Source organism: Sanguibacteroides justesenii, from assembly GCF_003204205.1.
In the GTDB taxonomy this organism is placed as follows: Bacteria; Bacteroidota; Bacteroidia; order Bacteroidales; family Marinifilaceae; genus Gabonibacter; species Gabonibacter massiliensis.
In genome coordinates this window covers 1-57,671 of sequence record NZ_QJPL01000011.1, presented here as the reverse complement: position 1 = coordinate 57,671, position 57,671 = coordinate 1, and the positions used below count along the sequence as shown (strand labels likewise).

The 57,671-nt window shown below is 40.9% G+C and carries 53 protein-coding genes, 2 tRNA genes and 1 pseudogene (1 of these 56 running past the window's edge); 30 read left to right on the top strand and 26 right to left on the bottom strand.

What is annotated here, in order from left to right; genetic code table 11:
* From DMB45_RS13990 to DMB45_RS13980, 3 genes are all read left to right on the top strand, one after another.
* Positions 1-1,308, top strand: partial view of a MutS-related protein gene (locus DMB45_RS13990; RefSeq protein ID WP_041502529.1) — the 3' portion only. 45 nt of this gene lie to the left of the window's left edge; only the last 1,308 of its 1,353 coding nucleotides appear in the window; the start codon falls outside the window, past its left edge; the stop codon is at positions 1,306-1,308.
* A 109-nt stretch (positions 1,309-1,417) separates the two neighbouring features.
* The gene (locus DMB45_RS13985) at positions 1,418-1,798 is read left to right on the top strand and encodes a hypothetical protein (protein ID WP_041502530.1); all 381 of its coding nucleotides are present in this window, start codon (positions 1,418-1,420) and stop codon (positions 1,796-1,798) included.
* Positions 1,799-1,944: 146 nt separating this feature from the next.
* Positions 1,945-2,472, top strand: a complete 528-nt coding sequence (locus tag DMB45_RS13980) for a hypothetical protein (RefSeq protein WP_041502531.1) — start codon at positions 1,945-1,947, stop codon at positions 2,470-2,472.
* On the opposite strand, the gene DMB45_RS13975 is transcribed toward DMB45_RS13980, so the two are convergent.
* On the bottom strand, positions 2,457-3,863 hold the full coding sequence (locus DMB45_RS13975; RefSeq protein WP_041502532.1) for a CCA tRNA nucleotidyltransferase: 1,407 nt from the start codon (positions 3,861-3,863) through the stop codon (positions 2,457-2,459). The genes DMB45_RS13980 and DMB45_RS13975 overlap by 16 nt on opposite strands.
* A 155-nt stretch (positions 3,864-4,018) precedes the next feature.
* Here DMB45_RS13975 and DMB45_RS13970 point away from each other — a divergent pair, with 155 nt between their 5' ends.
* Positions 4,019-4,660, top strand: coding sequence for an HAD family hydrolase (locus DMB45_RS13970; protein WP_041502533.1), 642 nt, complete (start codon positions 4,019-4,021; stop codon positions 4,658-4,660).
* 160 nt (positions 4,661-4,820) lie between these two features.
* Positions 4,821-5,381, top strand: a complete 561-nt coding sequence (locus DMB45_RS13965; RefSeq protein WP_041502534.1) for an AAA family ATPase — start codon at positions 4,821-4,823, stop codon at positions 5,379-5,381.
* A 48-nt stretch (positions 5,382-5,429) separates the two neighbouring features.
* Here the strand turns inward: DMB45_RS13965 and DMB45_RS13960 are convergent, their stop codons facing one another.
* The 9 genes from DMB45_RS13960 to era form a co-directional block, all read right to left on the bottom strand.
* On the bottom strand, positions 5,430-6,002 hold the full coding sequence (locus tag DMB45_RS13960; RefSeq protein WP_041502535.1) for an electron transport complex protein RnfA: 573 nt from the start codon (positions 6,000-6,002) through the stop codon (positions 5,430-5,432).
* Positions 6,003-6,039: 37 nt separating this feature from the next.
* Positions 6,040-6,627 (bottom strand): RnfABCDGE type electron transport complex subunit E, encoded by a 588-nt coding sequence (locus tag DMB45_RS13955; protein ID WP_041505581.1) that lies wholly within the window; start codon positions 6,625-6,627, stop codon positions 6,040-6,042.
* Between the two features lie 50 nt (positions 6,628-6,677).
* Positions 6,678-7,298: an RnfABCDGE type electron transport complex subunit G gene (locus DMB45_RS13950; RefSeq protein WP_041502537.1), complete on the bottom strand. Its 621-nt coding sequence runs from the start codon at positions 7,296-7,298 to the stop codon at positions 6,678-6,680.
* Positions 7,299-7,377: 79 nt separating this feature from the next.
* Positions 7,378-8,355, bottom strand: a complete 978-nt coding sequence (locus DMB45_RS13945) for an RnfABCDGE type electron transport complex subunit D (protein WP_041502538.1) — start codon at positions 8,353-8,355, stop codon at positions 7,378-7,380.
* 21 nt (positions 8,356-8,376) lie between these two features.
* On the bottom strand, positions 8,377-9,708 hold the full coding sequence (gene rsxC / locus DMB45_RS13940; RefSeq protein WP_041505585.1) for an electron transport complex subunit RsxC: 1,332 nt from the start codon (positions 9,706-9,708) through the stop codon (positions 8,377-8,379).
* Between the two features lie 45 nt (positions 9,709-9,753).
* Complete coding sequence (locus DMB45_RS13935) at positions 9,754-10,623, bottom strand: Fe-S cluster domain-containing protein (protein ID WP_110688859.1); 870 nt, start codon at positions 10,621-10,623, stop codon at positions 9,754-9,756.
* A gap of 65 nt (positions 10,624-10,688) precedes the next feature.
* Positions 10,689-11,102 carry a SoxR reducing system RseC family protein gene (locus tag DMB45_RS13930; RefSeq protein ID WP_041505580.1) on the bottom strand — a complete coding sequence of 138 codons (414 nt, stop codon included), beginning with the start codon at positions 11,100-11,102 and terminating at the stop codon, positions 10,689-10,691.
* A 145-nt stretch (positions 11,103-11,247) separates the two neighbouring features.
* Positions 11,248-12,555, bottom strand: coding sequence for a ribosome biogenesis GTPase Der (gene der, locus DMB45_RS13925; RefSeq protein WP_041502542.1), 1,308 nt, complete (start codon positions 12,553-12,555; stop codon positions 11,248-11,250).
* Between the two features lie 91 nt (positions 12,556-12,646).
* The gene (gene era, locus DMB45_RS13920; RefSeq protein WP_041502543.1) at positions 12,647-13,531 is read right to left on the bottom strand and encodes a GTPase Era; all 885 of its coding nucleotides are present in this window, start codon (positions 13,529-13,531) and stop codon (positions 12,647-12,649) included.
* A 128-nt stretch (positions 13,532-13,659) separates the two neighbouring features.
* Here era and DMB45_RS13915 point away from each other — a divergent pair, with 128 nt between their 5' ends.
* The gene (locus DMB45_RS13915) at positions 13,660-14,112 is read left to right on the top strand and encodes a YhcH/YjgK/YiaL family protein (RefSeq protein WP_041502544.1); all 453 of its coding nucleotides are present in this window, start codon (positions 13,660-13,662) and stop codon (positions 14,110-14,112) included.
* 121 nt (positions 14,113-14,233) lie between these two features.
* Positions 14,234-15,382, top strand: coding sequence for a serine hydrolase domain-containing protein (locus DMB45_RS13910; RefSeq protein WP_041502545.1), 1,149 nt, complete (start codon positions 14,234-14,236; stop codon positions 15,380-15,382).
* 59 nt (positions 15,383-15,441) lie between these two features.
* Here the strand turns inward: DMB45_RS13910 and DMB45_RS13905 are convergent, their stop codons facing one another.
* From DMB45_RS13905 to DMB45_RS13880, 6 genes are all read right to left on the bottom strand, one after another.
* A complete protein-coding gene (locus tag DMB45_RS13905) occupies positions 15,442-15,933 on the bottom strand; it encodes a hypothetical protein (protein WP_041502546.1) in 492 nt (163 codons plus the stop codon).
* Between the two features lie 203 nt (positions 15,934-16,136).
* Complete coding sequence (locus DMB45_RS13900; protein ID WP_041502547.1) at positions 16,137-17,624, bottom strand: glycoside hydrolase family 10 protein; 1,488 nt, start codon at positions 17,622-17,624, stop codon at positions 16,137-16,139.
* A gap of 156 nt (positions 17,625-17,780) precedes the next feature.
* The gene (locus tag DMB45_RS13895; protein WP_041505579.1) at positions 17,781-19,682 is read right to left on the bottom strand and encodes an O-antigen ligase family protein; all 1,902 of its coding nucleotides are present in this window, start codon (positions 19,680-19,682) and stop codon (positions 17,781-17,783) included.
* The gene (locus tag DMB45_RS13890) at positions 19,663-20,226 is read right to left on the bottom strand and encodes a peroxiredoxin family protein (protein WP_041502549.1); all 564 of its coding nucleotides are present in this window, start codon (positions 20,224-20,226) and stop codon (positions 19,663-19,665) included. The genes DMB45_RS13895 and DMB45_RS13890 overlap by 20 nt, the downstream gene beginning before the upstream one ends.
* Positions 20,213-21,268, bottom strand: a complete 1,056-nt coding sequence (locus DMB45_RS13885; protein ID WP_146216456.1) for a BF3164 family lipoprotein — start codon at positions 21,266-21,268, stop codon at positions 20,213-20,215. Before DMB45_RS13885 ends, DMB45_RS13890 begins: the two co-directional genes overlap by 14 nt.
* Positions 21,269-21,296: 28 nt before the next feature.
* Entirely contained in the window at positions 21,297-21,593 is a 297-nt protein-coding gene (locus tag DMB45_RS13880; protein WP_041502551.1) for an NVEALA domain-containing protein, read from the bottom strand.
* A gap of 109 nt (positions 21,594-21,702) precedes the next feature.
* On the opposite strand from DMB45_RS13880, the gene DMB45_RS13875 reads away from it, so the two are divergent.
* Both DMB45_RS13875 and DMB45_RS13870 read left to right on the top strand, forming a co-directional pair.
* On the top strand, positions 21,703-23,064 hold the full coding sequence (locus DMB45_RS13875; protein ID WP_052649441.1) for a sensor histidine kinase: 1,362 nt from the start codon (positions 21,703-21,705) through the stop codon (positions 23,062-23,064).
* Positions 23,065-23,091: 27 nt separating this feature from the next.
* Positions 23,092-23,790: a response regulator transcription factor gene (locus DMB45_RS13870; protein ID WP_041502552.1), complete on the top strand. Its 699-nt coding sequence runs from the start codon at positions 23,092-23,094 to the stop codon at positions 23,788-23,790.
* An 18-nt stretch (positions 23,791-23,808) separates the two neighbouring features.
* Here the strand turns inward: DMB45_RS13870 and lepB are convergent, their stop codons facing one another.
* Complete coding sequence (gene lepB / locus DMB45_RS13865) at positions 23,809-24,663, bottom strand: signal peptidase I (protein WP_041505578.1); 855 nt, start codon at positions 24,661-24,663, stop codon at positions 23,809-23,811.
* A gap of 384 nt (positions 24,664-25,047) precedes the next feature.
* Between lepB and DMB45_RS13860 the strand changes: the two genes are divergently transcribed.
* From DMB45_RS13860 to DMB45_RS13850, 3 genes are all read left to right on the top strand, one after another.
* Positions 25,048-25,719, top strand: a complete 672-nt coding sequence (locus tag DMB45_RS13860) for a response regulator transcription factor (protein WP_146216455.1) — start codon at positions 25,048-25,050, stop codon at positions 25,717-25,719.
* 129 nt (positions 25,720-25,848) lie between these two features.
* On the top strand, positions 25,849-26,553 hold the full coding sequence (locus tag DMB45_RS13855; protein WP_041505576.1) for an MBL fold metallo-hydrolase: 705 nt from the start codon (positions 25,849-25,851) through the stop codon (positions 26,551-26,553).
* Positions 26,554-26,564: 11 nt separating this feature from the next.
* Positions 26,565-26,942 (top strand): VOC family protein, encoded by a 378-nt coding sequence (locus tag DMB45_RS13850; RefSeq protein ID WP_041502556.1) that lies wholly within the window; start codon positions 26,565-26,567, stop codon positions 26,940-26,942.
* A 179-nt stretch (positions 26,943-27,121) separates the two neighbouring features.
* On the opposite strand, the gene DMB45_RS13845 is transcribed toward DMB45_RS13850, so the two are convergent.
* Positions 27,122-28,180, bottom strand: a complete 1,059-nt coding sequence (locus tag DMB45_RS13845; RefSeq protein WP_041502557.1) for a class I fructose-bisphosphate aldolase — start codon at positions 28,178-28,180, stop codon at positions 27,122-27,124.
* Positions 28,181-28,316: 136 nt separating this feature from the next.
* Here DMB45_RS13845 and DMB45_RS13840 point away from each other — a divergent pair, with 136 nt between their 5' ends.
* The 3 genes from DMB45_RS13840 to DMB45_RS13830 all read left to right on the top strand — a co-directional run bounded on the left by DMB45_RS13840 (position 28,317) and on the right by DMB45_RS13830 (position 32,200).
* Positions 28,317-30,056 carry a thiamine pyrophosphate-dependent enzyme gene (locus tag DMB45_RS13840; protein ID WP_041505575.1) on the top strand — a complete coding sequence of 580 codons (1,740 nt, stop codon included), beginning with the start codon at positions 28,317-28,319 and terminating at the stop codon, positions 30,054-30,056.
* A gap of 87 nt (positions 30,057-30,143) precedes the next feature.
* Positions 30,144-31,037 (top strand): DUF2156 domain-containing protein, encoded by an 894-nt coding sequence (locus DMB45_RS13835; RefSeq protein WP_041505574.1) that lies wholly within the window; start codon positions 30,144-30,146, stop codon positions 31,035-31,037.
* Positions 31,038-31,060: 23 nt separating this feature from the next.
* Positions 31,061-32,200 carry a GNAT family N-acetyltransferase gene (locus tag DMB45_RS13830; RefSeq protein ID WP_041505573.1) on the top strand — a complete coding sequence of 380 codons (1,140 nt, stop codon included), beginning with the start codon at positions 31,061-31,063 and terminating at the stop codon, positions 32,198-32,200.
* Here the strand turns inward: DMB45_RS13830 and DMB45_RS13825 are convergent.
* The gene (locus tag DMB45_RS13825; protein ID WP_041505572.1) at positions 32,197-32,961 is read right to left on the bottom strand and encodes a hypothetical protein; all 765 of its coding nucleotides are present in this window, start codon (positions 32,959-32,961) and stop codon (positions 32,197-32,199) included. The genes DMB45_RS13830 and DMB45_RS13825 overlap by 4 nt on opposite strands.
* A gap of 299 nt (positions 32,962-33,260) precedes the next feature.
* Between DMB45_RS13825 and feoB the strand changes: the two genes are divergently transcribed.
* Both feoB and DMB45_RS15100 read left to right on the top strand, forming a co-directional pair.
* Positions 33,261-35,723, top strand: a complete 2,463-nt coding sequence (feoB, locus tag DMB45_RS13820; RefSeq protein ID WP_041505583.1) for a ferrous iron transport protein B — start codon at positions 33,261-33,263, stop codon at positions 35,721-35,723.
* Between the two features lie 44 nt (positions 35,724-35,767).
* Positions 35,768-35,908: a FeoB-associated Cys-rich membrane protein gene (locus DMB45_RS15100; RefSeq protein WP_082027581.1), complete on the top strand. Its 141-nt coding sequence runs from the start codon at positions 35,768-35,770 to the stop codon at positions 35,906-35,908.
* Positions 35,909-35,922: 14 nt separating this feature from the next.
* Here DMB45_RS15100 and rpmH read toward each other — a convergent pair whose 3' ends face one another.
* Positions 35,923-36,081 (bottom strand): 50S ribosomal protein L34, encoded by a 159-nt coding sequence (gene rpmH / locus DMB45_RS13810; protein WP_082027580.1) that lies wholly within the window; start codon positions 36,079-36,081, stop codon positions 35,923-35,925.
* Between the two features lie 323 nt (positions 36,082-36,404).
* On the opposite strand from rpmH, the gene DMB45_RS13805 reads away from it, so the two are divergent.
* From DMB45_RS13805 to pdxT, 3 genes are all read left to right on the top strand, one after another.
* Positions 36,405-37,274 (top strand): sigma-70 family RNA polymerase sigma factor, encoded by an 870-nt coding sequence (locus DMB45_RS13805; protein WP_041505571.1) that lies wholly within the window; start codon positions 36,405-36,407, stop codon positions 37,272-37,274.
* A gap of 239 nt (positions 37,275-37,513) precedes the next feature.
* Positions 37,514-38,383: a pyridoxal 5'-phosphate synthase lyase subunit PdxS gene (pdxS, locus tag DMB45_RS13800; RefSeq protein WP_041502562.1), complete on the top strand. Its 870-nt coding sequence runs from the start codon at positions 37,514-37,516 to the stop codon at positions 38,381-38,383.
* Between the two features lie 113 nt (positions 38,384-38,496).
* Positions 38,497-39,069 carry a pyridoxal 5'-phosphate synthase glutaminase subunit PdxT gene (gene pdxT / locus DMB45_RS13795; RefSeq protein ID WP_041502563.1) on the top strand — a complete coding sequence of 191 codons (573 nt, stop codon included), beginning with the start codon at positions 38,497-38,499 and terminating at the stop codon, positions 39,067-39,069.
* Positions 39,070-39,126: 57 nt separating this feature from the next.
* On the opposite strand, the gene rfaE1 is transcribed toward pdxT, so the two are convergent.
* The 3 genes from rfaE1 to DMB45_RS13780 form a co-directional block, all read right to left on the bottom strand.
* On the bottom strand, positions 39,127-40,074 hold the full coding sequence (rfaE1, locus tag DMB45_RS13790; RefSeq protein WP_052634411.1) for a D-glycero-beta-D-manno-heptose-7-phosphate kinase: 948 nt from the start codon (positions 40,072-40,074) through the stop codon (positions 39,127-39,129).
* A gap of 56 nt (positions 40,075-40,130) precedes the next feature.
* Positions 40,131-41,244, bottom strand: a protein-coding gene (gene prfB, locus DMB45_RS13785) for a peptide chain release factor 2 (RefSeq protein ID WP_110688856.1) whose coding sequence is annotated in 2 segments (ribosomal slippage) — positions 40,131-41,180 and positions 41,182-41,244 — 1,113 coding nt in all. Because the reading frame shifts where the segments join, the coding sequence is not laid out codon by codon here.
* Between the two features lie 86 nt (positions 41,245-41,330).
* Positions 41,331-44,504: a glycosyltransferase family 117 protein gene (locus DMB45_RS13780; protein ID WP_052634413.1), complete on the bottom strand. Its 3,174-nt coding sequence runs from the start codon at positions 44,502-44,504 to the stop codon at positions 41,331-41,333.
* A gap of 188 nt (positions 44,505-44,692) precedes the next feature.
* Here DMB45_RS13780 and DMB45_RS13775 point away from each other — a divergent pair.
* The 8 genes from DMB45_RS13775 to DMB45_RS13740 all read left to right on the top strand — a co-directional run bounded on the left by DMB45_RS13775 (position 44,693) and on the right by DMB45_RS13740 (position 54,229).
* Positions 44,693-44,763, top strand: a tRNA-Gln gene (locus DMB45_RS13775).
* Positions 44,764-44,831: 68 nt separating this feature from the next.
* A tRNA-Leu gene (locus tag DMB45_RS13770) sits at positions 44,832-44,915 on the top strand.
* Between the two features lie 322 nt (positions 44,916-45,237).
* A complete protein-coding gene (locus DMB45_RS13765; protein WP_041505570.1) occupies positions 45,238-45,795 on the top strand; it encodes an RNA polymerase sigma factor in 558 nt (185 codons plus the stop codon).
* 80 nt (positions 45,796-45,875) lie between these two features.
* Complete coding sequence (locus DMB45_RS13760) at positions 45,876-46,928, top strand: FecR family protein (RefSeq protein WP_041502566.1); 1,053 nt, start codon at positions 45,876-45,878, stop codon at positions 46,926-46,928.
* A gap of 218 nt (positions 46,929-47,146) precedes the next feature.
* Positions 47,147-50,524: a SusC/RagA family TonB-linked outer membrane protein gene (locus DMB45_RS13755; RefSeq protein WP_110688855.1), complete on the top strand. Its 3,378-nt coding sequence runs from the start codon at positions 47,147-47,149 to the stop codon at positions 50,522-50,524.
* 18 nt (positions 50,525-50,542) lie between these two features.
* On the top strand, positions 50,543-52,006 hold the full coding sequence (locus DMB45_RS13750; protein WP_041502568.1) for a RagB/SusD family nutrient uptake outer membrane protein: 1,464 nt from the start codon (positions 50,543-50,545) through the stop codon (positions 52,004-52,006).
* A 12-nt stretch (positions 52,007-52,018) separates the two neighbouring features.
* Entirely contained in the window at positions 52,019-52,711 is a 693-nt protein-coding gene (locus DMB45_RS13745) for a DUF4843 domain-containing protein (RefSeq protein ID WP_110688854.1), read from the top strand.
* An 18-nt stretch (positions 52,712-52,729) separates the two neighbouring features.
* A complete protein-coding gene (locus tag DMB45_RS13740; protein WP_110688853.1) occupies positions 52,730-54,229 on the top strand; it encodes a PKD-like family lipoprotein in 1,500 nt (499 codons plus the stop codon).
* 82 nt (positions 54,230-54,311) lie between these two features.
* Here DMB45_RS13740 and DMB45_RS15020 read toward each other — a convergent pair whose 3' ends face one another.
* The gene (locus DMB45_RS15020; RefSeq protein WP_262509248.1) at positions 54,312-54,443 is read right to left on the bottom strand and encodes a hypothetical protein; all 132 of its coding nucleotides are present in this window, start codon (positions 54,441-54,443) and stop codon (positions 54,312-54,314) included.
* A gap of 41 nt (positions 54,444-54,484) precedes the next feature.
* Positions 54,485-54,622 (bottom strand): annotated as a pseudogene (locus DMB45_RS13735) (DUF1848 family protein); the annotation flags it as partial.
* Between the two features lie 239 nt (positions 54,623-54,861).
* Here DMB45_RS13735 and DMB45_RS13730 point away from each other — a divergent pair.
* Positions 54,862-55,638, top strand: coding sequence for a hypothetical protein (locus DMB45_RS13730; protein WP_146216454.1), 777 nt, complete (start codon positions 54,862-54,864; stop codon positions 55,636-55,638).
* A 22-nt stretch (positions 55,639-55,660) separates the two neighbouring features.
* Here DMB45_RS13730 and DMB45_RS13725 read toward each other — a convergent pair whose 3' ends face one another.
* Entirely contained in the window at positions 55,661-56,626 is a 966-nt protein-coding gene (locus DMB45_RS13725) for a hypothetical protein (protein ID WP_041502572.1), read from the bottom strand.
* 392 nt (positions 56,627-57,018) lie between these two features.
* Between DMB45_RS13725 and DMB45_RS13720 the strand changes: the two genes are divergently transcribed.
* Positions 57,019-57,411, top strand: coding sequence for a hypothetical protein (locus tag DMB45_RS13720; RefSeq protein ID WP_041502573.1), 393 nt, complete (start codon positions 57,019-57,021; stop codon positions 57,409-57,411).
* Positions 57,412-57,671: the final 260 nt, after the last annotated feature.

The window sequence follows — 57,671 nt, the reverse complement described above, 5'->3', positions numbered from 1 at the left end:
CTCGGTAAATATAAGAATAATTCTATATTTAACGTGTTTAATCATACTTGTACCCGGGGTGGGGGACAACTCTTGGAATACATGTTCCAAAACCCTTTAAGTGATGCTGAGGCTATCAATAAGCGGAGTAGTGTATTCCGTTATTTTCAGGAACAAAATGTAGAGTTTCCTATCGAAAACGAATTGTTTGATGTGGTTGACCATTACCTGAGTAATTTAGGACATGCGAATCCCATTGTGGCAGCCATGAATACCTGCCGTAGGAAATTATTGAATTATATAGGATCGGATAAGGAATTCGAAATGATATATAATGGAATCATCGCTTCCATCGAGTTTTTGAACCTGATAAACGATTTTAATCAGAAACTGGCTAAAGGGGGAGCTTCTTCTCCTTATTGGAAGACGATCGAAGAGATGGATGCTATTCTTCATGATAAAAAAATGGCTTGGGCGCTTAACGAACGGGGGGTAGCTCGTCTCTCTTTAGCGAAGGTGGCCAGATTCGATCATCTTTTGCGATATACTTGCCGAGAGAAAATCAAAAGGATGATGCAGATTATTTATGAATACGATGTGTATATCACGGTTTCCCGGATTGCCAGAGAGAAAAAATTCGTTTATGCGAAAGCCAATCAAATGGTAGAGGATAAAAACGATATAACGATAACGAAGGTATATCATCCTCAGTTGACGGGGGCTGTTGCCAATTCCGTGCATGTCGATCACGAGCATAATGTGATTTTCCTGACCGGTGCTAATATGGCCGGAAAATCTACATTCATGAAATCCTTCAGTATCGCTATTTATTTGGCCCATATGGGATTCCCTGTTGCGGCCGAACGTATGGAGTTTTCGGTTCAGGACGGTATGTATACTTCCATAAATGTAGCTGATAACTTGAATATGGGATATAGTCATTTCTATGCTGAGGTTCTTCGTGTGAAGCATGTGGCAGAAGAGGTGAGTTTAGGTAAAAATCTGGTCATTATATTCGACGAGTTGTTTAAAGGGACCAACGTGAAGGATGCTTACGATGCTACTGTTGCCGTAACGGAAGCATTTGCTGAGAATCGGAATTGTTCTTTTATTATATCAACCCACATTATAGAGGCCGGACAAACATTGCGGGAACATTGTTCTAACTTGAAATTTGTATTCTTCCCGACAATTATGAAGGGCTCTATTCCGACTTATACCTATACGTTACAAGAGGGTATTACCAATGACCGTCACGGTATGATGATTATCAATAATGAACATATTGTGGAAATTATAAAAGGTCGAGAGGTCGAACCGGCTAAATAAGTAAGCGTAAGTGAAAAAATTAGGCTGATATTTATATCAGCCTAATTTTTTTTGTTTATTGTATGGAATATCGTAGCGATTTGCTAATTTTGTAATACGAAACAAAACGATGAAGGCCTATTTGAAATATAGTGTTTTACTGTTTGTAGTAATCATTTATCTGATTCAACAGATAGATTCTTCTACTCGTGTCGTTATGGCCGATAAGCAGGAAAAGATTGTTTCGAACGAAGAAGAGGCTTTTCATCAGTTGGCTTTTTTGACTGCTCTAAATGCGAATGCAGTACCTGTAAATTCGGTACATGAGGTGCTGACTTCTTTTCCGACTTTTCGTTATCTTCCCAAGAGTAATCTTTTTTGCGGGATAGAAGAACGTAAATGTGTGTTTCCTTCCTATTTTAAAAATGTCGAACATTTTTATAGAGATTCTTTTGCACTGAAGCAAGACGCGGGATATTATGTCTTTGCTTTACGTGAAATCATTGTATGATTCTGAACCCTGGAGGCATCTTGATGCCTGTTGGAGCTTTCGTGAAATGTATTTCTGCTTTCACGGAATGCTTGATAGAGTTATTGTGGCGGGATAATTGTGTTTAATTTCCCGGAAAAAAAGAGTCATTATTTAATGTTTATACTATGGAAAAGTTTGATTATATTGGAGATATTATATTGAAAGTCGATGAAGGTAAAATTGTAAAGAAAAAGAAATCACCGGTAAAACCTTTGGGCTTATTGTTAGTCGGAGCCGCTGTTTTGTATTTCGGTTCCACTCATATCAATGCCGCGGAAAATGACATCCTTTCTTCGGTGGCGATCATGATCGGTTTGGGGATCATCGGATGGGGGATCGTGGCTTTTCTCGTGAAAAAAGAGAATTATATTTATAGTCCGACAGGAAAAGTCTTAAAAAAACACAAGGTTTATCTGTCACCCAACCAGTCTTCCAGGTTATATCAGATTTTAGAGGAAGATAAGTTCGATGATTTGCAAGCGCTTAACCGTACCAATCAGTCTAATTTGAGTTTGGAAATTTTTAGTACGGACGATGATGAGTATGCTTTGCTACAAGCATTGGAATTTATTCCTTATAACGATGTGCCTACTTCCCCGGTAAAAATATGCTCGGGAACGAAGGCGAAACAGATAGCTTATTTTTTAAAATAAATTCCTAAATTCTCAGCCACTTTAAACATATACTCTCTGGCTTCTTGGGAATTGTTTCCAATAATGCCATCAAGGATCGCTTCTTTGATGGCATTCTTGATATCCCCGACCAAACGACAGGGTGGTAAATTGAAGGTGGCGATAATCTCTTCTCCGCTGATAGGGGGTTGAAAATTCCGGATGGCATCTTTTTCTTCCACCTCTTTCAGTTTTTGGCGAACGATCTGGAAATTGTCTAAAAAACGCCTTACCTTTTCTTCGTTTTTGGAGGTAATGTCCGCTTCAGCCAAACACATCAGGTCGTCGATGTCATCTCCCGCGTCGAATAGCAGGCGTCTGACAGCCGAATCTGTTACGATATCTTCGGAAAGGACAATGGGACGCATATGTAAGAAAACTAATTTTTGAACGTATTTCATCTTTTCATTCTGGGGTAATTTTAGTCGATTGAATATTTTGGCTACCATGCGTTCTCCGATATGATTATGGCCATAGAATGTCCAGCCTTGTCCGGTAATAAATTTTTTAGTAACCGGTTTGGCTATATCATGCAATAGAGCGGCCCATCTTAGCCAAAGATTGTCCGAATTTTTGGCAACGGAATCCAAGACGGTCAGTGTATGATAAAAGTTGTCTTTGTGTCCGATTCCTTCGACGATTTCAACACCTTTTAATGCGGTCAATTCGGGAAAAAAAAGATTTAATAACCCGGCTTCCTCCAGTAGTCGAATTCCTACGGAGGGTTTAGGGGAAAGCATGATCTTGTTAAATTCGTCTATGATTCTTTCCTTTGAAACGATTTTTAATCGTTCGTTATTGGCTCTTATTCCCTCGAAAGTTTCCGGAGCGATAGAAAATCCTAACTGGGAGGCGAATCTCACGGCCCGCATCATTCGCAACGGATCATCGGAAAAGGTGATGAGCGGATCAAGGGGTGTCTTTATGGTCTGTTCTTTTATATGTTGCAGACCGCCGAAGGGATCAATCAATTCTCCGTAGTTAAAAGTATTCAGAGAGATGGCGAGTGCGTTGATCGTAAAATCGCGGCGTTTCTGATCATCCTCGAGAGAACCTTGTTCTACAACGGGTTTTCGCGAATCAAAGTGGTAGGACTCTTTCCGGGCTCCGACAAACTCGATTTCTACGCCCTTATAGCGGAACATCGCGGTTCCAAAGTTTTTGAATATGGAGATGTGCAGGTTACCGAGTTGCCGTGCCGCTGTTTCGGCTAATTCAATGCCATTTCCTAACACAACAATATCGATATCTTTGGAGGGCCTTTGCAGGATCAGGTCCCGTACGTATCCGCCAATAACATATATTTCACATCCTTTTTGGGCTGCAATTTCCGATAGTAAGTGAAAAATAGGATGTTTCAAATGCTTCTGCATATTATTTCTATTGAATGATAGACTCTTTGGTAAAACGGCATACAAAAATAGGAAGTTATACGTTACCGACCAAAATTCTTTTCGGTTTGTTTCCGCTCGGGAGAAATTGTCCGTTCGGAGTTTTTTCCTATTTTTGAAATGTAATTGAAGGAGATATGAATAGAACAAAGAAATGGGCTGTGTTATTTGATTTGGATGGTGTCGTTTTAGATACGGAAAAGGCATACGATGGTTTTTGGGAAGAGGAGGGAAAGCGTTATCGGCCCGATATACAGGCATTTCACCGAAAAGTCAAAGGCTTCACTCTGCAAAAGATCGTAGCGGAGTTTTTGGGAAATGATCCTCAAAAGGAGCAGTCGATTCTACGACGGCTGGATGCGTTGGAGTCTCGTATGGACTATCCCTATATTCCGGGGGTATTGGATTTTATAGAAGATCTTAAAAGTCGGGGAGTCCCAATCGCTTTAGTAACCAGTTCCAATGAGAAAAAGATGGAATACGTGTATCATGCCCGTCCGGAGTTAGCCGCATATTTTCAAGTAAAGATTACTGCCGATAAGATTACTCGCTCTAAGCCCGATCCTGAATGTTATCTGTTGGGAGCTGAAGCGTTGGGAGTAAAACCGGAGTTTTGTTTCGTATTCGAAGATTCTTTTGCGGGCTTGGAAGCCGGGGAGAGGGCAGGAATGAAGGTAATAGGATTGGCAACGACAAACCCCCGGGAGGAAATGGAGAGACGGACTAACCGGGTCATATCCGATTTTGTAGGGTTTGCTTATGAAAAAATGATAGAGTGATTCTATGATTATTCGAATCGTTTGCTCCTCTGATCCCGGAATCCCTCTTGTTTTATAGTGTTAGCGGAAATAAATTCCGCGGGGGTAAAGAATTCCATCAATTATATAAACGTTTTTTATTTATTTTAATCGTCGAATCTTTCAATCGCATAATAGAAGAATGTATAAACCTAATTTCTTTGTTGTAACGGGAGGTCCCGGTGCGGGAAAAACGACTGTTATGGAGGAACTCCGGCTCAGGGGAGCGGTTACTGTAGCGGAGAGCGGAAGGTGTATTATCCGTGAACAGCTTGCTTCCGGAGGAGATGCTTTGCCCTGGAGAAATACCCGAAAGTATTCTGAATTGATGTTACAATATGCAATTCGGGATTTTGAGAACCACAAGGAGGCGGAAGAGCTTTGTTTTTTCGATAGAGGAATCCCGGATGTGTTGGGTTACAGTCGCTTAATAGGATTGAATGAGTGGGATGAATTGAGGAGTGCAGCCTCTTGTTATCGATACAATAAAAGGGTATTCTTATTTCCTCCGTGGAGAGAGATATATTGCACGGACGAGGAGCGAAAACAGGATTTTGAGTTGGCGGTAGAAACCTGCGAGGAGATGAAACGAACTTATGGAGCGTTAGGATATACCGTTACGCCGGTTCCTTTATTGTCTGTTCGGGAGAGAACGGATTATATGCTTGATTTTTTACGAAAAGAGAAGGAATGTGGTCGATAAAAATAGTCCGGAAATAATTCCGGACTATTTTTATCGTATGATTTCGAATTACACGATGCCGGAAAATCCCATAAAAGCCATGGCTAACAATCCGGCTGTCAGGATTGCTATAGCGGGTCCCTGCATCCCTTTGGGAATATTTACCAGCTCCAGCTGTTCCCGAATACCGGCGAATATGGTTAGGGCCAAACCGAAACCCAGAGCTGTCGAGGCGGCGAATACGACCGATTGCAGCAGGTTATAGTCTTTTTGAATAACCATGATGGCTACACCGAGAACGGCACAGTTTGTCGTAATTAAGGGTAGGAAGACCCCTAACGCCTGATAGAGTGCGGGACTTACTTTCTTCAGAATAATTTCTACCATTTGTACGAGGGCTGCAATGATCAGGATAAAGGTGATTGTTTGCATAAATCCGATCTGAAGCGGATCAAGTACTGTTTTTTGTACGATAAACGTAACTAATGTAGCCAAAATCATTACGAAAGTAACGGCTCCGGTCATGCCGAGTGCGGTAGGTACGTTTTTGGAAACCCCTAAAAAAGGACATATTCCCAGGAACTGGGCCAATACGATATTGTTAACGAATACTGCCGCAATAAATATAAATATATATTCCATTATAGTTTTAGATTTTAGGTTCTTATCATAATCATCTTCAATTCGTCTTCCTGATCCTGTTAATCAGAGCAATTAAATAGCCTAAAGCGATGAACGCTCCCGGGGCTAAGACGAAAATAAGCATTCCGTAGTGTTCACTATACAATATTATGTTGAATAACTTACCGCTTCCTAAAATTTCTCGAATTCCCCCCAAGATGGTTAATGCCATAGCGAATCCCAGTCCAATGCCTAATCCGTCTAAAATGGAAGGAATGGCCTTGTTTTTTGAGGCAAAGGATTCGGCTCGTCCTAATACGATACAGTTCACTACGATCAGGGGAATAAATAATCCCAATGATTCATGAAGTCCCGGTGTGTAAGCAGCCATACACATGTCCACCACGGTAACGAATGCCGCTATGATCACGATGAAGCCCGGTATACGGATTTTATCGGGGATCAGGTTTGATACTAATGAGATCACAAGGTTTGACAGAGTCAACACAAATGCCGTAGCCAATCCCATTCCCAACCCGTTGACAGCCGATGTCGTTACTCCCAGCGTGGGACACATTCCGAGCAATAGAACGAAGGTCGGATTTTCTTTGAAGAAACCTTTGGTGAAATTTTGCCAATTGTTCATAGGTCCAGTTTAATTTTATATTGGCGACTGTATCGCAGTCGTTAAATTTGTTAATTCTCAGTTTTTATTTGTTGGGTTGCTCCCGATTGGGTATCCGCCCCGTTTAAAGCGGCTGCAGCCCGATTTATTGCATCCAAAAATGCCCGTGAAGAGATCGTGGCTGCCGTAATCGCATCCACGTCTCCACCGTCTTTAGTAACTTTTAATCCGGTTTTTCCCGGTTTTTTTCCTGTCACGTTTCCTTTCCCTCCCCGTGTAAACCAGCTATCCATCTTGGAACCTAATCCAGGTGTCTCTTTATGTTCGAGTACGGAATAATTGTGAATGGTTCCGTCCGGGTTAAAACCGACCATCAGCCATACTTTTCCGCTGAAACCGTTGTTGCTATACGTCTTTATGGCCGTGCCGACAAGCTCGCCCGCTTTTTTGGCCGGATAAAATATCAATTCGCCTCCGTCGGGAGTCTTTTCTGTCCATGCTTCAGCCATCGGGTCGTTGTCGAAAGCGGCTACTACATTCCGGATTGCTGTCACCTGTTTTTCCAATTTGGCTTTATCTATTAGCCCCGAAGTAAATTCGTTGACAAATCCAACGGCAGCCGACGAGATTAGGGTTATGGCGGATAAAACTAATACCATATTTTTAAAGGTTGACTCTAATTTCTTTCCCATAGTTTTAAAATTTATGATTTACGATTTATGATTTAGCGATTGGTTACGGTCATCGTAAATCCAAATCAGTAATCCTTCATTATGCAAATCTTACCGGTTTACAGTATCTGTTGATCAACGGGGTAAAACCGTTCATAATCAAAATGGCGAACGACATCCCTTCCGGATAGGCTCCGAAATTTCGGATGACAACGGTCAATAATCCGATGCCTGCGCCATAAATAAACATTCCTTTATAGGACATGGGGGAGGTGACGTAATCTGTTGCCATAAAAATGGCTCCTAACATCATGCCTCCGGTAAAGAGGTGGAATACCGGACCGGCAAACTGGTCCGGACTTGCTAAATGTAAAATACCCGAAAAAATAATGACGGTAGCAAAGATCGTTACGGGAATATGCCAAGTGATAATTCTGCGAATAAGCATATAGGCGAAGCCTAAAAGCAAGGCAAGTGCAGCTACTTCTCCGAGGCTACCTCCTATGTTTCCTAAAACTAAATCTTCATTTGAAAATCCGGCTGCAGATAAAGCATCGGAGATGGGCTGCCCGGTCTTAAAAGCTCCCTTGGCAATAGCTAACGGAGTTGCACCCGTTAAAGCATCCGTGGTGGAGAATCCGTGAGGAATAGGCCATGTCGTCATTTGAACCGGGAAAGAGATCAACAAAAATACCCGTCCCACGAGGGCGGGATTAAAAATGTTGTTTCCTAAACCACCGAAGCTCATTTTTCCGACTCCGATGGCGACCAAGGCGCCGATGATCACGATCCATACCGGAAGTGATGAAGGCAGGTTGAATGCTAACAAAACACCGGTGATAATAGCCGACCCGTCCCAAATGGTAGGCTGTTGTTTCAATATGTATTTTTGAATTAAATATTCAAAGACGAGGCAGGCTATCACGGAAGTCAGGGTTACGGTGATTGCTCCCAAGCCGAAAAATACGATGGCACAGATAAATGCCGGAATAAGGGCAATGAGTACGCCATACATGTTTTTTTCTATCGAATCCCTACTGTGTATGTGAGGTGAAGGAGATATGATTAAATTACTCATAAGTGAATTTTAATTTAAGATTTATGATTTACGTGATCGAATCATTTGGCCTGTTCTTGCCTTTCCCAGGCGTATAACATCCAAAAGAGGCCTGTTGGCTGGACAGGTAAAACTGCATGAGCCACATTCTATGCAGTCCATGATTTTTTCTGTTTCCAAATCCTCCGTTCTGTTTCGCTCACTTAGGGACATCAATAGATAAGGTTCTAATCCCATCGGACAGACACTAACGCATTTAGCACACCGGATGCAATTACGGGAAGATGTTCGGCTGGCTTCTTTTTGATTCAGCAGTAAGACACCGCTGGAACCTTTAGTGATAGGTAGGTCTGTTGTCGTCAGAGCTTTGCCCATCATAGGACCACCGCCGATAATTTTTCCCGTGTCTTCGGGAAGGCCTCCGGCAGCTTCGATCAATTTCGTGATCGGCGTGCCGATCCGGCATAGATAATTTCCCGGTTCTTTTAAAGACTTTCCGGTTACCGTAACAACTCTTTCAAACAGAGGTTTATGTTTCATTACAGCTTCATATACGGCGTATACAGTTCCCACGTTTTGTACGACAGCCCCGACGGCAATCGGAAGCGCTCCCGAAGGAACATGTTTACCCGTGGTAGCTTGGATCAATTGTTTTTCTCCACCTTGCGGGTACTTTATTTGCAACGGATATACTTCAATCCCTTTTACTTTACGGGCTTCTTGCCGGAGGAGCTGGATAGCGTCCGATTTGTTGTTTTCGACGCCTATGATTGCCTTTTGAACATGAAGGGCTTTCATCAACAATTCTATTCCGACGACCAATTCGGCTCCGTGTTCCAGCATCAGTCGATGATCGGCTGTCAGGTACGGTTCGCATTCTACACCGTTAATAATTAAAACTTCTGCCGTATTTCCCGGTGGAGGTGATAATTTTACCTGAGTGGGGAATGTTGCTCCTCCCATTCCGACAACACCTGCACTTTGAATGGCCGATATGATCTCTTCTTTGGTAAATTCGTCCGGCCTTTTGTTTACTGCTTCACGTAATATTCCCTCTTCCCATTCGTCGCCTTCGACCTTTATAATAATGGCCGGTTTGGGGTATCCGCTACTATCTATTACCGGTTCTATGTTGGCGACAGTCCCGGAAACGGAACTGTGGATGTTAGCGGAAATAAATCCGGTAGCTTGGGCAATGAGTTGTCCGACTTTCACCTGATCGCCTTTTTTTACGACCGGGGTAGCGGGAGCTCCAATATGTTGTGAAAGCGGGATGATCACTTGTTCGGGGATTGGCAAAGTAATGATTTCCCCTTGTGATGATAATTTATTTTCGGGTGGATGTACACCTCCTAATTTAAATGTCTTCAACACGGTTTTCAATTTTAGGTTTTAGGATTCAGTAGATATATCTAAACTCTACGCTTCTTGATTCGTGGCGGTAGTCTCAGCAGGTTCGGTTATTTTCCGGGGTGGAAAATTCACTTCATGGATGGCCCCCGTGGGACAAACACTAATGCACTTCCGGCATAATTTGCATTTCCGGAAATCGATGTAAGCAAGATTGTTTTCTAACGTGATCGCTTCAAAAGGACACTCTTTCACGCATTTTCCACAACCGATACAAGCAACCGTACAAGCTTTACGGGCTATCCCGCCTTTATCTTTGTTCACGCAACATACGAATACCCTGCGGTCTTTCGGCCCCTTGTTTCGTAATTCAATAATGTTGCGGGGACAAGCTTTCACACAAGCTCCGCAGGCGACACATTTTTCATCTGAGACTACGGGCAATTCGTTGGCATCCATGTGGATGGCATCGAAGGGACAGGCTTTTACGCAATCGCCACATCCTAAACAACCGTACGTGCAATCCGTTTCTCCCCGATAAAGAGAGTGTTCTATGGCACAGGATGAGTAGCCGTCATACCGGCTTGTACGTTTCCGATTTTCACAAGTACCGTTACATCTCACAACGGCAATTTGCGGAGTTTGTGCACTTGCTTCCATGCCTAAGGCTGCGGCTACTTTTGCCATCGTTTCTGTACCCCCTACCGGACAAAAAAGTCCGTCCAAGGAGGTCGCTTTTACGGTCGCCTCGGCAAATCCCCTACATCCCGGTTTGCCACAACCTCCGCAATTTGCTCCCGGTAGTATACTTTCCACGATATCGATTCTGGGGTCCTCTTCGACTTTGAATTTTTGTGCGACCAGATAAAGGATTACAGCTGCTGCAATTCCGATGGCGCATAAAGAGATAATAGTGTAAATAATAGTAGTAGTAATCATAAGATTTTTCGTTTTGTCTCTTCTTTACAGTTATAGCGCTCGTAAAGTTATTAATTTTTTCATGTTTATTCTATTTTAACCTTGAATTTTATCTTTTGGGCAAACCGATTTCTAAAGAAGTATATGATTATAAAATAGATGGTAATTGTTAAAAGTGAATATAAGGCAGCCCAAGTTTCTTCTATCCCGGAGGAGACGAGTAGAGCTAAAATGGCGATCAGAACAACGGAAGGGAGAAAGTAGGCGAATAAAACGGAATATAAAGCGTTTCCGACACTTGCCATAACAATCACTTTATCTCCGACTTCTACGGGAGTATTGGGCTTTTCGGCCGTGATGTTTTTATGAGTCACTTCCGATAGCCCGCAAGCACCTTTGGCATGACAGGCGGCGCAGGCAGATTGACTTTGGATGGAAACCGTAATATGGGAATCGTTGATTGCAATGACGATTCCCTCGTGTGTGATCGTATCGGCCATTTTCTTCTTTTTAAACGCCCTAAAGATAATAATAATTTTAGATCGGTGATTTAAAATTAAAGGATCGGGGCATTAAGGGAGGGGGAATTTTTTAATTTACAAATTGCCATTAAAAAAGTCAGAATATGTATTCTGACTTTTAAATCTATTTTTTGCGCATGAAAATTTGAATGGGTACCCCTGTAAATTTCCAATGCTCGCGAATTTTATTTTCCAAAAATCTTTTGTACGGGTCTTTCACGTATTGCGGAAGATTGCAGTAGAAAGCAAATGCGGGCGTAGCCGTCGGTAATTGCGTGATGTATTTTATACGAACGTATTTGCCTTTCATGCTCGGTGGAGGAAAGTTCTCAATCTCTTCTAACATCACGTTATTCAATTCCGATGTTTTTATTTTTTGAGAACGGTTTTTATACGTTTCAATTGCTGCCTCCAAAGCCTTTAATAAACGTTGTTTGGTCAATGCCGAGGTGAAAATAATTTGTACGTCATCGAAAGGGGCTATTTTCATTCTTAGCTCTTTTTCGAAGTTGATAAGGGTTTTGTTATCCTTTTCTATAAGGTCCCATTTGTTGACGAGAATGACTACTCCTTTCTGGTTTCGTTCGATCAAATGAAATATATTTAGATCTTGGGATTCCATGCCTCTGGTGGCGTCAATGAGTAGCATACAGATATCCGAATCCTCTATTGCTCTTACGGAACGCATGACGGAATAGAATTCAACATCTTCGTTCACTTTGGTTCTTTTTCGTAATCCGGCCGTATCGATCAATAGAAAATCATGCCCGAAACGATTGTAACGGGTGGCTAACGTATCTCTTGTCGTTCCGGCTACATCGGTTACGATATTGCGTTCTTCGCCTATTAAGGCGTTGATCGTGGAAGATTTTCCCACGTTCGGTCGTCCTACGATCGCAATCTTGGGAAGATGTTCCGTTTCTTCAATGGTATTATTGGAAAAGTGTGAAACCACTTTGTCCAACAAGTCTCCCGTACCTGAACCGCTGGCGGAAGAAATAGGAAATAACTCTTCCCCTATTCCCAGTTTATAGAATTCGTGAGCATCGTATAGGCGTTCTCCGTTATCTACTTTATTGACTACAAGGTAGATGGGTTTGTCCACTTTCCTTAAGAGTTTGGCGAAACTTTGATCCAAGTCGGTAATTCCCAGTTCCACATCACATACGAAAAGAATAACGTCCGCTTCATCTAAAGCCAGCATCACCTGTTTGTTAATCTCTTCTTCAAATATATCGGAACTGTTAGATACATAACCACCGGTATCGATAATGGAAAATTCTTTACCGATCCAGTCGGATTTTCCGTAATTCCTGTCGCGGGTTACACCGCTCTCTTCATTTACAATGGCTTTTCTTTTTCCAATCAATCGATTGAAAAGAGTTGATTTTCCTACATTCGGTCGTCCTACGATTGCTACTATATTACTCATATATATTAATTGTACGTTTTAAATTGACGGTTGACGATTATGGTTTTCTCTGTTATAATCACTCAATCGTTCCATCGAATTACATTTGTTTTTAGGCTTGTTTGTACCCGAAATTCTTCAAATCTTTTTCTTTGTTTCTCCAATCTTTCAATACTTTTACATAAAGATTGAGGAATACTTTTTTGCCGAAAAAAGCTTCTATATCCAGACGGGCTTCCGTTCCTACTTTTTTTAGAGAGGCTCCCTGATGTCCGATGATTATTCCTTTTTGCGAATCGCGTTCCACGTGAATGACAGCCATGATATGGATTCTTTTCGCTTCTTCTTTAAACTCTTCCACGACGACCTCAACGGAATAAGGAACTTCTTTCTCATAATTTAAAAGGATCTTTTCCCGTATAATCTCCGTCACGAAAAAGCGGGCGGGCATATCGGTTAAATCTTCTTTATCGAAATAAGGCTCTCCGACGGGCAAGAGTTCCAGTATTCGTTTGTATAGATTATCCACATTGAAATTTTCCGTGGCCGAAAGCGGAAATATTTCAGCTTGAGGCAAAATTTGCTTCCATCTGTCGAATAAAACATCTAATTTATCCGCCGTGGTTAGGTCTATTTTGTTAATAACCAGCAGAATGGGTGCTTTGCTTTGTTTCACCTTCTCAATAAAGTCCGCATTTTTTTCAAAATCTTCAACAACATCAGTAACATAAAGGATGATGTCTGCATCTATGATCGCCGATTTGGAAAAATCGAGCATGTACTCTTGCATTTTATAGCTGGGTTTGACAACCCCGGGCGTATCGGAAAATACGATTTGATAATCATCTCCGTTTACGATTCCTTTGATCCTATGTCTGGTTGTTTGTGATTTGGAGGTGATAATAGATAATTTTTCTCCGACCAACCGGTTCATTAAGGTTGATTTTCCTACGTTGGGATTACCCAAAATGTTGACGAAACCTGCTCTATGCTCCATTTATTTAATCATTTAATTGGGTACAAAGGTACGATAACTAATTGAAAGTTGGAAATCGGAAGTTGAAATTTCTTTCGGGACAAGAATGAAAACAATTTGTTATCTTTGTCCGGGATAAATGAAATGCAATGATTATAGATAAGCTTTTGAATAGTAGTCGTGTAGAAAATCTGAACCCGTATTTTAAAGCCGTGTTCGATTATATAAAAACACATGATATGACCGTTATGCCGTTGGGCCGTATCGATATAGCAGGAGAGGATGCTTACATAAAAGTGGATGAGGTGGATGGAAAGGAGGAGGAAGAGGCTTTTTTGGAACGTCACGAGTCTTACATCGATATACAACTTCCCTTGTTAGGCGAAGAAATTTATGGGTGGAAAGCTAAAGAAGATCTGCGTGACATAAAAAAGGCTTACGATGTTGAGGGTGATTTTATGTTTTATCAAGATAGACCTTCTTTCTATTTTCCTTTACAAGCCGGGGAGTTTGTAATTTTTTTCCCGGAAGATGCTCATGCCCCTTGTATAGGTAGTGGAAAGATAAAAAAGATAGTGGCTAAAATTAAAACGAAGGTATAATCGGATGATTTAGTGATTATGTGATTTAGTGATTATGTGATTTAGTGATTATGTGATTTAGTGATTGCATTGGATTAATCTACAATCGTCGATCTACGATTTAAAATTGTCAATCTACAATATGAAACGAATATATAAGATTAGCATAGGAATAATAGTTATTTTGACCGTGGTTTATTTTTGTCTGCCCTATTATGCGCAACAGGCTTTGATTCATTGGTTTCCGGATATTGACGACCTGTCTTTGTTTGAGAAACATACCGTGGTGAAGGCGGATAGTTGTTGGGAGTGGACGACGGCTCATGATTATAACGATTATCAATTGGAGAAAGAGGATGATGTTTATTTGGATGAATATAAAACGGTTTCGTTTCTCGTCATTCAGAACGATAGTATCGTGTATGAGGAGTATAGGGATGGTTGGAACGATACGTTGACGTCTAATATTTTCTCTTCCACTAAAAGTATCGTGGGACTTTTAATCGGGGCTGCTTTGGACGAAGGAAAGATAGGAAACCTGGATGATCCGGTTGCGAAATATATACCTGAATTCGGTAAGGATAAAAGGGAGAAAATTACAATTCGTAATTTATTGACCATGAGTGGAGGATTGAGTTGGGATGAATCGTATAGTTCCCTTTTTTCCGTTACGACTCACGGGTATTACGGAGACGATTTATATAAACTGGTCACCTGTTTGGAAGCGGTCGATGAACCTGGAAAGCAGTTTTCTTATCGTAGTGGCGATACCCAGATATTGGCTTTTGTCGTAGAAAAAGCAACGGGAAAGACCATTAGTGCATACGCGGAAGAAAAACTATGGAAACCGATGCAGGCTTGTAAAGACGCTTATTGGTTGTTGGATAAGAAGGGGGGGGATGAGAAGGCGTTTTGTTGTTTCCACGCTACAGCCCGGGAGATGGCTCGTTTTGCCCGCCTGATGATGCATAATGGAAATTGGAATGGGAAGCAATTGATTTCCGAGGCCTATATGCGGGAGGCAATTACTCCGGCTTCTTATTTGAAAGATGAATGGGGGAAAGATTCATTGGATTATTACGGTTTCCAGATTTGGATTATGAACTATAAGGGAATGCGTAACCCTTATTTCAGAGGAATGTTGGGACAATACGTAATTGCCATTCCTGAAAAGAATGCCATTGTCGTTCGATTAGGGCATAAGAAGGATGAGCAACGCATAAGAGAGACGACGAAGGACGTTTACCGGTATATGGATATAGCTACGAAGATTTTGGATCGTCGGAAATAAAATATATGGGAGTGCGATTAGAATGAAACGGATGATCGAAAAGATCATCCGTTTTTATATTAGTTGCATTTACCGCAGCATTGTGATTCTTCCCCGCGTATCTCGGGTGTACCCTCTCTATTATTATTGCGCCTGTCCATCATCTCTTTGCGACGCTTCTCCATTTCTTGTTTTTTCTTTTCCAGGTTGGTTATATAAGTTTTATATTGCTCTTCGGTCAATATCTTTTTCAGGGATGCATTTTGTTCTTTTTCCACTTTTTGGTGGTAGAACATTAAAGAATCCTGGTTGTTCCGATATTTTTGGAAGATTTCACCTCTTTTTTTGAAATTGGCGGTTAATAATTCTGAAACTTGTTTTTCTTGTTTTTCATCTAATTTAAGTTCGCTTTTCAATTGAGCGACCATTCTTTGAATCATCTGTTCGGGATTCATCCTTTCTCTCGGGCCGCGTTGGTGTTGTCCGTGATGCTCTTCATGATGGTTTTGTGCTTCGATACTGAAACTAAAAAACATCAAAAGGGCGGAAATAACAAATGTTACTGTTTTCATACTTGTTCCGTTTTAAGTTAAACATTTATGTTTACTGAATATAAGACAATATTAAATGTAAAAAGTTTATTCTCGTATTTAGATACGTGATAATTTCCAACAAGCTATGATTACCGTGTTGTTACGAATATATACGGAAAAAGCAGGAACAGGTTGGTTCTTAGGTAAAATTAGACAGAAAAAAAGCCGTGGTAAAGATCCGTTTAATGTTTGAGCGTAATCTTTTTTCCTTTTGATTCGTTGTGGAAACGATCAACGGAAGTGATGACAAAACGGTATTTCATATCTTTCGCATTCATCGGTAGATAGCATTCGGTATAACGGGTGAAGGCCATGATCTTCGACGGATCGTCCAAATCTATTTTTTCTCCCCGTTTGAAGCGGTAGATCACGAAATATTGGGCATCTTGCGGATTCTCCCGTTCTCCTTTTACTTTCCATTTTAGCGTATAACCTTGTGCGTTTTTTTCAGCTTTCAGATTGCATATTTTTTTAGGGCGATGATTGTACATATGCGTGTAGGCCGGGATAAGAGCCGGATAATGGTGATAATTTTGTTGCAAGCTATCGGCAATTCCGTTATTGTTCCATAGTATTTCGTTAGCTGGCCAGAAACAATGCCCTTTGACATGGGGTAGGGAGTGTTCGATTTCCATTTTGCGGGTTAGATCTCCGGCTTTCATGGAACGAGCCACGTCCTGACCGATATAGAGATGAACGTTGTGTGCATGCTTATCCCACCAGCGAGCTAACGTAATGTAATCGGCCGCCGGATGCCCTATTTCCCAATAGATTTGAGGAATATTGTAATCGATCCACTTCTTTTTAACCCAAAGGGTGATGTCAGCGTACAGGTTATCGTAGTTTTGCAGGCCATTTGTATTGCTTCCGCTACCGTCCGGCGTATTTTTTTTATTTCTGTAAATACCAAAAGGACTGATACCGAAACGTACCCAAGGTTTCGTAGAAGCGATGGTGTGTTTTAATGCTTGTATGAGCCTGTTTACGTTTTCCCTCCTCCAGTCATCTTTATTCTCCGGTGCATATCCTTTAGGAATTCCATAAGTTTGGAAACTGTTTTCATCTGGGAAAGGCAGACCGTTTACCGGATAGGGATAGAAATAATCATCCATATGAATGGCATCTATATCGTAGCGTTGTACGATGTCTTTTACTACCTCGCAGATGAATTTCCGGCACGCCGGTATGCCCGGATCGAAGAGAGTCTGTTTATTGTAGGTTACAAACCATTCCGGGTGTTGATGGTAGACGTGAGATTCCGCGAAAGTCGTGTTTCCCGATGTACTGGCCCGGAAAGGGTTTAACCAGGCATGGAATTCCATATTTCTTTTGTGACACTCTTTGATAAGAAAAGCTGTGGGGTCGAAAAAGGGCTCGGGTGCTTTACCTTGTACTCCTGTACAAAAACGACTCCATGGTTCCAACTCGGAAGGATACCAGGCATCTGCTTCCGGCCTTATTTGAAAAATGATAGCATTGAAACCGCATTTTTGAAGGAGATTGAGCTTCCGAATAAAGTCAGCTTTCATTTCATCGATACTCATTCGACTGTATTCGCTTTGGTGTACGGTTTGTATCCAGGCTCCCCGGAATTCTCGTTTGATTTGTGCGGAAACTCCCACGCAAATAGAAACGAGTGCGGTAAAAATCAGCAGACGAACGTATTTCATATAAGCGGTTTTTAGTATCAGATTTATCGCGAATATAGAGAATAATCACGACGATGCAAATCATCCCGAAAAAAGGAGAGAGGGAAAGAGCGCCCTCTGGCTGCTCTTTCCCTGAAATTCAAAGGTGTGTGTTGGTGTACGAGCAAGAATTGCTCATTACTGGTGTGAAACACCAGTTAAAAAAGAAGATTCTTGTATATTTTTTGCTAATTGTTTCATTTTAAACTTTATCTCCTTTGTTGCCGTGGAGTTTATTTTTACGTCCGCATTGATGACTTGCTGAGCTGTTTGGAATGCTTTTTCCGGCAACTCCATTTCCTGGTATAAATGGGCCAATAGAAAGAGCGGATACAACCTGTTTGGGACCAAATAGTGTGCCTTAAGAAAGTAGTATTCCGCCCGATGAAATTGTTTTTTGGCCTGGTAGTTTTTACCAATCAGGTTATAAATCATAGGATCGGCCATCCCTCGTGCAGCTTCCGATAAAATTCGGTTACCTTTATCCCAATGTCCTGTCTTTGATAACGCATCCCCGTATTCAAATAAAAAGTCGGGATAAACCTTTAAAATCGGATAGAGAGCCTCGTAAGATTCTGCTGCCGTGGCAAAAATTTTCATGTCGTAATATTTTTGAGCTTGCGCCCATTGGGCATAAGCTTGACGCGTCTGATACTTCGGATAGATAATTCCGATATTTACTCCTAAAAATAGAAGATAGATAAAGACGGGATGGAGCTTTCCGCGGGATGAAACCTGAACCTGTGACGTGTTACAGAGAGCGAGAAGGAGAGTAAAAAGTATTGCAAGTGCCAATGTGCTTAACGGATAAGAAAAAAACGACACAAAACCAAAGGCTGTAAAAGCAGCGATCGGGGCTACCGTATGCGGATTGTGCCGGATGTTACGCAGTCCGTACCATAACGTGGAACAGAGCAAAATTAAAAAGAGAACAATACCTATGATACCTCCTTCTACGGCAATCTGTAAAAATTCGTTAAACCCATATTCAGGAATGTCTGCAAGCCATTTTTCCCTTGGAGAGGAATTTCCCTGCATGAAATAATTTGCCTGAGCTTCCCCGTACGCGGCAGGAAAGTTTCCAATGCCGACACCGGTTAACGGGTGCTCTTTTAATGAAGAGAGTGATATCTTCCACACCAGTAACCGACCGTCGGCGGAATCTTTTTTTAACCTGTAGATTCCATAACAGGCAATAGAAAGCATCAGGATGAAACTTATGAATACGATTAGATAACCTTTGGGATGTTGTTTATGTAACTTTTGTAGTTTTTCTTTTATTTTGAAAAGGTAAAAGAGGACGATACATGAACTTGCCATGCCGGCAAGCCATGCGCTCCGGGCCATTGTGGCAGGGAGAATAGTTATGGTTCCGATAAGGGTGGAACCCGATAGGAAAAGTAAAAGAACAATGGTTGCTATTTCATTGTCCGCTTCCGTCTTTCCTTTTCTGCCTTTTTGTCGAACGATGGCTCTCAATTTTTGGATTAATTGAATTGTCCAATACAGGCTGAACGGCATGATAATAGCCAGAAAAGCCGCGTATGGCCCCGGATTATCGAAGGATCCGGTAAGGCCGAACCGAGAATTCTGACTGGGTAGGTAAGCGTATAATTGACAATATCCCCAAATGACCTCGATAAAAGCCAAAGCGATTAACGTAAAATGAAAGGTTATGTCGGTCGTTTTATTTAATTGGAAAAAAGCAAGAAAATAAAAGTAAGAAGTGATTACTAACAGGAGGGTTCCTGTTTTCATCACTTCGTGTGTGTTGGTTGAAAGATATATGCCTGTAATCACTACAGTCATCACAATCATATTTAAGTTGGTGATATGATTCCATGCAAAATAGAAAGATTTACGTAACGTGAGCATACAAGCGATTATTCCTGTGACCGGCAAAAAGGTGAAAAACCAGAATTGCTTGGCCACGGAAACACCATGAATGATTTTGGTATCAATGATCAGCACGGTAGCTGTCAATAGAAAGAAAATCATAAAAATGGCATATGTACTCCACTTATGAATCACTTTTATCATAAATTTCCATTTGTTTCTTATATAGTTTCCATAAAGACTTATTCTTTACCGGATTACCTACCAATATAACCTTACCTTCATTGTCCAATAAAAAAGATTGAAATTCAGGTTGTGCCGGTAAATTTTTGTTCGCTTTGGCAAATGAATTGTCATAATCGTAAAACAACGGGTAATTGAATTTATTCTTAACCGCAAAGGCAGAGATCTCATCGAAATTGGATGAATGGATCACAAATATAAAGTTGATCTCTTTGCTGTATTGTTTTACCTCTTCTATGAGCAAACGCCAGTCATACAGTCGCATATTGCATTCCGTACATCCGGTCGTATCAACAAAAGTAAGAACGTTATAGTCTTTATCTAATATTTCGCTCGCGGAGATCGTGGTATCTCTTCCTGCCACCTTAGGTTTCAGGGAAGAGGGAATGACGACGGTTTTCCCGTACCATTCCTGTACCACTTTCTTGTTCTGATCCTCTTTCGAATAACAACCGGAGAGGATCAGTGCGATTGAAATCAGTATAAACGATCTATTCCAATGCATACTTTACGAGTAAAGATTGGGGCGTATTGGTTAAACCGTATATGGCATGTTCCTCTTTATTGTAAGAGATACTGGTGAAAGGTACGGATAACTGATAGGTTTTCACGTGGTTTCCTTCCCAATCGAACACGATAATTTTTTCTCCGTAACCCACCAGGTTTTTAAAGTTACGATAACTTCTTCCGGAATATAAAGCGTATATGTAGTCATCCGAAACCTCTATATCACAAAATCCGAACAAATTGTCGATAGAGTACACGACAGGTTTGGTTTTTGCTAATGAGGTAGAGGCTTTGGGTGCATATAAATTCTGTTCGGAAATCCGGGTAATAGTCGAATTGTCATGGATCGCACCGATATCAATGATGCCGCTTTGCATGTTCGCACACACGAATCTGGAACCGTCTGGTTTTAATTTGGTTACATTGCTGGCATATAACATACTTTTTAAAGAGTCGCTCATGTTTTCCTTGCCCGGTGTTTCCGGATAGCTTAAAAAGTAGCCGGAATGATTATCGAGGGTGAGGCAATAACGCCCTTCTAAAAATATACCCGTGGATAACATAAGCGAACCTTTTTTGGCGACGCTCAAGTGTTTCGGAGTAGGAGAAAGCAATGTAAAGGTCGGGCCGAACCCGGGCTCATTCAGCTGGTTGATATCCAGTTCCACTAATTTGTCGTTTCCAAAATCATAAGCCGTTAAGATCCCGTCGGGAGCCATATTCATGGTTAAGAAATAGAGTCCTTCCGCGGTTCCAGTGCCCGTCGGTAAAAAGGAGAATAACTTTGTTCCGTCTAATTTATAGATGGATAATTTATTCACTCCGTTTTGATTTAACACGATAAGCAAGGAGTCTTTTCGAATTACCTTGGTGGGGTTGAAGATCCCGATGGATTCCAAATCAATTATCCCCGTTGCTTTTTGCATGGAGACGTTTCCTTCTTCACTAAATAGAGGATTCTCCTTTTTTATTTCGCGAATCTCGTTTGCACATCCCCAAACAAGAATCATCACCGATATGATATAACTAATCTTTTTCAAAATTCAATAATTAAATGATCACTTTAAATTAAAGTTCTGCTGCTAACCCCGGGTAGTAAACAGGATTTCCATGTCCATCAGAAGTTAAGCATAATGTTCCAACAGCTTTACACCCTCCCGTGCCTCCTCCTTCTCCGCTACCTAAAGCTTCAATGTTTTCCAGACATATATCTACCGTTGTATTATCCTTTGATACGGACACATTGACGGAGATAAGTCCAATAAGTACTAAAATGACGGTAAAAATGAGAATTCTAATTTTCATAACTTTTTTTTTAATTTGATGAGACAAAATTAGGAGACTTAAATGAATAAAATGTTCCATATTTGTACCGATTTTGTGTTCTATATGTAGCTTTTCTTTTTAATGAAATATAGTAGGGGCAGGAAAATAAATTGTTACTTTTGATGTGGCTAAAAATAAATAATATTTTATGAACAAGCGTATTGAAATTACGTGGACGATTTCGATAATCGCAATGGTGTGTATTGTTGTTTTTCAGGTATTCTGGCTATATAACCTCTTTCAGTTTCAAAGGTCGGAATACGAGAGATCCGTAAATAAAATTTTAAAAGAAGCAATAGAACAAGGCGTAGATTTATTTGTTAATGATCAGATGGTATCTTCTCGCTTATCTGCGATTAGTGTTTCGCAAGATAGAAAAGAATTATGGATAGTTTTGGATGGGAAAAAAGATACAATTAATTATGATGGCGATTATAATTATGTAACTTTAATCAACAGATGTTGTTATGATATCGTTAGCGTAAATTCTGCTGAAAATATAAGACGTTTGGATAGCATATGCACGGTGAATCTTCGGGAAGAGGGTATAGATGAGAAATATATTTTGGAGTTGATTGATATGGATGGGGGAGTGGTGTTGGAGACAACTGAAAATGAACATTCCCGTGTAAATAAGTATATCGAATCTTCAATATTGACATTGGGGCTAACCTGTAACCACGGATTGATCGCTTATTTTGATATTCCTTATAAATATTTCTTTGTCCAGATGGGCGGGGTTTTGTTTGCTTCTATTGTCATCATGCTGATTTTGACTTGGTGTTTTGTCTACCAGATCAGAACGATACTGATGCAGAAACAATTGAGCGAGATGCGTGAAGATTTTGTTTATAGTATGGTACATGAAATTAAAGGGCCGTTGGCGTTTGTGCTAAACGCGTTGAAAATGTTTCATATGTGGAATGTTGACGGTTTGTCGGATAATCAAAAGAAATTATTGGACGGTATCGGCATAAAGGTCAAATCATTATCCAACTTATCCGAGAAAATGTTGGTTTCCGGTAAGAACGGAAAGAGTTTGATGCTGATACCGGAGGAGTTGAACTTAAAAAACGAATTGGAGCAGATTGTGTATGAATATTCCATGGATCACCGTTCTCCGGATATTCACTTGGATTATGCTTGTGAGCGGGAAATAATCCGGGCAGACCGGGTACATTTTCCCAATGTAATTCGTAATCTGGTAGACAATGCCATAAAATATTCGTCGGACAAACCTGATATTACTATTCGTTGCAGATTGGTGAACGGAACTTTTGAGGTTTCAGTTGCGGACAAGGGACGAGGTATTCCCAAAGAGTATTTGAATAAGATTTTCGAATCTTTCTATCGTATTCCTAATCCGAAAGGAAATGAGGTTCATGGTTTCGGCGTCGGGCTGAGTTACGTGAAGCAAGTGGTAAAATCTCACGGAGGTAAGGTGCTTGTTGAAAGTGAAGTCGGAAAAGGAAGTACGTTTACTATTGTTATGCCTGATATAGGGAAATAAATATAGTGTTGGTTAATTGATAAAAAAATGGTTAAGGTTTTATACGCGGAAGATGACGCTTTGTATGCGGACATGTGTCGGAATTATTTAAAAAATCTGGGATATGACGTGTATTACGCGAGTACAGGAACGGAGGCTTGGCGCCTATACCAGGAGGTGGGGCCGGATATCGTATTGTTGGATGTGATGATGCCGGAAATGAGCGGTTATGAGGTTGCTAAGTTGATACGGAAAAAGGATGAGCAAGTACCTATTTTGTTTGTGAGTTCTTTAACTTCTTCCCGGTCCGTTGTGGAGGGGTTGCAGTTGGGTGCGAACGATTACATTCGGAAAGAGTATTTGATAGATGAGGTAGGAGCCCGTATGCAGTCCATATTGCGCATATCCGGATTGAATCGTAAAAAAGAGGATTCTCTTATTTATATCAGCGAATACACCAAACTCAATTATGTCGAGAGTGAACTGATTGTAAAAGGAGAAGTGATTCATCTAACTCCTTTGGAGTTGCGTTTGATTCGTTTCTTGGAAAAGCATGCGAATGAGGTCGTAAAGAAACAGGATGTGATGGAAGCCTGTTGGGGAAATGATTTTGTCGCAACGTCCCGTTATTTGGATAAGTTTATTTCGAGGATACGAAAACTTTTGGTTAATGATCCGACGCTGAAAATATCGACTACCTGGAGGGTGGGATATTGTTTGGTTAAGAAAGGAGAAGCCAACGGTTAGTTTCTCGCTTATCTGATTTTATCGGATAAGGTTAAGGGTTCGCTTCCAAGAGATTTGTCGGGTTTCCGGATCTTTAGAATAAAGAACGAGTACGGCTTTTCCGATGAGGAAGTCCTCCGGTATCAATCCGATATAACGGGAATCCCGAGAGTTAAAGATTTTGTCCCCTGCCATGAAATACCAGTTCTTTTGAAAAGTGTAGCGGGTAATGATGGAATCTTTCAGGTAAACTTTCCCGTGGCGGGTATGGAGGGAGGTATGGGTTTCATAATAGATGAGTCTGCGAAAAAGAGAGAGATTGACGGTATCTAAAAGAATGGTTTGCCCTGTAGCCGGAATAAACAGGGGACCAAAACAGCGCATGGTCCACGCGTAGGTCGTATCGAAGGGGAATGTATGGTATGTTCCAGGAAGGTACTCTCCCTGGTAATGGGAGAGAAGATACTGTTCTCGCAAGTTTCCGTATCCGGTTTGTCCGTTTACCGTGTATATCCCGTTGGATATGGAGAGTGTATCGCCGGGTAAGCCGATACAACGTTTCACATAAAAATGGGATAGGTCCATTTCCATTTGATCCGAAAAAAGGGGAGTGGGAAGATTAAAAACAACAATATCGTTCCGGCGAATGGATGAATATCCCGGAACACGAAAGGTTTCCGGAGTCTTTCCCGATTCGAATTTCAATTGTTTATAAAATCGAGCTCCTTTATAAAGTTTATTTACCATAATATAATCTCCCGGTTCGATAGCGGGAGTCATGGAATCGGTCGGGATCATGTAAAAATCCACGACAAAAAGGCGAAGTAAAAGCGTAATGAAAAAGGCAATAACGATCGCTTTCAAGTAGGGGGTAAAATGTTTTCTTCGTCTCATGTTTATGGATAAATAGAAATTTCAAATTTATAATAAATTTTGAATGGAATGAAAAAGGTAAGTTTTATTGTACTGAAAAGATCGTTATTTATGACTCTTTTCAAGAAAATAGACCTATTTTACATGTATGAGATGTGTAGCAAATTTGTAGTGAATATGTAGGATTTTTCGGTTCTTCAGTGGGTCATAAGACAGGGGAATGGTGAATCGTTGTCTGATATAAGAATTTGTCGGGTAAGGTTTTAAGGAAAGGGATTAGTTGGGGGAGGCTTGGAATGCCTGTTGGAGGAGGATGAAAAAATTCTTTTAAAGGATGTATCTTTAAGCCGTTAAAGTGCTGAGTATGTACACGAACTAAGTAAATAATGGAAAGGGAAAGGATTAGTGTTTTTATATGCCGAAGATGATGTTTTGTCGGCGATGTTGTGTAAAGATTTTTTAGAATTTCAGGGTTACAGGGTATTCTATGTCAGGGATGGTGAAATGGCCTGGCGACTTTACCGTAAAATCAATCCGGATGTGGTGCTTTTGGATATTATGATGCCTAAGAAGAACGGTTACGAGGTGGCCCGTTTGATTCGGGCCGAGAATCAGAATGTTCCGATATTGTTTATTAGTGCATTGGCAAGCTCTGTCGATGTGGTAACCGGATTGGATATTGGTGCCGACGATTATATTCGAAAAGAATTTTTGTTGGAAGAGGTAGATGCACGCATTCGTGCGGCATTGAGGCGTCAACAACGCTGGACAAAGAGCAGCCAAGTGTTTCGGATAGGAGAATATTGCTTGTTCAGTTACGTGGAGCAACATCTTGTCATTGCGAATGAAAAGATTCATTTAACGCCTATGGAAGCTAAAATCCTATATCTCTTGTGTGAACATATGAATGAAGTCGTATTGAAAGAAGACATGATCAAAGAGTTGTGGAAAAACGATTTTTCCGGGAATACTCGTTATTTGGATAAGTACATGATGAGTATCCGAAAGATTTTGGAAAAAGATCCCTCTGTTCGTATTACTACTATTCCCCGAAAAGGATATTGTTTGGTTTGGTAAATTTTTCGTGACTGTTTTTATTGACTTGTGTTTCCGGAACTTATTGCTTAGTTTGTCGTATTAGTTGTCGAATGCGATTATAAAATAGGTATATTTGTCTACTTGTTTCGGGATTATAAATCATGAACGATGGAATTAATTTATATCGGACATAGCGGTTTTGCTGTTTTAGGGGAAGGATTTACGATTGTTATTGATTATTATCGGGATCCGGCAGATGTTCATTCATTTTTATTAACTCGTCCGGGGGCGTTTTATGTGCTCAGTTCTCATGTGCATGCGGATCATTTTAACCCGGAAGTGTTGAGTTGGAAAACGATACGTCCTGATATTCTTTACCTGTTTTCAAAAGATATTTTAGAATCAAGAAGGGCCGCAGAACGAGAAGCTGTATTTTTGGAGAAGGGGGACGTGTATCAAGATGATTTGATACGGGTAAAGGCATTTGGTTCGACAGATGCCGGTATCTCTTTTTTGATAAACATGGCAGAGAAGCGTATTTTTCATGCGGGAGATTTGAATAATTGGCATTGGAAAGAGGAGTCTACGTTAGCGGAATCCAGGCAGGCGGAGGCTGATTTTAAAGCGGAATTGGAGGAGGTGGTGTCGGAAGCTTCTTCGGTCGATTTAGCGATGTTTCCGGTGGATCCGCGTTTAGGCAAGGAGTATATGTTGGGAGCGGAACAATTTGTAGACCGGATAAAAACGGATGTGTTTGTACCTATGCATTTTGATCAGGCTTATGGTCGTGCCGCTGCTTTCGGGACTTACGCGAAAGTACGGGGCATACGTTTTGTCGCCTGGACTAAAGAGGGTGAACGTATAGATTTTTAATATAAGGAATTATGGAAATAAAAGGTAGATTTGATCATTTTAATATAAACGTGTCGGATCTGGAACGGAGCATTCGTTTCTATGAACAGGCTCTTGGCTTGAAAGAAGCTCGTAGAAAAACAGCTAAGGATAATTCTTTTATTCTGGTTTATCTCACAGATGATAAAACCCGTTTTTTGTTGGAATTGACCTGGTTGAGAGACCGAAAAGAACCTTACGATCTGGGAGAAGGGGAGTTTCACCTTTGTTTGCGGGTGGAGGGAGACTATGAAGAGGTAAGGGCTTTCCATAAAAAATTAGGTTGTGTTTGTTATGAAAACACGGAAATGGGACTCTATTTTATCAGTGATCCGGACGGGTATTGGATCGAGATATTACCGATTTCATGATTCTGTGATTTAGTGATTCTGTGATTTAGTGATTCTGTGATTTAGTGATTCCGTGATTTAGTGATTAGGAGATTGGAGGATTCGTTGCGGATTACAGGGGTAATTGGGCTTGTAGATTGTGGACTATAAATTCACAATCCAGTAGTCTCTTAATCTACAATCCTCAATCTACAATTATTTCAGGCTATCGTGATGTTTTTGTTTAAATAGACGTCTTGAATCGCGTGTAATAATTTGACACCTTCACTCATGGGTTTCTGGAATGCTTTCCGGCCGCTGATGAGTCCCATTCCTCCTGCTCGTTTATTTACGACGGCCGTGATTACGGCCTCCTTTAAGTCGGATTCTCCTTTGGACTCCCCTCCGGAATTGATCAGACCGATACGACCCATATAACAATTGGCGACCTGGTAACGACAAAGATCAATCGGGTGCTTTGTCGTGAGTTGGGAATAGACCCTGGCATCGGTTTTACCGAAATTGAGAGCTGTGAATCCTCCGTTGTTGGCAGGAAGTTTTTGTTTGATGATGTCGGCTTCGATGGTCACGCCCAGGTGGTTCGCTTGTCCGGTCAAATCGGCTGAAAGATGGTAGTCCGTTCCTTCCTTTTTGAAATTGCTGTTTCGTAGATAGCACCACAGTACGGTTGCCATTCCCAGCTCATGCGCGTAAGCGAAGGCTTCGGCTATTTCGATCAATTGGCGATGGCTTTCGGGCGAGCCGAAATAGATCGTGGCCCCTATGGCCGTGGCTCCCATGTTCCAGGCCTCTTTGACTGTTCCGAACAAAATTTGATCGTACGTGTTGGGATAGTTTAAAAATTCGTTGTGATTTATTTTTACGATAAAAGGAATTTTATGGGCGTATTTTCGAGCTACGCTTCCCAGGACTCCGAAAGTCGAGGCTACGGCATTGCAATGGCCTTCTATGGCTAATTTTATAATGTTTTCCGGATCGAAATAGAGCGGATTGGGAGCAAAAGAGGCTCCCGCGGAGTGTTCTATTCCCTGGTCGACAGGAAGGATGGAAACATACCCCGTGTTTGCTAGACGTCCGTGTGAGAATATCGATTGCAGGCTATTTAATGTCTTTGGATTTCGGTCGGATGTTACCCATAAATCTTCAATTACGGAAGGTGAGGGTACGTGTATTAATGATTTTTCGATGGTTTTGCAAGTATGTTCTAAATAATACTCGCTCTGATCACCTAACAGATTACTTATTTCATTCGTGTTCATGGTGTTTATATTTTTTGATTTGTTTTTGTTGTTTAAACGTTGTTTTCCATTGAAAGGTTTTCTTGAAATATGTGAACATTCTTGGTGAAGAATACGTTTTATCGGGAAGAAAAATATGAATTTAAATTACAGAAGTATGTCAAAAAAAATCGCTGAACAATTAGTAGAAACGTTGGTTGAGGCGGGAGTACAAAGGATATATGCCGTTACGGGGGATAGTTTGAACGAGATCAATGATGCTGTCAGACGTAACGGAAAGATACAATGGATACAGGTAAGACATGAAGAAACAGGAGCCTATGCCGCGGGAGCGGAAGCTCAATTGAACGGGCAATTGGCTTGTTGTGCCGGAAGTAGCGGTCCCGGACACGTACATTTAATCAACGGGCTGTACGATGCCCATCGATCGGGAACTCCCGTGTTGGCTATTGCTTCGACTATGGCAACCTCGGAATTTGGGATGAAATATTTTCAGGAAACGGATACCATGAAATTATTTGAGGATTGCAGTTATTATAATCAGATTGCCGTGACAGCCGGACAATTTCCCAGAATGTTGCAATCTGCTATACAGACTGCAATATCCCGTAAAGGAGTGGCCGTTTTAGGGCTTCCCGGCGATCTTTCGGCCGCAGGGTCGGAAGTGGTGCTCTCTTCCGTTCGTTCTTTTCCCACTTTTTCGAAAGTTTTTCCCTCGGATAGTGAATTGGAACCTTTGGTGGCTTTGTTGAATACCTCTTCAAAAGTGACCATCTTTTGTGGTATGGGAGCAAAGGAGGCCCATGACGAAGTGGTTCGATTATCGAAATTGCTGCATGCTCCTGTTGCCTATACGTTTAAAAGCAAGATGGAAATACAATACGATAATCCCAATGAAGTCGGTATGACCGGGTTATTAGGTATGCCTTCCGGATACCATAGCATGCATGAAGCTGAAGTCTTGTTGTTGTTGGGAACTGATTTCCCGTATGCCGCTTTTATGCCTAAAAAAAATAAGATTGTACAAGTCGACATAGATCCTGTTCGTTTGGGACGTCGTGCCCAATTGACCATGGGATTTTGTGGGGATGTAAAGGATACGTTACAAGCTATATTACCTTTTATAACTCAAAAAGAGGATGATTCGTTTTTGAAAAAACAATTGGATAGGTATTCCGAAGTTAAGGAGGATTTGGCTGCTTATGTCAAAAATAAAGGAAATTTGAATGAAATTCATCCCGAATACGTGATGTCGGTGATCAATGAATTAGCCACCGAAAATGCCATATTTACGGTCGATACGGGAATGACTTGTGTTTGGGGGGCACGTTATTTGCAGGCAACAGGAGGGAGGAAGATGTTAGGTTCTTTTAATCACGGTTCGATGGCTAACGCTATGCCACAGGCTATCGGGGCTGCATTGGCTTATCCGGGGCGTCAGGTGTTGGCTTTGTGTGGGGATGGAGGACTTTCCATGTTATTGGGTGATTTGGCAACGATCGTCCAATATAAGTTACCCGTAAAAGTGGTCGTTTTTAATAACAGAGCACTGGGAATGGTGAAGTTAGAGATGGAAGTCGCGGGGTTACCGGATTGGCAGACGGATTTGTTGAATCCTGATTTTGCGACGGTGGCGAAGGCAATGGGGATGGCTGCGTATACCGTAGGAAATCCAGAAGAGGTTAAAGAGACATTCGAGCAGGCATTTCGGTTTGACGGACCGGCTTTGATTAACGTAATGACCGACCCTAATGCTTTGGCTATGCCGCCTAAAATAGAGATTGGACAGATGATAGGGTTTGCTCAATCCATGTACAAGTTGATGATAAACGGCAGGACAGAGGAAGTTTTTGATACGATTCAGTCCAATATTCATCACGTGAAGGGATTGTTGTGATAGAAAGTATGATATTGGGAATAAAAAGAAAATTGTATCGAAAAGCATATTATATTCGTGTTTGGAAATAGAATAGTAAATAGATTTATGATACAATTTAAGCCGATAAAAATAGAAGACAAAGAGGTAATTACCTCTTATTTATTACCTGATAACAACAGAGATTGTAATTTGTCGTTTGTAAATTTGTGCAGTTGGCAATTTTTGACCGACAGCTGTTTTGCTATCGTGGACGATTGTTTGGTGATACGCTTTACTCTCGACGAAGAGCGGGTTGTCTATCTGATGCCGGTAGGCAGAGGGGATATTAAAGCTGTAATAGGGCTATTGAAGGAACAGGCGAAGGTGGAAGGACATCCCTTACGAATACATGGTGTATTTCCTCGCATGGAGGAGTGGTTGAACAGGGAATTTCCGGGGCGCTTCGAGTATATATTGGACAGGGATTATTTTGATTATATCTATTGGAGAAAAGATTTGGCCGAGTTAAAAGGAAAAAATTTCCAGGCCAAACGAAATCATGTCAATAAATTCAAGCGGATGTATTCATACGAATATACTCCGTTAACTCCGGATTTAGTGCCGCATTGCTTGGAGTTGGAGGAAAAATGGTGCGAGGAGCATGATTGTGATGAATCCGAGAGCTTGGAAAATGAAAGGAAAGCCCTGAATTTTGCTTTACGTCATTTTGAAGAACTGGAACTCACGGGAGGAGCTCTTTGGGTGGATGGAGAGATTGTTGCTTTCACTTATGGCGTTCCGGTCACCCATGATACTTTTGCTGTTCACATAGAAAAAGCGGATACGCGGATTGAAGGTGCTTATAATATGATTAACCAGGAATTTGCATCCCATCTGCCGGAACAGTATATCTATTTGAACCGGGAAGAGGATTTGGGAATACCCGGGTTGCGGAAGGCAAAACTCTCTTACCGTCCGGTGATGTTGCTTGAAAAGGGGTTTGCCGAGTTAGTTAAATAGAAAGTAAAAACAAGGAGGAAGATATGCAGCAGGATTCGGAAAAAATCGTCAATCGGAAATACCGGGAGGGGATGATCTCTTTGGCAAAAGATAAATTATCGAGGTTGGAGGTCATTCGCTTGTGGAGAGATTGTTTCGAGGATACGGAAGAATTTATTCAATTGTATTTTGAGAGGAAGTACAAGGGGGAAAATACGCTGCTGTATCGTATTGTGGAAGGTGAAGCTTTGGGCGCTTTGCAGATGTTGCCTTACCCTATGACTTACGCCGGTAGCTGTATAGATATTTCTTATATCTCGGGTGCGTGTACGATGGCGAAGGCTCGGGGAGAGGGGATTATGAAACGGCTTCTTTTGAGGGCTTTCGAGGAGATGGGAAAGCGAAATGTCGTGATGAGTACCTTAATTCCTCAAGAGGCATGGCTGTTTGATTATTATCGTCGTTTGGGGTATGCTCCTGTTTTTGATTATACTTGGGGTATTTACGGGGAAGAGGCGGGAGAGTTGCCGGACAATATTGATTTTGAGTTCCCGGAAAAATTACTTGAAGGAGACACGGATCTGTACGATTATTTTGCTTCTCGCATGAGGGCTCGGGCTTGTTGCGTGCAACATACCAGGGAGGATTTTGAGTGTATACTCGAGGACCTCTGCCTGAGTGGAGGTGAATTGTTGGTTGCCCGGGATGCGATTCGTCGGATTGTGGGGATGGCTTTTGTTTTACAGGAGAAAGAACAGATCCGGGTGAATGATTGGTTTTACGACTCGGAGATAATAAAAAATGGTTTATTGGCAAAAATACGACAAACTTGGGGAGTGAAACGTATCGAATGTAAAGAGTTGCCTCATGGAAAACAGCAGGTACATTATGGGATGGCTCGGATTATAGATGTTCCTCAAATGCTTGAATTGTATGCTGTTTGTTATCCGGAGAAATCTTTCGTGGTAGAGGTGGCCGATGAACAGATTGCCCAGAACACGGGAATATATACCGTGAGAAAGGGAAGCTGCGAAGAAGGTTACGGGCTTCAGAATTTTGTTCCTATAAAAGTAGATGTGGCCGAATTGACCTCTCTTTTATTGGGATATCATCCGGACCGCATTGCTGGAGAAACTTCTGTTTTTGAACATCGTCGTCCTTATATGAGTTTAATGCTCGATTAGAGCGGTTGTGCCGGATTTTGTTTCTGTGCTTGCGTAGCGAGAAAGTGATCAATCTCTTGGGGAGTTAATTTCTTCACGTTTGTGATGATTATATTCTCTTTTAGAAAATGCCCGTAAGTATTGCATTCATCGATGATGGATTCGAATATCTCTTTTAATTCGGCTTCTATCGGTAATAATAGAGTGAAGGTAATGTATTTGTCGAAAAATGCATATTCTTCTATTTTTCCTTGTGCTTTCGTAATGACCAATTCCGTCTCTTTTCTGGCAATGTCGTACTGGAATGATTTTAATAAAGTATTGTCATTGGCTAAATAGACGCAGAAATAGCGCAGGAGGGAACCTTGGCCTCCTAAGCCGGTGGACACGTATACGGTCGATTCATCCATTAATGTCGATTGAATTAACATCCGGGATTGTTGGAGAGCCACGGTGGCCCATTTTTTAAGCTTGGAATCCTGTTTCTGAAAAGTTTCAATAGTTCGATAAATGGCAATGTCGTCTATTGTGGCCAAAGCAATCAACATCTGTTGTTTTTCTTTTTCATCTACCGTTTCGTCAAATAGACGATCCGTTTTTTCTTGTGCCCGCTTGCATAAGCTTTTAAAACTCTTTTCGTTTTTAAGCAATTTTTCCAGCATTCCCATATAAGTATGTTGTATATCCACATCGATTTCCTCTTCTAAGATGTTTAGCTGGGAGCCTATTTTAGAAAGTAGGTCATTCATGCTGTTCCACTGTTTTTCCTCTTGTTTCTCCATTGCAACGATTGCTATTCTTTCGCAAAAGTAACGTATTTATATGAATAGTGAACGGCTTCTTATCGATTTTATTTATTTCCTTTCTTTGATCTCTGGTTTAGGATGAGTTTTTTACCTGGAAAGAGATAACGAGAAAATATTATTCCGTTTCGATTATTGATAATCAGATTGTAAATTGTCAATATTACGGGGAGCCTGTAATTTTTATATTTATTTAGAAAGAATAAAAATAAAATAATTATCTTTGCCCAATTGGAAAGATGAGAGTTGGGGAGTGCGTACTATTTTTATATGTGACTATGTTGTTATCGGAATTAAAAACAGGAGAAAGTGCAGTTATTGTAAAAGTGAAAGGATATGGTGCTTTCCGGAAACGTTTAAACGAGATGGGGTTTATTCGGGGCAAAGTGGTTAAAGCGATAAAGAATGCTCCGCTAAATGACCCGATCGAATATTCTATTATGGGGTACAAAGTCTCTCTACGTAGGAAAGAGGCAGCCTTTATTGAGATCGTATCCATTGATGAAGCTGTAGATATCGTCGGCATATCCGGAGAGATAACGGAGGTCGAGGATGCGTTGGCAAAACATTGGACGGGTAGGGATAAAAATATTAATGTGGCTTTTGTCGGAAATCCCAACGCGGGAAAAACAACTTTGTACAACTATATCAGCGGTTCTTCCGAACATGTGGGAAATTATAGTGGGGTTACGGTAGAGGCTAAAGAGGCCAGCTTACGTTTTGAAGGATATCATTTTAACGTGGTCGATCTTCCCGGTACTTATTCTCTTTCCGCTTATTCAAACGAGGAGAAGTTTGTTCGTGAATACATTATGGATAAGGCTCCGGATGTGGTTATCAACGTGGTAGACGCTTCTAATCTGGAACGCAATCTTTATTTGTCGACTCAATTGATCGATATGGATGTAAAAAGCGTAATTGCTTTAAATATGTATGATGAATTGGAGCGTTCCGGGGCAATCTTTAATTACCGGGAGTTGGGAGAAATGATAGGAATGCCTATCGTTCCGACGGTGGGGGCGAAAGGACGGGGGATTAAGGAGTTGTTACGGGAAGTGATTGAGGTATACGAAGGGAGAAGTGAAACGGTACGTCATATTCATATCAATTACGGGGAAGAGATAGAGAAGGGAATTGTGGCTATTCGAACAGAGTTGGAACAGGAAAAGGATCTGATTTATAAAGCCTCTCCCCGTTTTATGGCGTTGATGCTGTTGGAAAGGGACGAGGAAGCTCTACAATTTGTGACCCGGGATAGGCCCAGGGAGTCTTTGTTGGGGATTATCCGGGAACAATCCGCTCGTATCGAGGCCGTGTACGGGGAAAATGTGGAGGCGGTCGTGACGGATGCCAAGTACGGTTTTATTTCCGGGGCTTTGAAAGAAACTTATAAGGAGAGCCCTGTCAATCGTCGGCGGAAGACCGAGTATATTGATGCGATTGTGACACATAAACTGTTTGGTTTCCCGATTTTTCTATTATTTCTTTTTTTGACTTTCTTTGCCACGTTTAGTCTCGGGGAATACCCGATGTCGTGGATCGAGTCCGGAGTGGGGGCTTTAGGGGATTTTGTCGGAGATACGATGTCGCACGGCCCTTTAAAGGATTTGTTGATAGACGGAATTATCGGAGGTGTCGGAGGTGTAATTGTTTTTTTGCCGAATATATTGATCCTTTTCCTTTTCATTTCCTTTATGGAAGATACGGGATATATGGCCCGAGCGGCTTTTATCATGGATAAGCTCATGCACAAGATCGGATTGCATGGAAAAAGTTTTATCCCTTTGATCATGGGTTTCGGATGTAATGTGCCGGCAATAATGGCTACGCGTACCTTGGAAAATAGAAATGACCGGATATTAACCATACTGATAAATCCACTTATGTCTTGTAGCGCAAGATTACCGGTTTATATTCTGTTGGTCGGAGCATTTTTTGAGGAATACGCGGCTATTGTGCTTTTCGGTATTTATCTTTTCGGCATAGTGATGGCGGTATTGATGGCCAAATTGTTTAAACGGTTGTTTTTTTATAAGGAAGAAGCTCCTTTTGTCATGGAGTTACCGCCTTACCGGATGCCGACCTTACGGACCACCTTGATTCACATGTGGAATAAGGGAGAGCAATATTTAAAAAAGATGGGGGGAATAATCATGTTCGCCTCCATTTTGATTTGGGCGTTGGGCTATTTTCCTATCGATAAAAAAATTCAGCAGGAATATGAAATCCAGAAGGCCGAAGTCGAGGCCGCATATGATAGAAACGTGTTGGTAGAGGTTGGAGATGCGGAACAGTTGGAAAAAGAGAAGACAGCTAAACTGGAGAGTTTGCATCGTCAGGAGATTCGTGAGCGTCAGGAAAATTCGTATATCAGTCGGATGGGACGTGCCATGGAACCGATATGGGCTCCCTTGGGATTTGATTGGAAGGCCGGAGTAAGTTTGCTTACCGGTGTAGCGGCGAAAGAGGTTGTCGTGAGCACGATGGCTGTTCTATACCAAAGCGATGATAATACCTCGGCTTCCTCTTTAGAGGTAAAATTGAAGGAAGAAGGATTTACCACAATGGAAGCTATTATATTTATGGTTTTCGTTTTACTGTATTTGCCTTGTTTTGCCTCCTTGATAGCAATTGATAAGGAAATCGGTTATAAATGGGCTATTTTCGTGATGGGTTACACGATTGTGTTGGCTTGGGTGGTTTGTTTCGTATTGAAACAGATGCTGGATCTATTTATGTAATGATGTAATTTTTTTACGTATAAAGAGATAAAATGAAATAAGGTATGCAACTGATATTTACGTATATTATTATTATCGTGGCAATTTTTGCGTTGGGAAGAGGTATATATCGCTTGATAAAAAAAAGCAGAAAAGGCGAAGGGGGCTGTTGCGGATGTAGTAAACATAAAAAAAGCTGCTTGTAAAAGCAGCTTTTATATTAAGCTTTGTGTCTGTGTTCGTCAGATACAGTAAGTTTTTTTCTTCCTTTAGCTCTTCTTCGGGCTAATACAGCTCTACCGTTAGCGGTAGACATTCTTTCTCTGAAACCGTGTTTGTTTCTTCTTTTTCTGTTGGATGGTTGAAATGTCCGTTTCATTGCGAATTATCTTATGTTATTATTTTCTCACTTCGGACTGCAAAAGTAGCGAATTTTTTCATAGCTCCAAAGATTTCCAGTAAAATTTGAAATGTGTAAATGTAATAATTCAGCCCCATTTTAAGATATGAAGAAAAATGTATGTTCATCAATGGGGAGAATTAATGGAATCAGAAAATAGCATCCGTAGACCTGATAAAGATTTCCGATTGTTATAACAAAGTTGCCATTCCGCCGTATACCGTATAGATGGAGAAAAAAATAGACATATATTTTTTTATTAAAATTAGATTGTTAACTTTAAAGCAATAATCGATTGTGCTATGAGACAGTTAAAGATTAGTAAGCAGATTACGGGCCGAGAATCTTTTTCGATTGAGAAGTATTTGCAAGAGATCGGAAAGATAGAAATGCTTGCACCCGATGAAGAGGCTATGTTAGCCAAGAGAATTCGTTCAGGTGATAAAGAAGCTCGTGAAATTCTGGTGATGAGTAATTTGCGTTTCGTTGTCTCTGTGGCGAAGCAATACCAAAATCATGGATTGGCATTGGATGATTTGATAAATGAAGGAAACCTGGGCTTGATCAAAGCGGCAGAGTGTTTTGATGAGACTAAAGGTTTTAAATTTATCTCTTACGCTGTATGGTGGATCCGTCAATCTATATTGCAGGCTATCGCTGAAAATGCCAGATTAGTACGTTTGCCTCTTAATAAAATCAGTAGCATCAACAAGGTCAATCGCTATTTTTTTCGTTTGGAACAGGAGTATCAACGTGAACCGACGGTAGAAGAGATTGCGGCCCAGATGGATGTAGCTCCGGAAGAGGTGAGGGAAAGTTTCAAAATATCCGGCAAACCTATTTCCATGGATGCACCCCTCTCTTCGGAAAGTGATGCCGTGACCATGTATGATGTATTTGTTCCTGGTGATAACGTGATTCCGGAAGCCGAGCAGAAACTGAATGCCGATTCTTTAAAAACGGAGATAGACAGGTCTCTTGCCATTCTTCAAGATCGGGATGCCTTGATTATTCGGATGTATTATGGATTGGGAGGATTTCAATCCATGTCTTTAGAGGAGATCGGAAACCATCTCGGACTTACGAGTGAGAGAGTACGGCAGATTAAATCAAAGGCCATCAAACGACTAAAAACGACCTGTAGGAACAAACGATTGAAAACCTACCTGTAATACACGCGAGTATCTGAATTACAAGTGAATACTTTCTTATTTCATGTTGTTTTCTTATCAATTTGATAGTGACGGACCTTTTGTAGTTTTAGATTGATAATAAAATAAAGAGAAAATACTTTATTATAAACTAAAGTCCGTATATTTGCTCGCCATTATGAATCCTTTTTAAAGAAATATTGAAAGGGAAAAACAAAGGCGATATGTAATTTTTTAGTAATTTATAAAACGCGTACCTTATGGGAAAGTATGAACTAAACAAGAACCTTGCACAGATGTTAAAAGGTGGGGTAATCATGGATGTTACCAATGTAGAACAGGCAAAGATAGCTGAAGCTGCCGGTGCATGTGCCGTGATGGCATTGGAAAGAGTGCCTTCGGATATTCGTAGAGATGGTGGTGTTGCCAGAATGTCGGATCCGCATATGATAAAAGCAATAAAGCAAGCCGTATCTATTCCTGTAATGGCAAAAGTAAGAATCGGACATTTCGTGGAAGCTCAAATATTAGAAGCTATCGGTATTGATTTCATTGACGAGAGTGAAGTGTTGACTCCTGCTGATGACTTATACCATGTGGATAAAACTGCTTTTAAAGTTCCGTTTGTATGCGGATGTCGTAATTTGGGTGAGGCTTTGAGACGTATAGGTGAGGGAGCGGCTATGATGCGTACCAAAGGAGAGGCCGGTACGGGTAATGTAGTGGAGGCTGTGAAACATATGCGTCAGTTGAACAATGATATAAAGATGGTACAAGGTGCGCCGGTAGAGGCTTTGATGTCTATCGCTAAAGAGTTGGGAGCACCGTACGATCTTGTGAAATATGTACATGAAAACGGGAAATTGCCTGTAGTAAATTTTGCAGCCGGTGGTATCGCTACTCCTGCTGATGCCGCTTTGATGATGCAATTGGGATGTGAAGGGGTATTTGTAGGTTCCGGTATTTTTAAATCGGGAGATCCTGCTAAACGGGCAAAGGCAATCGTGTTGGCTACTACGTATTATAACGATCCGGTTAAATTGGCCGAACTATCGGAGAATTTGGGTGAACCTATGTCTGGTTTGGAGATTAATACGTTGGAAAATAAATATGCCGATCGCGGCTGGTAAATTGCAAGAATGGAAATGGAAAAGGATTTCGGGGAGACGAGTTTTCAGATCCCTGAAATTCTTCTTTGTTTCTGGCTGAATAGACACATTAGGGGAGGCTAAAAGTTAGGAAGATGAAAAAAATTGGAATATTGGGGTTTCAGGGGGCTATCATAGAACATGAACAGCATATCCGAAAAATCGGACAAGAACCTGTAATTATAAAATACCCCGAACAATTGAATGAAATCGATGCCATTATATTGCCGGGCGGGGAGAGTACGACAATGGGGAAAATATTGAATCGTACCGGTTTAATGGAGCCTTTACGGGAAAAAATAAAAGAGGGCTTGCCCACGTGGGGAACTTGTGCTGGAATGATATTGTTGGCTAAGGAGTTGGTTAACGATTCGGTTACTCATTTAGCTACTATGGATATCTGTGTACGACGTAATGCTTATGGTAGTCAAATCGATAGTTTTTCTACTAACACGATAATTCCTAAAGTCGGAAAGGAGGAGATCCCCTTGGTATTTATTCGGGCTCCTTATATTACGAAGGTCGGAAAAGGGGTTGAGATCCTTTGTGAAATAGACGGGCATATGGTGGCAGCTCAGGAAAAGAATATGTTGGTGACCTCTTTTCATCCGGAACTGACCGATCGTTCGGAATTTCATAAGTATTTAGTATCTATGATTCAAGCGTAATAAAAAAGAGGTTATTCTTTATCGGATAACCTCGTTTTATTTATATTTAATTGTCGTTTAGCAACTTTTTCCAAGATGTTTGTTTAACTCTTCTTGTGTCACGGTTGCCGTACCCAATTTGGTAACTACGATCCCTGCGGCCACATTGGCAATATACATGGCTTCTTTTATATCTTTTCCTGCAGAGAGGGCTAAAGCAAGAGTGGCAACAACCGTGTCGCCCGCTCCACTGACATCGAAAACTTCCTGTGAATAAGTCGGGATATGAATGGTCTCCTGCCGATTGATCAAGCTCATACCCTTTTCACTTCTTGTCACGAGTAGGGCGGAAAGACCATAACGATCAAGAATCGTTTTTCCGGCTATTTCAATCTCTCGATCATCGTTATTTATCGTTTTCCCGGTGATTTCTCCCAATTCCTTTACGTTGGGAGTTATCAAATCGGCCCCGGCGTATTTCTCCCACTCTTGTCCTTTCGGGTCTACGATCACGTGAATATGATGTTCTTGTGCCGTTTGAATAAGAAAAGAACAGATCTCTTGAGAAATAAATCCTTTCCCGTAATCGGAGATAACCAGCAAATGAACCTCTTTTATTAGCTTTGAAATGAGTTCCTTTAATTGTTGGTATCCTCTTTCATTCAGTCGTAATTTTTGTTCGTAATCAATGCGGACAATTTGTTGGAGTCCTCCGATTACCCGGGCCTTGGCGATCGTGGGTTGTTCGGTTTTGATAAATGAAGTCCGGATATTTTTTTGTCTACCCATCCGTTCAATTTCTTTTCCGAAGAGATCATGTCCGATAGCACCGCAAAGAAAAGCATTTCCTCCCAAACTACTGATGTTGTTCGCCACGTTGGAAGCTCCTCCTAAACGGGATTCTTCTGAGACAATGTTTACGATGGGAACCGGGGCTTCGGGGGAGATCCTCTCGACCTTCCCGAAATAGTATTTATCAAGCATAATATCCCCGACGATCAGTATGTTACATTTTGAAAAATCCACGATAATTCGATTTACGGTTATGGTTAAAATGGATGTTGTTTCAATTCTTCTATTTTTCAATTCTCCCCTCCAAACATCATCAGATAGGCTTTGATAAACTCACTGATATCTCCGTCCATGACTGCTTGTACGTTTGAAGTTTGATAATTGGTACGATGATCCTTGACCCGACGGTCGTCGAACACGTAACTTCGGATTTGAGATCCCCATTCTATTTTCTTTTTACTACTCTCTATTTTTTCTTGTGCGGCCATTCGTTTTTTCAACTCCATATCATACAACATGGAACGTAACAAACGCATCGCATTTTCTCTGTTGTCCAATTGAGAGCGAGTTTCCGTGTTCTCGATCAGGATCTCCTGGGTTTCTCCGGTATCCGGGTCTTTGTAGTTGTAACGCAATCGAACGCCCGTCTCCACTTTGTTTACATTCTGCCCACCGGCACCTCCCGAACGGAAGGTATCCCACGTGATGTCCGCCGGGTTAATTGCGATTTCTATCGTGTTATCTACTAAAGGCGTGACAAAGACAGAGGCGAACGATGTCATTCGTTTACCCTGGGCATTGTAAGGTGAAACTCTAACTAAACGATGTACGCCATTCTCACTTTTTAGATAACCGTAGGCAAAGTCTCCCTCTACTTGCATGGTTACGGTTTTAATGCCGGCTTCATCGCCATCCTGCAAATTACTAATCGTAACTTTGTATTTGTTGTCTTCTGCCCAACGAATGTACATACGCATTAACATGGAAGCCCAATCCTGACTCTCCGTACCTCCGGCTCCGGAATTTATTTTCAAAACGGCTCCGAAATGGTCTTCCTCTTTTCTTAGCATATTGCGGAGTTCGATATCTTCGATGATCTTAACCGTCTCTTCGTATTGTTTATCTACCTCCTCTTCAGTCGCTTCCCCTTCCTTCGCAAAATCGTAAAGAACCGTCAAATCTTCTATGGAAGCTTTTGTTTTTTCATAACCCTCGATCCAAGATTTTAATTCCCGGACCCGCTTCATTAACGCTTCGGCTTCTTTCGGTTTTCCCCATAAGGCGGGGTCTTGTGTTCTTAATTCTTCTTCTGAGAGTTGTACCCTTTTCTGATCGATGTCAAAGATACCTCCTCAATGCTTCACCTCTTTCGGCCAGTGCTTTGATATGGTCAATCGTGATCATTGTTTATCGTTTATAGTTGATACAAAAATACTGCCCGAAAAGACGGCATCGATTGCCTTGTCTTTCCGGACAATATATATTTTTATTTAGTTATTTTCATTTACGGAATCCAAAGAAGGTTTTGTCCGTCGTTGAGGAACGGCGGGAGCAAACATATCTTCCGCTAAACGTTGGATTTCTTCCACGTACTCTCTTTGTCCCGCCCTCGTTGCCATATCCAGTAATACCTGAACGACCTGAATACTTCTTCTCTCGTCGTCTTGAACGGCGGCTCTTCGGGCTGGAGAAAGAGAAGAGATGTACCTAAGGTTTTGAATGTTATCTAACACTAAAGCCTTGGATAATTCGTTTCCTTTCTCTTCTTCTCCTGCCATATAATAAACAGAGATATAATTGATTAGGAAATTGTCGGCGGGGACCTGGTACAATGGAATCTCCTCCAAGGATTTATCCAATACTCTCACGGCTGCATTTACTTTTGCCGTATCCAGTACAATTTGGTTCGAATCACTCGATATTTGTGCTTCTTCCATCAGTTTGTCAGCCAGTCTTAAAAATGTATTTCGATACTTCATCACGGCAATCGTGTTGTCGTGGAAGTGGTCGATGTTCACTTTCGGATCTTTGATGTTTCCCCATACGAATTTATTCATTAAGTTGTCGTACAGAACCGTACTGTTCACTCGTCCGAAGTCATAAGAATAATCGTTTGTCTGGGTTTTGATGGGCACTACCCGGTAAGCTGCACCTTCCAGCTGGAAGTAGTCTTCAAATCCTAAATAACTGTCTTTACCCATTCCTACTCCGAAATAGACCGGACGTTCCCAATTATTCGTGGCTAATATATCCAGTACCATTAATTGGGATTTATTCAACGAACTGGTGTTCGGGAGTTGAATTTCAACCCTGTCGACAATCTTGTCGGCATCTTCCGGACGAACGGTACCGTTGGCTAAAACTTTCTCTTTGTCCACCGGGATATAAACGTTCCGTGTAGGAATATAGTTTACGGCTTCTCCCGTGTATACGTTTATTTTAGCTTCCGGTTTGTCTATGCCTACAAAGGCCATGACATCCCTTAGGTCGAAGGGTTTTTGTATTTTGTCCATGAGAAGGACGAAATCCCTTACTCCGGCATGGTATTGATCTTTCGTGAAAGAGATCGGAACTCCGGGAGTTTCGTAAGTTTTCCGCTTGATTTGGTCGATATACCAATCTCCGGCTAACAGACTCAGGTTAACAATACGCACGTCCCTCCGGAATCCTTCCACTTCCTGAGCATACCATAGCGGGAACGTATCGTTATCGCCGAAGGTAAACAAAATGGCGTTGGGAGCACAAGTACTCAGGTAATTTTTAGCGTGAGCGATGGTGGCGTAACGTCCGCTTCGATCGTGATCATCCCAGTTCTCTGCCGCCATGTTTACCGGAACGGCAAAAAAGCACACGAGTGTAGCTGCGATAGCCGCATTTCGGGAACTCATCTTTCGTTGAAGCAAGTCCCATAAGTAGAGTACTCCGAAGCCGATCCAAATGGCAAAAGCATAGAACGATCCGGCATAAGCGTAGTCCCGTTCCCTCGGTTGTCCGGGGTATTGATTCAAATAAAGTACGATGGCTATACCCGTGAAAAAGAAAAGTAACATAACCACCCAGAAATCTTTTTTCCCTTGTTTGTTCTTCTGGTATTGATAAAACATACCCAATAGACCCAGGATAAAGGGTAGAAGATAATAGGTATTACGTGCCTTGTCGTTTTTTAACGAGTCCGGCATCAGGCTTTGATCGCCGACCAAAATATTATCTATAAACGGAATACCGGTGATCCAGTTCCCATAACGGAAATCTCCGTGTCCCTGAATGTCATTCTGGCGCCCCGAAAAATTCCACATGAAATAGCGAAGGTACATATGTCCCAACTGATAGCGGAACATGAATTTCAAATTGTTCCAGAAGCTCGGTATTCGGACGGCTTTGTTGTCAACCATATAGGTAGGACCGGCTAATGGTCCGGACCACTGGGTATAGGCTCCTTCCGGTCGTGAAGAACTCCACATGCGCGGTAAAATGGTACAGAAGCGTTCATCGTATACCATTTCGGAGGAGTGGCCCACCACATCGTATTTTCCCGTGTGCTTATTCTGGTAATAAACGGCACTACCTTCTTTCATCTCTTTGGGCACGGCATTGAAATAAGGACCGTACAGTAGTGGTTCGTGTCCGTATTGATCACGGTTCAGATAAGATTGCAAGGCAAATACATTGTCCGGGCTGTTTTCATCGATAGGAGGATCGCTTACGGAACGGATAACAACCATCGCGTAAGACGAATATCCGATCAACATGACGATCACACAAGTTAATGCCGTGTTGAATACGGTATGATTGTGTTTTAATGTATAATAGGTTCCATAAGTCAATCCGGCAACCAATAATAGTGCATAAACGGCCACACCCGTGTTAAACGGTAATCCCATTCCGTTGACAAACAGGAGTTCGAACCATCCGGCTACGACGATAACACCCGGGATAATTCCCCACATGATTACTCCTAATAATAGGATGGAAATCGCTGCCGATTTGATGATTCCGGCTCTTGTCGGTTCGTATTTTTTAAAATAGTAGATAAACACAATGGCCGGAATAACCAGTAAGTTTAACAAGTGCACGCCGATGGATAGTCCGATCATGTATGCTATGAAGACCAGCCAACGATTGGCATAGGGCTGAAACGCCACATTCTCCCATTTTAAAATTGCCCAGAACACGACGGCCGTAAATAAAGAGGAAAGAGCGTATACTTCACCCTCGACGGCAGAGAACCAGAATGTATCCGTATAAGTGTAAGTCAAAGCTCCCACGAAAGCTGCCCCCATAATACCGAGCATTTGTCCTAAGGTACACTCTTCCGACTTCCCGACAATCAACTTTTTGGCTAAATGTGAAATGGTCCAGAACAAAAATAGTATTGTAAATCCGGATGCCAGGGCCGACATGCTGTTGATCATAATCGCCTGTGTTTCCGGGCTCGGAGCAAAAATGGCAAATAGCCTCGATATAATCATGAATAAAGGCGCTCCGGGAGGGTGACCTACCTGTAAACCGACAGAGGTCGTGATAAACTCCCCGCAGTCCCAAAGGCTGGCCGTCGGCTCTATCGTGAGCAAGTAAGTTGTGCTGGCAATTAAGAACGCTACCCAGCCGGTCACATTATTAATTACGTTATAACTTAATGTAGGGTGATTTTTAATTTTGCACATGCTTTTTTCGTGTTATGAATTTATTATTACGCGTTAATATTCAATCAGGTGACCAAAAATGTATCCATTTGGCAGCACGAAAATAACTATTTTGTTTGAATTTTTCCGCATTTTCTTTGTGGGAAATAGAAAAATGTTCTACATTTGCAGCGTCAAAAACGGAAAAAACGTTGCGATAAGAAAAAGATTGTCCAATTGTGTAACGGTAGCACAGCAGATTTTGGTTCTGTCAGTCCAGGTTCGAATCCTGGTTGGACAACATGAACGGAAGGCCTTGCAGCAGGTGAGTTGCAAGGTTTTTTTTCCTAAACGAGTTCTTCGTTTTATGCCCAGATGGTGGAATTGGTAGACACGCTAGTTTCAGGGACTAGTGGCCGTACGGCTGTGCAGGTTCGAGTCCTGTTCTGGGTACTAAATAGCCTGATAGACCATATGCTATCAGGCTATTTTTTTGATATACCTATCCGGTTTCCTCTTTTGTTTTATGTATTAAGCCAATAACGATCCTGTTCGACTGTAGGCAGAGAATTCTCAAAACTTAATTTTCGGGGGAGTTTTTGTTCGTCTCAGAAGAAATTATACATTTGCTTAGTCTTGTGTTATGGATGGTGATAACTAATAATAAAAGGGCGTTTAATTTAATTCAGAAGGTGAAAACTATTTTTTTAATTTAGATGTGAAGAATATCCTTGTGAGTGAGTTAATAGTTCCACGTCCGTGTATAAATTGAATTTTGATCAGGAACGATCAAAGAGAGAGTAATACCAAACCGGTGGAAAAGGATCAAATATTAGTATTGGAAGAGCTGTTTAAACGTTATTTTAGTCATTTGGTGCTCTATTCCAGAAACTTGATAAAAAATTCCGAGCCTGCAGAGGATATCGTTCAGGATGTGTTTTTGCGTTTGTTTGAATCCGGACGTTTAGGACAGGCTTCTCCTTCTTTTTTATTTACATGTGTGAAAAATGCCTCCTTAAATTACCTTCACTCTTCTTTGAATAAATATATTCCTATATCTTCTGAGCAAGATCAAATACCCGATAAAGAGATTCAGGAAGAGATCGAGCATATGAAGCAATTGGAACAGCTTGATGAGGCCATAGAGGCTTTACCTGATAAATGTAAGGATATATTTACCCGTGTTTATTTGCAACAACAACGTTATGAGGATGTTGCTGTGCAATTAAATATATCTTATCATACGGTTAAAGCTCATATGTCTACTGCTTTTAAGCATTTGCGAAAGCAGTTGTTACTCCTGCTTATTTTCTTCCGAAATGTTAAATCTTAACATGCTGCAAAAAAAGTTGAAAATAGACTAGGTAGATTTTAAACCTTACTTGTTCTTATTATAGAAAACCGGATCGAATTATGATGAATGAACAGAAAAATATAAACGAACAGCTTCTTCGAGACTGGGCCGAGATGAAAAAATTGCAAAGACCGGAATACTGGGCGAAGATGAATCGAAAAGTTCAGGAGGTTGTCCGACGAAGACGACGGATTCGTTTTATAACCTATGCAGCCCTATTTATACTGCCTGTTTTGGGATGTTGCCTCTATTTTCTACACGTAGATTCGAATCGTGTTTCTAAAAATTCAATTCCGGCTTTAACGTCAATCTCTCCCGGAGAGAAAAAAGCGATCCTTTACACGTCTGACGGAACACCTGTCGTTCTCACTCAAGATACGCTTGATATAACGGAAAGTAACGGAACTCGCATTTTTACCCAAAATAACAATGGAATTGCTTATGTTTCCCAAGTGGGGGATAGTGTGGAGAAAATCTATAATACATTGGTGGTTCCCGTCCGGGGAGAATACGATGTTACTCTTTCTGACGGAACCCGGGTTTGGTTAAACTCTTCTTCTTCCTTGAAATATCCAGTGCTTTTTTCCGATTCGGTTCGGGAAGTATACTTAGATGGAGAGGCTTTTTTCGATGTTGCCGAGAATAAGGAGAAGCCTTTTATTGTAAAAACAAAAGATTATATGATCCGGGTATTGGGAACGGCTTTTAATATAATGGATTATAGCGAAGACAATTATTCCCATACCACGTTGGTTAGGGGGAAGATCGAAATGCGACATGACGAGGTGCGGCGCATACTGATTCCCGGGGAGCAGGCTCTCGTGAAGGAGGGAAAGGTCTCGGTCAGAAAGGTCGATGTGAATTATTACGCGACATGGATGAAGGACCGTTTTTATTTTGACGGGGAGAGTTTGGAAAATATCATGAAGAAGTTATCCAGGTGGTATGGCGTAGGAGTGAAATTCCGAGATGAGAAAGCAAAGAGCTATCATTTTGTCGGAAGTGTGCCTAAGTATGGGAATATTAAAGACGTATGTAACGTGATAGAGCTAACGACTCATGTAAGATTTGAACTTGAAAATGATGAAATAATTGTGATAGCAAAAGAATGATACGCGTATAAAGTGCTGTTTTTGTATCTTGATATCAATCTGAAGCGGCACGTAAATGACTCAATAATTTTTAATCCAAATCATTTATTATCGGATGATAAATCCGGTAAAAGGGGAAGTTATGTGTTTATGTTTAACCGTTTAAAAGAATAGTATGTAAAAATTTTCACGTGTTAATTTTTAGAACTAATATCTAAAACATTGTCAAACTGTAATTTATGAAACAAAACGTTTACAACAAATTGCGATGGTATCTGTTATTTACATTTACCTTATGCTATATGCCGCTTGCTTTCGCGGGATCAGGAAAGCAGACTCCGGATAAAATTATCAGCGTTGACTTTAAAAATGAGACGCTTGTTAATGTGATTAAGGATTTGAAAAGCAAAACGGGATATGAATTCCTCTATAATCTGGAGCTTGTCAACAAGGCTCCCCGTATAACCGTAAAGGCGGATAATAAACCTTTTAAACAAGTACTTGAACTTTGTTTGGAGAAGACCGATTTTACCTATCAATTTGTAGATAGTACCGTGGTTATCAAAGTAAAAGAAAAGAATAAGACTTTGATCGAACGGAAGATTACCGGAATTGTTATGGATGAGGCGGGAATCCCGTTGCCGGGTACCACTATTGTTATCAAAGGGACTCGGGTAGGGATCGCTGCGGATACGGAGGGAAAATTTGAATTGAAAATTCCCGATGTCAAAGAATTAGTGCTGGTTGTCAGCTTTTTGGGTTACGAGACGCGGGAGGTGAAGATTACCGATCAGAAAGAGATAAAAGTGACTCTGAACGAGAAGAAAGAAAATTTGCAGGACGTGGTGGTTACCGGTTATTCCAATGTTAAAAAGTCCAGTTTTACGGGAGCTTCGACCCGGGTGGAGAAAGATGATATATTAAAAGTATCTCCTACGAATGTAATCGACGTATTGCAGGTATATGATCCCTCTCTACGTATCGTAAGGAATAACGAGATGGGGTCCGATCCCAACACGTTACCGGAGTTTTACGTGCGCGGTCGTTCGGGGATCGGTGTGAAAGAATTGGATAAGGGAGATGTTTCCCGGACTTCGTTGGAGAATAATCCGAATAACCCGGTTTTTATTTTAGACGGATATGAGGTCAAAATAGAGAAAATTTACGATCTGGACCCGAACCGGATACAGAGTATCAATATTTTGAAAGATGCGGCAGCTACGGCGATTTATGGATCAAGAGCGGCTAACGGTGTAATTGTTATCGAGTCGGTAGCACCCAAGCCGGGAGAGTTACAGGTATCCTATACCTTTACAGGTGCCATCACAACTCCCGATCTGTCCGATTATAATTTAATGAATGCCCGGGAGAAGTTGGAGACGGAAGTTTTAGCCGGGTTATTTGAAGGGAAAGATGATAAAGAGCAGGCGGAAAAAAATGCCGAGTATCACGCCAAATTGAATAATATCATCAAGGGAGTGGATACGTATTGGCTCTCTTTGCCGTTGACCACTCAATTCAACCATAAGCACTCTCTTTACGTGGAAGGAGGAACTAACGAGATCCGTTACGGAATATCCCTTCGTTATAACGGTCAAAACGGAGTAATGAAAAAGTCGTATCGAAATACTTATGGCGGTGATTTTTATTTGGATTATCGTTTCAAAAAGATCCAGATACGAAACATGGTTACTTACGATAAGATGAGTTCCCGCGAATCTCCTTACGGCAGTTTTTCCGATTACACGAAGAAAAATCCTTACGATTATTATAAAAATGAAGATGGCAGTTATATGCAGACTACCCAGAGCTGGAATAGTTCCATCGGAACGTTGCAACGGTTGAATCCTATGTATGAAGCACATCTGCATAATTACGATAAGAGTAATTATAACGAATTGACGGATAATTTGAATATTAATTGGTACGTCATGGATCAGTTGCTTGTCAAAGGTCAGCTCAGCTTATCTCAATATTATAGTGAACACGAGAAATTTACGGACCCGCTTTCCAGTACTTACATGTCTTACTCTTCTTCCGATTACGGGAAAAGAGGAGATCTGTACATAGATGATACGAAAATGACCAAGATGGACGGTAACGTGTTGATCAGCTATAATAATATGATCGGAAAACACAATATGAATTTTTCTGCCGGTGTTAATTTTATCGAGACTAAAACCAAAAGTGGATCGGAGCATTACCGGGGCTTCCCTTCCGGCCAGCTTCATTCGGTAAATTATGCGGCGGAAGAAGCGAATAAAAAGATGATTTCAGAAAGTCATACCCGCCTGTTCGGCGCCTTTATCTCGTTGAATTACACGTATGACGATATCTACCTTTTCGATCTTTCCGGAAGGCTCGACGGTTCTTCGGAGTTCGGAAACGATAACCGGACGGCTCCTTTTTGGTCCGGTGGATTCGGAATCAATTTCCACAATTACGATTTTTTGAAAGGGAACAGTATTTTCAGTCAATTGAAAGTCCGGGCTACCTACGGACAGACCGGAAAGGTTAATTTTGCTCCCTATGCTGCCAAGCATACCTATAAGACGATCAACGATAAATGGTATTCAACCGGATTCGGCGTATACATGAAATACATGGGTAACGAAAAACTCGGTTGGGAAACGACAAATACGTTGAATATCGGTGCCGATATCGGACTCTTGAACGATCGCGTTAAGCTTGTAGGATCATGGTATAACAAAAAAACGGTTGATATGGTAAATTCCATTACAATTCCCGCTTCTTCCGGTTTTACGACCTATACCGATAATATGGGAGAGGTACAGAACAGGGGGATCGAGCTGGATCTTAAAGGGGATATCATTAACGAAAGGGACATATACCTTTCTGCTTTTGTCAATCTGGCACATAATAAAAATAAAATATTGAAGATTTCCAACTCGTTGAAAGAGTATAATGACCGGGTTGACGAATACTTTGATGAGTATAACAAGAATGCCAATACGGCTAAAGATGCCAAGTACGCCAAACCGTTTATGAAATACACGGAAGGAGGGTCGTTGACGTCCATCTGGGGGATGAAGTCTTTAGGTATAAATCCGGCCGACGGTAATGAGATTCTCGTGAACAGGGATGGGTCGGTGACCTACGATTGGAACTCTTCGGAACAGGTGATTATCGGGGATAGTGAACCGGATGTACAAGGAGCTTTCGGTATTAACGCCCGATATAAAGGTTTCACCTTATCGGCTACTTTCATGTATGAACTGGGAGGACAGGCTTATAACCAAACTCTTGTAGATAACGTGGAGAATGTGGATTTTCGCAATAACGCGGATAAACGCGTATTGACCGATCGTTGGAAGCAACCGGGTGATATTGCCAAGTTCAAAACGATAAAAGATGCGGATAAAAAGGTAACTCGCCCGACCTCTCGTTTCTGTCAAAATAACAATACATTGGACTTTAATTCGTTGACCATAGGATACGATTTTAATCCTGAATTGTTGAAAAAGATAGGATTCAGTATGCTACGTTTGCAATTTAATATGAAGGATATAGCTCATTTCTCCAGTATTAAGCGGGAACGGGGGCTTTCCTATCCTTTTGCCCGGACGTTTAATTTTACTTTGAATGCAAGTTTCTAATTTAATGATTAATAGGCCATGAAACGATATACTATTTTATATTTACTTACGATCCTTTTTTGGGCAAACTCTTGTAACAGTTGGCTCTCGTTGGATGCGGAAGACGAGATCGATTCGGATTATCTCTTGAGTGAGGCGCAAGGATTTCGAAATGCATTGAACGGGATTTATCTTAATCTGGCGGAGGGGAAACTTTACGGACGTGAACTTAGCTGGGGATTTCTGAGTGCTATTTCACAATATTACGATCCTATTATTTCTACCGAGTATAAGGCAGCAATGGAATATGATTATGAAAACGCCTCGGTTAATACTATTATCTCGGATATATGGTTAAATACGTATAATGCGATAGCCAACTGCAATAATATCATTGCCAATATCAATAATATAGAACCGGGTAAATTTGAATTGGGGGAAGAGGAGAGGGACTTAATTTTAGGCGAGGCTCTGGGGGTAAGGGCTATGCTTCATTTTGACATGCTCCGGTTATTTGCTCCCGCTCCGGCAACGAACCCTTCGGGGAATTACATTCCCTATTTCACGATTTATCCTTCGACGTCTGAACCTTATCTGACAATAGACGATTTTCTCGGGCATGTGATTGATGATTTGGTGAAAGCCCGGAGACTGGTTGCTCCCCACGACAGTTTGAATATGGATCTCGAGAGGCTTGCCGGGCGGCTTACCGGCAATTTGATGACGGATAAAGATATGTTTTTTCGTTTGAGAGGGACCCGCTTTAATTTGTATGCAGCCGATGCGCTATTGGCAAGGGTATACCTGTATGCAGGGGATAAGACGAATGCTTATAAGCATGCCCGTTACATATATGACTCCTATGTGCAGAAATACAATTATTACGACCATTTGAGGCTGACTCCGGCTAATGATATCACAAGTTCTATCCTGAAACGTTCCAGAAAATTGTATGACGGGATTATTTTAGGATTGTATAATTCAAAATTGTTGGATCTGTATGAGGAGTATTACAACAAACGAGGAGAGATGCCTTTGAAAAATGTAGAGGAGATGTTCGAGGGGAACGAAGACGACTATCGGTTGGTTTATTTGATCACACCTAATAACAAAGGGCATCAGGAAGCTTTGAAATACATGCGGGCGGACGAAAAAATAAATAACGTGAACAGTTACCAGGGACCGATTATTCCTTATATCCGATTGAGTGAGATCTATTATATCATGTGTGAATGTTTGGTGGATACGGATAAAAAGCAAGCCGTCGATTTGTTGAATGAGTTACGTTTGGCCCGGGGATGTAAGACGGATATTCCATATACCGTGACGGAGTCTACTTTTATGGATGAACTTGTGTATGATGCCCGAAAGGATTTTATAGGGGAAGGGCAGTTGTTTTTTATGTATAAACGTCTGAATCGTCCTGTTTTGGATGGTAAAAAACAGATTCAGATGGGGAACAAGTTTATACTTCCTTTACCGGATATCGAAACTATTCACTAAAACATAGACATTATGAGAAAATATATTTTTTATATCATCGGAATATTATTGATCGGAGCTTGCTCGAAGGATGAGATAGAGGCTTTTAATACTACTCGGCAATACCTTTTCTTTGAAAAGAGTTACGCGGATTCGATAACTTACTCTTTTTTCTATTATCCGGATTCAACCTCTTTGACTGTTCCCGTCGGAATTAAGTTGATAGGAAATACAACGAATTATGACCGGGAATTTAAGTTATCGGTAGACACGAAAAACAGTACGGTTGAAACCAAGCATTACTCTTTTCCGGAGAAATTTCTTCTCCGGGCCAATCGAGTTGTCGATACGGTGTATTTTAAAATCAATAATGCTCCTGATTTAAGGGAAAAGAGTGTACGACTCGTGTTGAGAATCGAAAAGAATGCTCTGTTTTCTCCCGGACAGTATGAGTACACGCAAAATATCATTCGCTTTAGCGACATTATCGCTCCACCGGAATGGTGGAATCAGACGATTATAGACAGTTACCTGGGACCTTATACCGAAAAGAAATTTCGGGAATTTATGAAGGTAACCGGAGTAGGTGATCTGACCGACTTGTCGTCTGATACTATATGGTATCTGGCTCGCTCTTTTAAATACTATTTGTTGGAAAAGGAAAAAGCGGGGACTCCCGTCATTGACGAAGATGGAAATAACATGAATGTGCCTGTTATTGGTTAAACTTTAAAATGTTGGTCTATGAAAATCAAATTTATGTTCTATTGGATTATAGGAGTTTTATTTCTACAATCCTGTTACGATGATAAGGGAAATTATGATTATAAAAATATCAACGAGGTGACGGTTAAGTTACCTAAGAAATATTTTCCCAACCTGATCATGGGGGATCCTATCGTGATAGAACCCGAGATAACGTTTAAAAATCCCAAGGATACCGCTTACTTTAAGTATGAATGGTATCTGGCATCGGAGCTGATTTCCACTTCTCGGAATTGTAATGCTTCCTGGCCTGAATTAGGAGAAACTTACGGTGAGTTTCGTGTTGTCGATACCCTGACGAATTGCCAATATATTGTTAATTTTAGTGTCGATCAGGTTACTCCTTACGAGACGGGGTGGATGGTATTATATGACAGGAACGGGAAATCGGAATATTGCTATATCCAAGAAAAAGGCGGAGTATACACCGATTATGTCGATTTTTATCAGAAGTTGAATGGAGAGGGGTTAGGTTCTACTCCCTTAAGAATGGTGGAACATTATACCACGAGTCGCGGTATTTCTGAAGTCCTCGTTATTCAGCGCGGAGGGTTGGGATGCGTAGAGATAGATGGAAGAAGTTTACAGAAAAAGGTGACGACCCAACAGGAATTTATCGGGGAGAGCTTGCCGGAAAATTTTGCTCCGGTGGATGCTTCTTATGCCGGATATATTAATTATATACTGAACGAGGACGGCCGGGTATTTAGCCGTAAAGCCAATCCTAACAGTTTGCATACCAATCGTTACAGTACTCTTCCTTTAGCGGATAACGGTAAAGAGTTGAAAATCGGAGCTTTGATTTCCGTGGCAGAGTCGAGGGCCGAATTTACCGTTTTGTTTGATGAGACGAACAATCGACTTGTCGGTTCGCTTACGCGAAATAACAGTCTCGCGGGTAAACTAACGGATCTGTATTGTAAAAGCTATCCGGAAGGAGCAATCCCGTTGAATAATATCGGAGAGAACAAGATGGTTTACACGGGAGCTTATTTGGAGGGCCAACAGTCTTGCGAGTTTGTCTCTATTTTTAAAGACCCTCAAAATCAATACAAGCTCCAGCAATATATGATCCAGTATATAGTGGGGGGAGGGCTCGAAGTCATGAAGATAGAGGAACCGAGAATCACGGGGAATGGATTATTTAACGAACAAAGTCTTTATTTTTTACTCAGGAGGCGTCCTTATATTTTCTTTACAACCGGGGCTAATTCCGATCAACTTTATTATCTCGATCTGGCAACGAATAAGACCAATCTTTATAAAGATTTTGAAGGGGAACGAATTGTTTCTCTGTGTGCCGATAAGACATGCCAGCATTTAGGTGTTGCTCTTGAAAACGGTAAATTCGTTATTTTTGATGTGGCCGACCAGCTACTTGGCCGGGAAGTGAAAGTGTTGCATAGTGTAGATAATTTAGGTAAAGTTGTTCACGCTATTTATAAGTATGGCAATTTAGCCAATTTTACTTACGATTGATTCTTTTAATGTTTGTATTTAGGTTTTAATAGAGTTGTCCGGAAATTTACTTTCCGGACTCTTTTTTATACTAATAGCAACTTTATTGTTTATTGAAATAGAGATAGTCGATCCTTTGGAGGCTTTTTATTTTTCGCTCTTTGATCGTGTATTCTTCATCCGATATTCCAGTAAACAGGAGTGAGTTTTTCGAAAGGGCAAGTTTATCGGGCATGGAGCCGGATTTTTTGTCCGAAAGACGATACAATCTACTCAGGCGGGGTGCAGGTTTACCCTACTTATCATTTTAGGGTTATACGGATCGGGAACAAGTGCGTGTCTTTCTTTTATCCGGTTGAAAAACCAAGATGTATAAAAGGCTGATAGGTCCGTTCTGCGACTGGCACGAATGATCTACGGCGAAGTTGGTAAAAAAGAGAAGAACCTTAAAAAAGGCGGATTACTTTGAATGTAAAAGATACAAAACGGAAAAGACGATTTTACTTTTAATGCGATTTTATATATAAAAATAAGGATTTTAATATAAAAAAGTGTCGTTTCGATGTATAACTTCTATATTTGTCAAACTTATCGGTAGTACGTATTTTAACATTGAAATGAAACTTGGTTGGCTGTTTTTAGAAGGTTTTATTATGAAACGGATTGGTTTGATAAATGTATTTTTAATGCTTTTGTTGGCGGGTTGTTTTTGGGGGTGTAGCGGAAATAAAGAAACGGAAGAGATTTATCCCATAAGATTCCCCGATCTTTTTTATGAAGTCCGGATGGGGATGAGAGAGAGTATTTCTTTTGTGGACGGTAGCGGAGATTATACGATCGATGTGGAAAATCCGCAATTACTGGATGCTTCTATCGGTTTAAATACGGATAATCTTTTAATTCAAGCGAAAAAAAAGGGTGAAACGATTCTATCTATAAGGGATAATGGAGCGGGAGAGACGGTAAAATTGAAAATAAAAGTAACGGATATTTATTTAGGGTTTGTGTTGGTTAAAAGTGATCTTCCGGTTTTTAAATCCGAGACGAATTTATTCCTTGTAAAGAATGATAAAAATGAATTTTATCTGTTTGATAAGGCAGAGAGTTTTAACGGACCTGCAGGGGAACCGGTCTTAAAAGGTAGTTATGAAATTACAGTGAAGAACAATGCGCCTTATTTAACGCTTACTTATAAAGACGAGACGGAAACGGCGGTCGTTCGCAAGTTTGGTTTGTCAGGAAGTGACGGGGGCGTTTTCGACGTGATGAATACCGTATTTGAATTAGGATGGGAAAAGTCTTTGGAGAAATCTTCCCGTAGTATCGGACCCCGGATTTATTTCTTGCATCTGACAGAAACGAGTACCTTTTACAAAGCCAAGGGAATGATGGACTGCTCCATGCATATGCCTGAAGGTATTTTGGAATAAATTAGGAAAGCCCGTGAGGAATTTATTGTTTAAATGCCTTTAGCGGATACCTGATCACTTCATCCATGAAATTTTTTAATAGTTCCCGTTGTTCTTGCAACGGGAGCGTTTCGAATTCCTCGTGTTTTTTTGCCGATAGTTCGAACCAGTAGGAGTTACCCTCCTTGTAGGGAGAAGCGGCATAAATACCGTTTTCTTTTACCGATTCGGATAGGATATCGTAAACAGGTTTTCCCCACCCTTCATCTTTTGAGAATGAGATACAGATTAACGGTTTTTCCCTGTTGTAATAGATTCCGATCCAGGCCCAAGTCGGGGCGATCTTTTCGGTGGTATAATCAATCCTGAAATAAAGTCCCTGAACTCCATTTCTGTTCCCGTTTTTATCGGAATACAGTTCTAACGTAAAATCTTCTTCCGATCGGTTGATTAATTTACGTAATTCAACCATCAACTGATACAGAGAATACATACCGTCTAATTTCATAGCTTTATTGAATTTTATTATGCCGCAAACATTCTGAAGATAGGAAGAGTAGCCGTTAATAAGTTTAAGGGAATCATCCTCCTGAATATATTTTATCTGTTCGGCCAATTCATCGAAAAACATCTCCCATGTTTTGGTCATATACCCACTCATATGTAACGAGTAATTGGTGATGTACCCGAGTCTCTCTTTACCCACATGATATGCTTTTTCATATTGGCCGAAATGATGATTCCGGTCTCCAATCTTAACCTCGATTAAGAAGGGTTTGTCGTCCCCTTTTATTCTGATTAAAAAGTCGACCCGACTGTCCCCCTCGTCGTCATCCCTTGTCTCCCTCTCGAAGTATTCGATCAGGTCTATCTCCAAATCGGGAAAAAAGAAATGAATGAAGATCCGTTTAAAATCCGGACAGGCATGACATAACGCCCAGGTAATGTCCGACAAATCATTCTCTTTGTATCGTCTGGTCGCCAGATACTCGAAAAACAGCTTTATCATTATGATTCTAAATTATTCCTTACACGTGAGGTTTGCACCCGAACAAATCTCGGAAATAATCTTGGGAATAACAAATGGAAATGATTGTAGATTGTAAATTAAGAGATTTAGTAATTAAGAGATGGTATAATTGATTTTTGATACGACTATTTTATTAGGTATTGTACTTTAATCATCAATTGAAAATTCGTAAGTGGCCATAAAGTGCTGATTTTAAAAATTGTTCTTAAAAAATTGCGTTATTGTTGTTTTTTTATATATTTGCTAAAATTAGTATTGTGATAACAAAAATTATTGTTGAGTTTTGAAAATAGTTGGATAATTTTTTATGGGTTAAATTAAAATTTAAATAAACTCCACAAATAATATTACTAACATTAAAATTTATCATTATGAAAAATAAGATTACTTTAATAGCTATAACTATGCTCATGTTGTGTTTTAGTACTAAAGCAGGGATTCCTGTACCTCCAGATATTACGGCACATCCAACAACTTTTACTGTATTTGAGGGTAGTACAAAAGAGGTATTAATTTTAATGACACCCAATGAAGGTTTTACATTTGCAAATCTTAAGTTTAAAACATCAGGAGATACAGCGAAAGTAGAGATTAAAGAAGGTAATCTCGATAATAACAATAATGTAAAACATTTTTTTGTAAAAGGTTTAGAGCGAGGAACGTATAAAATTACTATTACGGTTGAAGGGGACCAAAGAGAGAATAGTACAGGATGGCTTACTAGTTTTGAAAGCGATGTGGTATTAACGATAACTGTGATTTAGTATAATATAAATAATCGGTTTGGTGGAGTTGACCGATTATTTAAAACGTTCTGATGAGAATAAAGTATATGTAAATAATTGTATGAAATCACTTTAGGTGGGGTAAAGTGCTATTTATGATTCATATTAATAGTGTATTTGTGATATAAAAATTTATGATTATGACATTATCCTTCCTTTTCGCGATAGTTCGTTACCAGGTGAAATTATTATTTCGTGATTGGATTTTATGGCTTTTGTTTTTAGCACTGTTGGTCACG

Bases quoted from the DNA above. Each gene is read 5' to 3' on its own strand.
- DMB45_RS13955 (WP_041505581.1), bottom strand. From the start codon at position 6,627: ATGAACAATTGGCAAAATTTCACCAAAGGTTTCTTCAAAGAAAATCCG.
- DMB45_RS13975 (WP_041502532.1), bottom strand. From the start codon at position 3,863: ATGCAGAAGCATTTGAAACATCCTATTTTTCACTTACTATCGGAAATT.
- DMB45_RS13845 (WP_041502557.1), bottom strand. From the start codon at position 28,180: ATGAACACGAATGAAATAAGTAATCTGTTAGGTGATCAGAGCGAGTAT.
- DMB45_RS13840 (WP_041505575.1), top strand. From the start codon at position 28,317: ATGTCAAAAAAAATCGCTGAACAATTAGTAGAAACGTTGGTTGAGGCG.
- era (WP_041502543.1), bottom strand. From the start codon at position 13,531: ATGGAGCATAGAGCAGGTTTCGTCAACATTTTGGGTAATCCCAACGTA.
- pdxS (WP_041502562.1), top strand. From the start codon at position 37,514: ATGGGAAAGTATGAACTAAACAAGAACCTTGCACAGATGTTAAAAGGT.
- DMB45_RS13880 (WP_041502551.1), bottom strand. From the start codon at position 21,593: ATGGAACATTTTATTCATTTAAGTCTCCTAATTTTGTCTCATCAAATT.
- DMB45_RS13915 (WP_041502544.1), top strand. From the start codon at position 13,660: ATGATTATAGATAAGCTTTTGAATAGTAGTCGTGTAGAAAATCTGAAC.
- DMB45_RS13755 (WP_110688855.1), top strand. From the start codon at position 47,147: ATGAAACAAAACGTTTACAACAAATTGCGATGGTATCTGTTATTTACA.
- der (WP_041502542.1), bottom strand. From the start codon at position 12,555: ATGAGTAATATAGTAGCAATCGTAGGACGACCGAATGTAGGAAAATCA.
- DMB45_RS13970 (WP_041502533.1), top strand. From the start codon at position 4,019: ATGAATAGAACAAAGAAATGGGCTGTGTTATTTGATTTGGATGGTGTC.
- DMB45_RS15020 (WP_262509248.1), bottom strand. From the start codon at position 54,443: ATGCCCGATAAACTTGCCCTTTCGAAAAACTCACTCCTGTTTACTGGA.
- DMB45_RS13935 (WP_110688859.1), bottom strand. From the start codon at position 10,623: ATGATTACTACTACTATTATTTACACTATTATCTCTTTATGCGCCATC.
- DMB45_RS13850 (WP_041502556.1), top strand. From the start codon at position 26,565: ATGGAAATAAAAGGTAGATTTGATCATTTTAATATAAACGTGTCGGAT.
- DMB45_RS13905 (WP_041502546.1), bottom strand. From the start codon at position 15,933: ATGAAAACAGTAACATTTGTTATTTCCGCCCTTTTGATGTTTTTTAGT.
- rpmH (WP_082027580.1), bottom strand. From the start codon at position 36,081: ATGAAACGGACATTTCAACCATCCAACAGAAAAAGAAGAAACAAACAC.
- DMB45_RS13745 (WP_110688854.1), top strand. From the start codon at position 52,019: ATGAGAAAATATATTTTTTATATCATCGGAATATTATTGATCGGAGCT.
- lepB (WP_041505578.1), bottom strand. From the start codon at position 24,663: ATGAGACGAAGAAAACATTTTACCCCCTACTTGAAAGCGATCGTTATT.
- DMB45_RS13910 (WP_041502545.1), top strand. From the start codon at position 14,234: ATGAAACGAATATATAAGATTAGCATAGGAATAATAGTTATTTTGACC.
- DMB45_RS13945 (WP_041502538.1), bottom strand. From the start codon at position 8,355: ATGAGTAATTTAATCATATCTCCTTCACCTCACATACACAGTAGGGAT.
- DMB45_RS13875 (WP_052649441.1), top strand. From the start codon at position 21,703: ATGAACAAGCGTATTGAAATTACGTGGACGATTTCGATAATCGCAATG.
- DMB45_RS13835 (WP_041505574.1), top strand. From the start codon at position 30,144: ATGATACAATTTAAGCCGATAAAAATAGAAGACAAAGAGGTAATTACC.
- DMB45_RS13855 (WP_041505576.1), top strand. From the start codon at position 25,849: ATGGAATTAATTTATATCGGACATAGCGGTTTTGCTGTTTTAGGGGAA.
- DMB45_RS13985 (WP_041502530.1), top strand. From the start codon at position 1,418: ATGAAGGCCTATTTGAAATATAGTGTTTTACTGTTTGTAGTAATCATT.
- DMB45_RS13730 (WP_146216454.1), top strand. From the start codon at position 54,862: ATGAAACGGATTGGTTTGATAAATGTATTTTTAATGCTTTTGTTGGCG.
- DMB45_RS13900 (WP_041502547.1), bottom strand. From the start codon at position 17,624: ATGAAATACGTTCGTCTGCTGATTTTTACCGCACTCGTTTCTATTTGC.
- DMB45_RS13965 (WP_041502534.1), top strand. From the start codon at position 4,821: ATGTATAAACCTAATTTCTTTGTTGTAACGGGAGGTCCCGGTGCGGGA.
- DMB45_RS13830 (WP_041505573.1), top strand. From the start codon at position 31,061: ATGCAGCAGGATTCGGAAAAAATCGTCAATCGGAAATACCGGGAGGGG.
- DMB45_RS13950 (WP_041502537.1), bottom strand. From the start codon at position 7,298: ATGGGAAAGAAATTAGAGTCAACCTTTAAAAATATGGTATTAGTTTTA.
- pdxT (WP_041502563.1), top strand. From the start codon at position 38,497: ATGAAAAAAATTGGAATATTGGGGTTTCAGGGGGCTATCATAGAACAT.
- DMB45_RS15100 (WP_082027581.1), top strand. From the start codon at position 35,768: ATGCAACTGATATTTACGTATATTATTATTATCGTGGCAATTTTTGCG.
- DMB45_RS13750 (WP_041502568.1), top strand. From the start codon at position 50,543: ATGAAACGATATACTATTTTATATTTACTTACGATCCTTTTTTGGGCA.
- DMB45_RS13780 (WP_052634413.1), bottom strand. From the start codon at position 44,504: ATGTGCAAAATTAAAAATCACCCTACATTAAGTTATAACGTAATTAAT.
- DMB45_RS13760 (WP_041502566.1), top strand. From the start codon at position 45,876: ATGATGAATGAACAGAAAAATATAAACGAACAGCTTCTTCGAGACTGG.
- DMB45_RS13825 (WP_041505572.1), bottom strand. From the start codon at position 32,961: ATGGAGAAACAAGAGGAAAAACAGTGGAACAGCATGAATGACCTACTT.
- DMB45_RS13930 (WP_041505580.1), bottom strand. From the start codon at position 11,102: ATGGCCGATACGATCACACACGAGGGAATCGTCATTGCAATCAACGAT.
- DMB45_RS13740 (WP_110688853.1), top strand. From the start codon at position 52,730: ATGAAAATCAAATTTATGTTCTATTGGATTATAGGAGTTTTATTTCTA.
- DMB45_RS13890 (WP_041502549.1), bottom strand. From the start codon at position 20,226: ATGCATTGGAATAGATCGTTTATACTGATTTCAATCGCACTGATCCTC.
- DMB45_RS13870 (WP_041502552.1), top strand. From the start codon at position 23,092: ATGGTTAAGGTTTTATACGCGGAAGATGACGCTTTGTATGCGGACATG.
- DMB45_RS13725 (WP_041502572.1), bottom strand. From the start codon at position 56,626: ATGATAAAGCTGTTTTTCGAGTATCTGGCGACCAGACGATACAAAGAG.
- DMB45_RS13720 (WP_041502573.1), top strand. From the start codon at position 57,019: ATGAAAAATAAGATTACTTTAATAGCTATAACTATGCTCATGTTGTGT.
- DMB45_RS13960 (WP_041502535.1), bottom strand. From the start codon at position 6,002: ATGGAATATATATTTATATTTATTGCGGCAGTATTCGTTAACAATATC.
- DMB45_RS13895 (WP_041505579.1), bottom strand. From the start codon at position 19,682: ATGATAAAAGTGATTCATAAGTGGAGTACATATGCCATTTTTATGATT.
- DMB45_RS13980 (WP_041502531.1), top strand. From the start codon at position 1,945: ATGGAAAAGTTTGATTATATTGGAGATATTATATTGAAAGTCGATGAA.
- feoB (WP_041505583.1), top strand. From the start codon at position 33,261: ATGTTGTTATCGGAATTAAAAACAGGAGAAAGTGCAGTTATTGTAAAA.
- DMB45_RS13805 (WP_041505571.1), top strand. From the start codon at position 36,405: ATGAGACAGTTAAAGATTAGTAAGCAGATTACGGGCCGAGAATCTTTT.